Source organism: Sporomusa sp. KB1 (genome assembly GCF_007830295.1).
Taxonomy (GTDB): Bacteria; Bacillota; Negativicutes; order Sporomusales; family Sporomusaceae; genus Sporomusa.
The window spans coordinates 3,758,029-3,815,699 of the sequence record NZ_VLKC01000002.1; the positions used below are offsets into that span (position 1 = coordinate 3,758,029).

The 57,671-nt window shown below is 43.9% G+C and carries 61 protein-coding genes, 1 riboswitch and 1 other annotated feature (2 of these 63 only partly in view); of the genes, 56 read left to right on the plus strand and 5 right to left on the minus strand.

Going from position 1 to position 57,671, the window contains the following annotated elements; genetic code table 11:
• Positions 1 to 3,246, minus strand: the 5' portion of a protein-coding gene (locus SALPA_RS21140; protein ID WP_145098581.1) for a DEAD/DEAH box helicase. Its footprint begins 21 nt before the window's first position; 3,246 of the gene's 3,267 nt are visible here — the first part of the coding sequence; it begins with the start codon at positions 3,244 to 3,246; the stop codon falls past the left edge of the window.
• A 155-nt stretch (positions 3,247 to 3,401) separates the two neighbouring features.
• Between SALPA_RS21140 and SALPA_RS21145 the strand changes: the two genes are divergently transcribed.
• The 3 genes from SALPA_RS21145 to secA2 all read left to right on the plus strand — a co-directional run bounded on the left by SALPA_RS21145 (position 3,402) and on the right by secA2 (position 9,284).
• Complete coding sequence (locus SALPA_RS21145) at positions 3,402 to 4,781, plus strand: aminotransferase class V-fold PLP-dependent enzyme (protein ID WP_145098584.1); 1,380 nt, start codon at positions 3,402 to 3,404, stop codon at positions 4,779 to 4,781.
• Positions 4,782 to 4,888: 107 nt separating this feature from the next.
• Entirely contained in the window at positions 4,889 to 5,443 is a 555-nt protein-coding gene (locus SALPA_RS21150; protein ID WP_255451289.1) for a transposase, read from the plus strand.
• Between the two features lie 1,555 nt (positions 5,444 to 6,998).
• The gene (secA2, locus tag SALPA_RS21155) at positions 6,999 to 9,284 is read left to right on the plus strand and encodes an accessory Sec system translocase SecA2 (protein ID WP_222428079.1); all 2,286 of its coding nucleotides are present in this window, start codon (positions 6,999 to 7,001) and stop codon (positions 9,282 to 9,284) included.
• 81 nt (positions 9,285 to 9,365) lie between these two features.
• Here secA2 and SALPA_RS21160 read toward each other — a convergent pair whose 3' ends face one another.
• Positions 9,366 to 9,770: a hypothetical protein gene (locus SALPA_RS21160; RefSeq protein ID WP_145098590.1), complete on the minus strand. Its 405-nt coding sequence runs from the start codon at positions 9,768 to 9,770 to the stop codon at positions 9,366 to 9,368.
• A 107-nt stretch (positions 9,771 to 9,877) separates the two neighbouring features.
• Positions 9,878 to 10,081, plus strand: a binding site (T-box leader).
• A 118-nt stretch (positions 10,082 to 10,199) separates the two neighbouring features.
• Between SALPA_RS21160 and leuS the strand changes: the two genes are divergently transcribed.
• The 16 genes from leuS to sigK all read left to right on the plus strand — a co-directional run bounded on the left by leuS (position 10,200) and on the right by sigK (position 27,223).
• The gene (gene leuS / locus SALPA_RS21165) at positions 10,200 to 12,680 is read left to right on the plus strand and encodes a leucine--tRNA ligase (protein ID WP_145098593.1); all 2,481 of its coding nucleotides are present in this window, start codon (positions 10,200 to 10,202) and stop codon (positions 12,678 to 12,680) included.
• A gap of 35 nt (positions 12,681 to 12,715) precedes the next feature.
• Positions 12,716 to 13,033: a thioredoxin gene (gene trxA, locus SALPA_RS21170; protein WP_145098596.1), complete on the plus strand. Its 318-nt coding sequence runs from the start codon at positions 12,716 to 12,718 to the stop codon at positions 13,031 to 13,033.
• A 110-nt stretch (positions 13,034 to 13,143) separates the two neighbouring features.
• A complete protein-coding gene (locus SALPA_RS21175; protein WP_145098599.1) occupies positions 13,144 to 14,709 on the plus strand; it encodes a bifunctional UDP-sugar hydrolase/5'-nucleotidase in 1,566 nt (521 codons plus the stop codon).
• A 101-nt stretch (positions 14,710 to 14,810) separates the two neighbouring features.
• The gene (gene nirJ2 / locus SALPA_RS21180; protein ID WP_145098602.1) at positions 14,811 to 15,803 is read left to right on the plus strand and encodes a putative heme d1 biosynthesis radical SAM protein NirJ2; all 993 of its coding nucleotides are present in this window, start codon (positions 14,811 to 14,813) and stop codon (positions 15,801 to 15,803) included.
• A gap of 95 nt (positions 15,804 to 15,898) precedes the next feature.
• Positions 15,899 to 17,029: a hydrogenase small subunit gene (locus SALPA_RS21185; protein WP_145098605.1), complete on the plus strand. Its 1,131-nt coding sequence runs from the start codon at positions 15,899 to 15,901 to the stop codon at positions 17,027 to 17,029.
• 22 nt (positions 17,030 to 17,051) lie between these two features.
• Positions 17,052 to 18,944, plus strand: a complete 1,893-nt coding sequence (locus SALPA_RS21190; protein WP_145098608.1) for a nickel-dependent hydrogenase large subunit — start codon at positions 17,052 to 17,054, stop codon at positions 18,942 to 18,944.
• Positions 18,945 to 18,963: 19 nt separating this feature from the next.
• Positions 18,964 to 19,686 (plus strand): Ni/Fe-hydrogenase, b-type cytochrome subunit, encoded by a 723-nt coding sequence (gene cybH / locus SALPA_RS21195; protein ID WP_145098611.1) that lies wholly within the window; start codon positions 18,964 to 18,966, stop codon positions 19,684 to 19,686.
• An 11-nt stretch (positions 19,687 to 19,697) separates the two neighbouring features.
• On the plus strand, positions 19,698 to 20,180 hold the full coding sequence (locus tag SALPA_RS21200) for a HyaD/HybD family hydrogenase maturation endopeptidase (RefSeq protein ID WP_145098614.1): 483 nt from the start codon (positions 19,698 to 19,700) through the stop codon (positions 20,178 to 20,180).
• 27 nt (positions 20,181 to 20,207) lie between these two features.
• A complete protein-coding gene (locus tag SALPA_RS21205) occupies positions 20,208 to 20,522 on the plus strand; it encodes a hypothetical protein (RefSeq protein ID WP_145098617.1) in 315 nt (104 codons plus the stop codon).
• A 90-nt stretch (positions 20,523 to 20,612) separates the two neighbouring features.
• Positions 20,613 to 20,972, plus strand: a complete 360-nt coding sequence (gene aroH / locus SALPA_RS21210; RefSeq protein ID WP_255451290.1) for a chorismate mutase — start codon at positions 20,613 to 20,615, stop codon at positions 20,970 to 20,972.
• A gap of 145 nt (positions 20,973 to 21,117) precedes the next feature.
• On the plus strand, positions 21,118 to 22,101 hold the full coding sequence (locus SALPA_RS21215) for a glycosyltransferase family 2 protein (RefSeq protein WP_145102166.1): 984 nt from the start codon (positions 21,118 to 21,120) through the stop codon (positions 22,099 to 22,101).
• Positions 22,102 to 22,174: 73 nt separating this feature from the next.
• Positions 22,175 to 22,312: riboswitch (cyclic di-AMP (ydaO/yuaA leader) on the plus strand.
• Positions 22,313 to 22,315: 3 nt separating this feature from the next.
• Positions 22,316 to 22,984 carry a C40 family peptidase gene (locus SALPA_RS21220; RefSeq protein WP_145098620.1) on the plus strand — a complete coding sequence of 223 codons (669 nt, stop codon included), beginning with the start codon at positions 22,316 to 22,318 and terminating at the stop codon, positions 22,982 to 22,984.
• A 118-nt stretch (positions 22,985 to 23,102) separates the two neighbouring features.
• Positions 23,103 to 24,833 carry an ABC transporter ATP-binding protein gene (locus SALPA_RS21225; RefSeq protein ID WP_145098623.1) on the plus strand — a complete coding sequence of 577 codons (1,731 nt, stop codon included), beginning with the start codon at positions 23,103 to 23,105 and terminating at the stop codon, positions 24,831 to 24,833.
• Between the two features lie 30 nt (positions 24,834 to 24,863).
• Positions 24,864 to 25,433, plus strand: coding sequence for an HDIG domain-containing metalloprotein (locus tag SALPA_RS21230; protein WP_145098626.1), 570 nt, complete (start codon positions 24,864 to 24,866; stop codon positions 25,431 to 25,433).
• A 68-nt stretch (positions 25,434 to 25,501) separates the two neighbouring features.
• On the plus strand, positions 25,502 to 26,095 hold the full coding sequence (gene yyaC, locus SALPA_RS21235) for a spore protease YyaC (protein WP_145098629.1): 594 nt from the start codon (positions 25,502 to 25,504) through the stop codon (positions 26,093 to 26,095).
• Positions 26,096 to 26,509: 414 nt separating this feature from the next.
• The gene (gene sigK / locus SALPA_RS21240; protein WP_145098632.1) at positions 26,510 to 27,223 is read left to right on the plus strand and encodes an RNA polymerase sporulation sigma factor SigK; all 714 of its coding nucleotides are present in this window, start codon (positions 26,510 to 26,512) and stop codon (positions 27,221 to 27,223) included.
• Between the two features lie 503 nt (positions 27,224 to 27,726).
• Here sigK and SALPA_RS21245 read toward each other — a convergent pair.
• Positions 27,727 to 28,164: a hypothetical protein gene (locus tag SALPA_RS21245; RefSeq protein WP_145098635.1), complete on the minus strand. Its 438-nt coding sequence runs from the start codon at positions 28,162 to 28,164 to the stop codon at positions 27,727 to 27,729.
• Between the two features lie 48 nt (positions 28,165 to 28,212).
• On the opposite strand from SALPA_RS21245, the gene SALPA_RS21250 reads away from it, so the two are divergent.
• From SALPA_RS21250 to SALPA_RS31640, 7 genes are all read left to right on the plus strand, one after another.
• Positions 28,213 to 29,277, plus strand: coding sequence for a serine/threonine-protein kinase (locus SALPA_RS21250; RefSeq protein ID WP_145098638.1), 1,065 nt, complete (start codon positions 28,213 to 28,215; stop codon positions 29,275 to 29,277).
• A gap of 310 nt (positions 29,278 to 29,587) precedes the next feature.
• Positions 29,588 to 30,679: a tetratricopeptide repeat protein gene (locus tag SALPA_RS21255; RefSeq protein WP_145098641.1), complete on the plus strand. Its 1,092-nt coding sequence runs from the start codon at positions 29,588 to 29,590 to the stop codon at positions 30,677 to 30,679.
• Between the two features lie 78 nt (positions 30,680 to 30,757).
• Positions 30,758 to 30,883 carry a hypothetical protein gene (locus SALPA_RS31630; protein ID WP_255451291.1) on the plus strand — a complete coding sequence of 42 codons (126 nt, stop codon included), beginning with the start codon at positions 30,758 to 30,760 and terminating at the stop codon, positions 30,881 to 30,883.
• 2 nt (positions 30,884 to 30,885) lie between these two features.
• Positions 30,886 to 31,353: a hypothetical protein gene (locus SALPA_RS21260; RefSeq protein WP_145098644.1), complete on the plus strand. Its 468-nt coding sequence runs from the start codon at positions 30,886 to 30,888 to the stop codon at positions 31,351 to 31,353.
• A gap of 278 nt (positions 31,354 to 31,631) precedes the next feature.
• The gene (locus SALPA_RS21265) at positions 31,632 to 32,276 is read left to right on the plus strand and encodes a hypothetical protein (protein ID WP_145098647.1); all 645 of its coding nucleotides are present in this window, start codon (positions 31,632 to 31,634) and stop codon (positions 32,274 to 32,276) included.
• Positions 32,277 to 32,398: 122 nt separating this feature from the next.
• Positions 32,399 to 32,641, plus strand: a complete 243-nt coding sequence (locus tag SALPA_RS31635; protein ID WP_255451463.1) for a hypothetical protein — start codon at positions 32,399 to 32,401, stop codon at positions 32,639 to 32,641.
• Positions 32,581 to 32,733 carry a sigma factor-like helix-turn-helix DNA-binding protein gene (locus tag SALPA_RS31640; protein WP_145098651.1) on the plus strand — a complete coding sequence of 51 codons (153 nt, stop codon included), beginning with the start codon at positions 32,581 to 32,583 and terminating at the stop codon, positions 32,731 to 32,733. The genes SALPA_RS31635 and SALPA_RS31640 overlap by 61 nt, the downstream gene beginning before the upstream one ends.
• A 43-nt stretch (positions 32,734 to 32,776) precedes the next feature.
• On the opposite strand, the gene SALPA_RS29185 is transcribed toward SALPA_RS31640, so the two are convergent.
• Complete coding sequence (locus SALPA_RS29185; protein ID WP_186451162.1) at positions 32,777 to 32,950, minus strand: hypothetical protein; 174 nt, start codon at positions 32,948 to 32,950, stop codon at positions 32,777 to 32,779.
• A 778-nt stretch (positions 32,951 to 33,728) separates the two neighbouring features.
• Here SALPA_RS29185 and SALPA_RS21275 point away from each other — a divergent pair.
• The 22 genes from SALPA_RS21275 (at position 33,729) to aroB (ending at position 50,414) form a co-directional block, all read left to right on the plus strand.
• Positions 33,729 to 33,953, plus strand: a complete 225-nt coding sequence (locus SALPA_RS21275; protein WP_145098654.1) for a hypothetical protein — start codon at positions 33,729 to 33,731, stop codon at positions 33,951 to 33,953.
• A gap of 152 nt (positions 33,954 to 34,105) precedes the next feature.
• Entirely contained in the window at positions 34,106 to 34,354 is a 249-nt protein-coding gene (locus tag SALPA_RS21280) for an AbrB/MazE/SpoVT family DNA-binding domain-containing protein (protein ID WP_145098657.1), read from the plus strand.
• A gap of 128 nt (positions 34,355 to 34,482) precedes the next feature.
• The gene (locus SALPA_RS21285) at positions 34,483 to 34,986 is read left to right on the plus strand and encodes a YqeG family HAD IIIA-type phosphatase (protein WP_145098660.1); all 504 of its coding nucleotides are present in this window, start codon (positions 34,483 to 34,485) and stop codon (positions 34,984 to 34,986) included.
• Positions 34,987 to 35,037: 51 nt separating this feature from the next.
• Positions 35,038 to 35,904, plus strand: coding sequence for a shikimate dehydrogenase (locus SALPA_RS21290; protein WP_145098663.1), 867 nt, complete (start codon positions 35,038 to 35,040; stop codon positions 35,902 to 35,904).
• 268 nt (positions 35,905 to 36,172) lie between these two features.
• Positions 36,173 to 37,849, plus strand: a complete 1,677-nt coding sequence (locus SALPA_RS21295; RefSeq protein WP_145098666.1) for a GspE/PulE family protein — start codon at positions 36,173 to 36,175, stop codon at positions 37,847 to 37,849.
• A gap of 19 nt (positions 37,850 to 37,868) precedes the next feature.
• Positions 37,869 to 38,927 carry a type IV pilus twitching motility protein PilT gene (locus tag SALPA_RS21300; RefSeq protein ID WP_145098669.1) on the plus strand — a complete coding sequence of 353 codons (1,059 nt, stop codon included), beginning with the start codon at positions 37,869 to 37,871 and terminating at the stop codon, positions 38,925 to 38,927.
• 37 nt (positions 38,928 to 38,964) lie between these two features.
• The gene (locus SALPA_RS21305; RefSeq protein ID WP_145098672.1) at positions 38,965 to 40,188 is read left to right on the plus strand and encodes a type II secretion system F family protein; all 1,224 of its coding nucleotides are present in this window, start codon (positions 38,965 to 38,967) and stop codon (positions 40,186 to 40,188) included.
• 42 nt (positions 40,189 to 40,230) lie between these two features.
• A complete protein-coding gene (locus tag SALPA_RS32455) occupies positions 40,231 to 40,608 on the plus strand; it encodes a type II secretion system protein (protein ID WP_186451163.1) in 378 nt (125 codons plus the stop codon).
• Between the two features lie 36 nt (positions 40,609 to 40,644).
• On the plus strand, positions 40,645 to 41,394 hold the full coding sequence (locus tag SALPA_RS21315) for an A24 family peptidase (RefSeq protein WP_145098678.1): 750 nt from the start codon (positions 40,645 to 40,647) through the stop codon (positions 41,392 to 41,394).
• 22 nt (positions 41,395 to 41,416) lie between these two features.
• On the plus strand, positions 41,417 to 41,878 hold the full coding sequence (locus SALPA_RS21320; protein WP_145098681.1) for a Tfp pilus assembly protein FimT/FimU: 462 nt from the start codon (positions 41,417 to 41,419) through the stop codon (positions 41,876 to 41,878).
• A 15-nt stretch (positions 41,879 to 41,893) separates the two neighbouring features.
• Positions 41,894 to 42,316 (plus strand): hypothetical protein, encoded by a 423-nt coding sequence (locus SALPA_RS21325; RefSeq protein WP_145098684.1) that lies wholly within the window; start codon positions 41,894 to 41,896, stop codon positions 42,314 to 42,316.
• A 10-nt stretch (positions 42,317 to 42,326) separates the two neighbouring features.
• Complete coding sequence (locus SALPA_RS21330; protein ID WP_145098687.1) at positions 42,327 to 42,887, plus strand: PilW family protein; 561 nt, start codon at positions 42,327 to 42,329, stop codon at positions 42,885 to 42,887.
• Between the two features lie 7 nt (positions 42,888 to 42,894).
• A complete protein-coding gene (locus SALPA_RS21335) occupies positions 42,895 to 43,287 on the plus strand; it encodes a pilus assembly PilX N-terminal domain-containing protein (RefSeq protein WP_145098689.1) in 393 nt (130 codons plus the stop codon).
• Positions 43,288 to 43,299: 12 nt separating this feature from the next.
• Positions 43,300 to 43,572, plus strand: a complete 273-nt coding sequence (locus SALPA_RS21340) for a late competence development ComFB family protein (RefSeq protein WP_145098691.1) — start codon at positions 43,300 to 43,302, stop codon at positions 43,570 to 43,572.
• Complete coding sequence (pilM, locus tag SALPA_RS21345; RefSeq protein WP_186451165.1) at positions 43,559 to 44,650, plus strand: type IV pilus assembly protein PilM; 1,092 nt, start codon at positions 43,559 to 43,561, stop codon at positions 44,648 to 44,650. Before SALPA_RS21340 ends, pilM begins: the two co-directional genes overlap by 14 nt.
• On the plus strand, positions 44,647 to 45,177 hold the full coding sequence (locus SALPA_RS21350) for a PilN domain-containing protein (RefSeq protein WP_145098695.1): 531 nt from the start codon (positions 44,647 to 44,649) through the stop codon (positions 45,175 to 45,177). Before pilM ends, SALPA_RS21350 begins: the two co-directional genes overlap by 4 nt.
• A gap of 5 nt (positions 45,178 to 45,182) precedes the next feature.
• Complete coding sequence (locus tag SALPA_RS21355) at positions 45,183 to 45,794, plus strand: type 4a pilus biogenesis protein PilO (RefSeq protein WP_145098697.1); 612 nt, start codon at positions 45,183 to 45,185, stop codon at positions 45,792 to 45,794.
• 23 nt (positions 45,795 to 45,817) lie between these two features.
• Positions 45,818 to 46,891, plus strand: coding sequence for a chorismate synthase (locus SALPA_RS21360; protein ID WP_145098699.1), 1,074 nt, complete (start codon positions 45,818 to 45,820; stop codon positions 46,889 to 46,891).
• 42 nt (positions 46,892 to 46,933) lie between these two features.
• A complete protein-coding gene (locus SALPA_RS21365) occupies positions 46,934 to 47,455 on the plus strand; it encodes a hypothetical protein (RefSeq protein WP_145098701.1) in 522 nt (173 codons plus the stop codon).
• Between the two features lie 8 nt (positions 47,456 to 47,463).
• Entirely contained in the window at positions 47,464 to 48,789 is a 1,326-nt protein-coding gene (locus tag SALPA_RS21370) for a type II secretion system protein GspD (RefSeq protein WP_145098703.1), read from the plus strand.
• A 28-nt stretch (positions 48,790 to 48,817) separates the two neighbouring features.
• The gene (locus SALPA_RS21375) at positions 48,818 to 49,345 is read left to right on the plus strand and encodes a shikimate kinase (RefSeq protein ID WP_145098706.1); all 528 of its coding nucleotides are present in this window, start codon (positions 48,818 to 48,820) and stop codon (positions 49,343 to 49,345) included.
• A complete protein-coding gene (gene aroB / locus SALPA_RS21380; RefSeq protein WP_145098709.1) occupies positions 49,332 to 50,414 on the plus strand; it encodes a 3-dehydroquinate synthase in 1,083 nt (360 codons plus the stop codon). The genes SALPA_RS21375 and aroB overlap by 14 nt, the downstream gene beginning before the upstream one ends.
• An 809-nt stretch (positions 50,415 to 51,223) precedes the next feature.
• On the opposite strand, the gene SALPA_RS21385 is transcribed toward aroB, so the two are convergent.
• The gene (locus SALPA_RS21385; protein WP_186451166.1) at positions 51,224 to 51,514 is read right to left on the minus strand and encodes a hypothetical protein; all 291 of its coding nucleotides are present in this window, start codon (positions 51,512 to 51,514) and stop codon (positions 51,224 to 51,226) included.
• Positions 51,515 to 51,583: 69 nt separating this feature from the next.
• On the opposite strand from SALPA_RS21385, the gene SALPA_RS21390 reads away from it, so the two are divergent.
• The 8 genes from SALPA_RS21390 to SALPA_RS21425 form a co-directional block, all read left to right on the plus strand.
• Positions 51,584 to 52,126, plus strand: a complete 543-nt coding sequence (locus SALPA_RS21390) for a LemA family protein (protein ID WP_145098715.1) — start codon at positions 51,584 to 51,586, stop codon at positions 52,124 to 52,126.
• Positions 52,127 to 52,220: 94 nt separating this feature from the next.
• Positions 52,221 to 53,432 (plus strand): DUF3137 domain-containing protein, encoded by a 1,212-nt coding sequence (locus SALPA_RS21395; RefSeq protein ID WP_145098718.1) that lies wholly within the window; start codon positions 52,221 to 52,223, stop codon positions 53,430 to 53,432.
• A gap of 28 nt (positions 53,433 to 53,460) precedes the next feature.
• The gene (locus SALPA_RS30545; RefSeq protein WP_222428080.1) at positions 53,461 to 53,673 is read left to right on the plus strand and encodes a hypothetical protein; all 213 of its coding nucleotides are present in this window, start codon (positions 53,461 to 53,463) and stop codon (positions 53,671 to 53,673) included.
• Positions 53,674 to 53,822: 149 nt separating this feature from the next.
• Complete coding sequence (locus SALPA_RS21405) at positions 53,823 to 54,788, plus strand: hypothetical protein (protein ID WP_145098721.1); 966 nt, start codon at positions 53,823 to 53,825, stop codon at positions 54,786 to 54,788.
• A gap of 273 nt (positions 54,789 to 55,061) precedes the next feature.
• The gene (locus tag SALPA_RS21410) at positions 55,062 to 55,490 is read left to right on the plus strand and encodes a DUF1036 domain-containing protein (RefSeq protein ID WP_145098724.1); all 429 of its coding nucleotides are present in this window, start codon (positions 55,062 to 55,064) and stop codon (positions 55,488 to 55,490) included.
• 53 nt (positions 55,491 to 55,543) lie between these two features.
• The gene (locus SALPA_RS21415) at positions 55,544 to 55,978 is read left to right on the plus strand and encodes a DUF1036 domain-containing protein (protein WP_145098727.1); all 435 of its coding nucleotides are present in this window, start codon (positions 55,544 to 55,546) and stop codon (positions 55,976 to 55,978) included.
• A 380-nt stretch (positions 55,979 to 56,358) separates the two neighbouring features.
• Positions 56,359 to 57,492 carry an efflux RND transporter periplasmic adaptor subunit gene (locus SALPA_RS21420; protein ID WP_145098729.1) on the plus strand — a complete coding sequence of 378 codons (1,134 nt, stop codon included), beginning with the start codon at positions 56,359 to 56,361 and terminating at the stop codon, positions 57,490 to 57,492.
• A protein-coding gene (locus SALPA_RS21425) for an efflux RND transporter permease subunit (RefSeq protein WP_145098732.1) crosses the window boundary here: on the plus strand, positions 57,493 to 57,671 show its 5' end (the start). The gene runs 2,914 nt beyond the window's last position; 179 of the gene's 3,093 nt are visible here — the first part of the coding sequence; its start codon is at positions 57,493 to 57,495; the stop codon falls past the right edge of the window. It begins immediately after the preceding gene.

Genomic DNA, 57,671 nt, shown 5'->3' on the forward strand with positions numbered 1-57,671 from the left:
GATTTCAGTTTCATTCATCTTAGTCAGGAGGCTTTCACCAGGCTTAATGAGAGAGTCAATCATTTCCTTCTTTTTCTGCTGCAGCAGGTATATTTTTTCTTCAATCGTATTTTTGGTAATTAATTTATAGACTTGGACAGAATTTTTTTGCCCAATTCGGTAAGCACGGTCGGTAGCCTGATCTTCAACAGCCGGATTCCACCACGGGTCATAGTGAATAACTATGTCGGCGCCAGTAAGATTGAGGCCGGTTCCACCTGCTTTCAGCGATATGAGGAAGACCTCTTTTTCACCGGCATTAAAAGAATTAACTAGTGTAATTCGATCCTCAGCCTTAGTTGCGCCATCTAAATAGTAGTAGTTAATTTTCATAGCCGCAAGTTTTTGCTTAATTATGGCTAACATGCCGGTAAATTGGGAGAATAGCAGAATTCGGTGACCACCATCGGTAGCGTCTTTCAATAATTCCTGCAGCATCTCAAGTTTGCCGCTGTCTCCCTGATAATTTTCAATAAACAAGGCGGGGTGGCAACAGATTTGTCGCAGGCGGGTTAATAAGGATAATATTTTAATATGACTTTTTTCAAAGCCCCTGGTGCTGACTTCAGTTTCAAACTCCTGCCTGGCTTTTAAGAGCCAGGCGGCATATAAATTGGTTTGGTCGGAGGTCATTTCGTTAACCATTTTGCTCTCAATTTTTTCCGGCAGTTCTTTTAGAACTGCTTTTTTCATGCGCCGCAAAATGAAAGGTTTAATATGACGGCCTAACTCTTGCAGTGCTTTCTGGTCGCCATTTTTGACTATGGGAATTTCGAACCGGTTGGTAAAAACCTTGTGTGTGCGCAGATAGCCTGGCATTAAAAAATCGAAAATTGACCATAACTCTGTCAGTGTATTTTCAATAGGGGTACCGGTAAGCGCAAAATAGCTTTTGGCTTTGATTTGTTTCACTGATTTGGCATTTAAGGTGTTGGGGTTTTTGATATGTTGCGCTTCGTCAAGAAAACAGTACGAGAAGTTTCTTTTTTTGTAGAATTCGATATCCCGTTTGATAAGGGCATAGGAGGTTATAACTAAATCGGTGTTATCAATATCTTTGAACTGTTCTAACCGTTCTGTAGGCTGACCGGAGATAACGACTGTTTTTAGACTCGGGGCAAATTTTACTACTTCTTCTTGCCAGTTATATACCAGTGAGGTTGGTGCAATAACAAGTGATGGTGCAAGAGAATGTTCTTTTTCGGCAAGAATGAAAGTGAGTACTTGCAGGGTCTTTCCCAGACCCATGTCGTCAGCCAGAATTCCTCCCAAACCGTAATGTGCCAGTGACTTAAGCCACTTCAAACCTGTTTTCTGATAATCTCGCAGCTTTCCCTGAATTCCCGGGGGAACAGCATATTCAATGTCTTGTGGTTCACGGATATCTTGCACCATGCGCTTAAAAGCGCTGTTTCTTTCAAAGGAAAAGTCAGCTGTTTCTCTTGCTAAGCTATCCAAGTATAAGGCCCGGTATTTGGGTAGTTCAACAACTTGTTTTTCAATATCCCCGGGACGGAGACCTAATTCCTCAATAAGTCCGGCAACCGTCTGGAATTCAGGGGAATCAAGCGGTATAAACCCGCCTGTAGGGAGGCGGTGATACCGTTTTTTTAATTTATAGGCAGCTAATAATTCAATTAACTCTTTTGCTGATATATCCTCAAGATTAAGGGAAAACTCCAGCATGTCAGTAGCTGTATTCAGTCTTATACCGGCGGCGATTTTCCCGGGAGGCTGGATTTTCATATTGTTAAATTCATCTGAATAAAAAATTTCAGCACTATCTTGCAGCTCCGGCAAAGCCTGCTGCAAAAAGGTGTAGGCGGCTTCTTCTTCGGCTAAAATGAACTTGTCGGCTGTCCAGACAAAACCATGCCGCTGAAAAATGTTTACTAGTATTTTTTCTTCAGTGGCCGACCGCAGCAGCCATTTATCGTTAACAGCAGTTGGTGCTGGACTGGTGCTGGCATTATACTGGATAATCACATCGCCGTAGCAAAATTCAATTTTGGCACTTATGCCTTCGGCAAATTTATCGAGATATACCCGTTTTTGCAAGTGCTTTTTATGGAATTTCTTATGTACAGCTGAATCAATGGTAACAGAGGCAATTGTTTCCAGTGCCGGTAAGGTGGCTGATACAAACTCTGACACCGCTGCAGCAGGAATATATAATTCAGGTTTGCGATTTTCACTAAAGCAATTCAGTAAGTGTTTAATATATTGTGCGAAAATAGCATCCACGTGATAGATGGCTTTATTATGAAAGATGTATTGAAAATCAGTATCAAGCCCATAAAATACGTCATTTGTTAAATTCATGGTTAGGTTTAAGCCGCCATTAATGGCCGTAATAGCCAGATCGACAGGCGGTCTGCCATTACAAATAGTGAGTTTTGTTATTTTTTGGTCGTTAACTATCGCTGTAAATGGCTTAGTGCCCATAGCCGTTAAAAAATGCAACAGATTTGTATTCGTAAGTTTAAATTGCCGCGAATCGCTAAAGGCGGAAAGTGATGTAGAGCCTGAAAAGGTGGGCAGGTTCCAAAAGACTCGCTCCTTTTCTTCTTTATAAGCCTGCTGCAGCATTTTTAGCAACAGAGCTGACAAATCATCAAACAATACTTCCTGCGGATTCAAAGTCAAATTTTTACCAAAAACAATTTCCTGGTTTGTATCTAAGGCGACAAGTAGTTGCGGAATATCCTTCAGGACATACATGCGGTCAGAACCAATGGTAAACTCTAAGTAACTTATTTTTCTCGTATTATACACATGGAAACCATAGGTAGGAGCTAGCTTTACTAACTGACTTGCGCCTGGTCTTTCAGAAGTCCCTGCGGTAGCCTGGTTTTGGAAAAAATCAAGCATTTCCTGAGTAGACCGTGTAAGCGGCACTGATTTTAAAGTACCAAAGTAATCTGACCAGGCGTGTTGAATGGCTTTTAATACGGCAACAACATGTTTACAGGCACCTTTGCGATGATGAAATGCAGGGCAATCACAGACGTAATTTTTGATTTTCTCTTGACCGTTAAAGGTCACGGATACGATATAGAAATAGTGGCCGCGAACCCGGGCTTCAAAGGTGTTATCCTGGCGTGTCAAATGTAAGTTATCAACGCAATTGTTGTGATAATAATGGCAGCCTCGTATATAGGAAGCGTCAGAATCTGCTTCATACTTAATTGTTTCATCTGCTAACATTTATAGTTTCCTTTCGCGCTTCTATCAGTAGTCCAATTAGTATTAATTACCCTGTTGCAAGTAAAAATCCTGCATTATTATTCCCAATATATCGTTGTTCAGCATATAGTATAGGGACGGTAGATAGCTAGAATAATATAAAGCGGGGTTGAAACATGAGCTACCATAAGAGGAATAGCTATTTCCGGAGTTTAGTGGCCGGAACAGAAACCAAGATACCGCTGGCAAATGGCAAATATGTTACCGCCATAAATTTTGATAATGCGGCTACTACGCCACCACTTTGCTCCATACTGAAAGAAATAGCCCAATTTGCTCCTTGGTATGCCTCTGTTCATCGTGGCAAAGGCTATAAGTCCATTCTTACTTCTGAATATTATGAAAATAGTCGGGATGTGGTAAGGAAATTTGTTAAAGCAGATAAACGTGACGCTGTAATATTTACCAAGAATACCACAGAATCAATCAATATGTTAGCCTATGCGCTTGTCAATCAGAGTGAGCAGCAAGTTGTTTTGTCAACATACATGGAACATTTAGCCAATGATATGCCCTGGCGGGATAAATTCATAATTGATTATATAACACTAACTAAATCTGGCAGGTTGTCACTGCAAGACTTAGAGTCAAAGCTTAAGGCCTATGAAAACAGGGTTAAACTTGTAACGGTAGCAGGTGCTTCTAATGTTACCGGTTATGTTAATCCCATTAATAAGATTGCTCGGCTGGCTCATCAATATGGAGCTAAGATTCTGGTAGATGGTGCCCAGTGGGTGCCACATATGCCTGTTGACATGAAACCGGTTAATTCTCCCGAACACATTGATTATTTGGTTTTTTCTGCTCATAAAATGTATGCACCCTTTGGGACTGGGGTCCTCATTGGACCCCAAGAAACGTTTGAGAAGGCTGTTCCTGTATATCAGGGTGGTGGAGCCGTTGGCCTAGTTTCGCATCAAACAATAGAATGGGATAATCCACCTGCCAAGTATGAAGCCGGAACACCTAATATGATAGGTGTGTTAGCACTTACTACGGCAATGGATGCATTATGCGAGTTAGATCTCAACAATATTTATCAGCATGAGCGCGAATTGATTGACTATGCCATTAGTGGTTTGGCAACGATACCGGGAATTACATTGTACAGTATGGGGAATAACAGCGAAGAACGAGTGAGCCTGATATCATTTGCTTTAGAGGGACTGCACCATAGTCAAATCGCTGAGATACTATCTCAGGAAGCGGGGATTGCTGTTCGCAATGGTTTGTTTTGCGCCCATCCGTATGTAGCAAATTTACTTAATGTAAGTACAGAAGAAATTAACTACTATCAGACCCATGATGATAAAACGATACCAGGATTGGTGCGAATTAGTTTTGGTTTATATAATACTATGCGGGAGATCGATATTTTTTTGAACCTATTGTCATGTATTGCCACCCAGCGGCAGTATTATGCCCGTAAATATGGTTATGTAATAGCGCCTGGACGCTGCAATACCAGCCAGACAAAAGAATATCCCTACTGCTAGGCACTGATAAACTAATACCACCCAGATTCCGCGTTACGGGTTCTGGGTGGTATTAGTTTTATTGGCTGACTCTGCATTCGTTTAATTAGTAGAACTGGCTGATACCATTGGAACAAGTAATGCGTCGGTTATGTGGGAGTTATGTATATTGGTATAATACTAAATATCGGAGAGTAGGTAATCTATTTCAAGACCGATTTAAGAGTGAAGCAGTAGAAGACGATCAATATTTTCAGACAGTGCTAAGATATATTCATCAGAATCCGGTCAAAGCGGGACTAGTAAAATGCGTTGAAGAATATAAATGGAGTAGCATGCAGGAGTATATAAACCAAGCAAAATTCGTAAATGTAAATTTGCCACTAGAAATGATAAGCTGCGATAGAGAAAAGAGAATAGAAAAATTTATAGAATATACTAATGGAATAAATGAAGATAAATGCTTAGATACAGATAATGAGGCCAAAAAGCGAATCATGGACGATGAAGCAAGAGAAATAATAAAAATGGAATGTACTATAAAAAATGCAATGGAGTTGCAGCAATTTGATTGCAAAACAAGAAATAGATACTTAAAGACATTAGAAGATAAACATAGCTTGTCGATTCGACAAATTGAACGGCTTACAGGCATTAATAGGGGAGTAATTTTAAAAGCATAATGGTGTCGACAACCCCGTCCCATTGACACCCCCGCACCCCCGGAATTTAGGTCTTGATCGCCTACTAAAACTGTCAGGACTTCTCTGGGCATGACAGTAAAATCGCCCCGTGCTTTTGCACCAAGACCACTCTACGTCTGTCGTTTCCACCACTCGCACCAATGGCTGTGATATTTATAGATGTTACATTTACAGGAACGGTAAAATATTGTAATTCCCCTGTATAGACAAATGTCACAGTTCCCGTGGAATATTCCCCCTTTTATGAAAAAATTAGTCTTTTCACTATCATCTTATGTTAGGTGTTTTTCCGAGGACAAAATTTAATGGCCGCTTTTAAAATATAGGTACGGGCTTTGGCTCTATAGGTTAAGATACATCCGCCATTTTGATAGGAGTAAATTGCCCCTTTATTGTTCAATTCCATATAAAACAATTGGAGTAATTATACATACCAACTATTATCAGACCCAATTAGTTTTGGCTTATATAATACTATGCGGGAGATTGATGTTTTTTTGAACCTATTGTCACATATCGCCACCAAGCGGCAATATTATGCCCGTAAATATGGTTATGTAATAGCGCGCTGCGGATACCATCCAGACAGAAGAATATCCCTACTGCTAGGCACTGATAAACCAATACCACCCAGATCCCGTGTTACGGGTTCTGGGTGGTATTGGTTTTATTGGCGAACCTGAAATATATTGCATCCTTGAAATTCATTTTAGTAGTATCTTTTGTACTGTAAGCCTAACAAATCTAGCAATATATATAGTATGTCATTGGGTAGTATTTTTAAAAAATAAATATAATAGTAAGGTGTAACAGAAATGCTATGGTATAATAATGATAATTATTTGGGAATGCGCCAACGTGAAATGATGACACATTAGGAGTAATAACCGCACTATGTTTTATTTATTGGGCCCATATTTTGAGGTATTTAGGATTATCAGAGTTGGCTCTTTTCTTTTCCTGCTGCTGCTCTGCTTGTCATAAGTGCACTATTGTGGTCAGGTCAGCTTTTTCAGGGATGAACGCCAAGAGCTTTTTTGAGAATGAAAATTTGGAGCAACTGGATATAAAATCTTATGGTGGAGATATAACGCGATGTTAATTGTTCTTCTTTTCATGACATTTTATATAACGATTCCTTTAGTATTTACGGGATTTTTATTCGGCGCCTTCCTGTTCAGGTCAGGCTCCATGAAGTTTGCCGATTTACAGATAATCCTGGGGTTGTTTTTTGGCAGCACGATACTTTGGGTTTATACTGAGCAGGTTGTTAGCGGAATCCTGCGACTTATAATTGAAAACTTATTTTCGCTGTCGGGTCATTATATAGTATCCGAGGCCATACGATCTTTTTCCCTGTTAATGATGGCCATTGTTTTTTTGATTCTAGTTAATCCTTGGGAATCAAAATGTTTCCCCAACTTTCCGAAGCATTTAACCGTACGTAATGCTTACAACGAAGAGGGGGGAACATTATATTTATGTTGGAGAAATTATCCAAAATTGTTTGTGCGATTCGGGATATCCAGAGCCGGTGGAGTATAACCTTGAATTTTATCAAAAAGTTTTACAAGAAATCAACACTGTCAAGTTTAATTCTCTGAGTAATGGCAGACTGCAGGAAATATCCGCGGAACTTAAGAGCCGGTCCTTCACAGAAGCTTTATCCGATTCCCTGCTAGTAGATTCCGTCGCTCTTGTTCGGGAAGCAGCCAAACGGGTATTGGGCATATACCCGTTTGATACTCAGGTTATTGCAGGCATTGCCCTGCACAAGGGTAAGATAGTGGAAATGCAAACTGGTGAGGGTAAAACACTGGCCGCCGTAATGCCGGCATACATAAATGCGTTGGCAGGCAAAGGCGTTCATGTGCTCACTTTCAACGATTATCTTGCCCGTAGGGATGCCCAATGGATGGGCCCGATATTTGAATTTTTGGGCCTCACTACAGGGTATGTCAATGAGGGTATGAGTACAACCGCAAGACAGCAGGCCTATTCCTCCGACATAACGTATGTAACCGCAAAGGAGGCGGGCTTTGACTACTTGCGGGATTTTTTATGCACGGAAAAAGAGAAGCTTGTCCACCGGCCATTCCATTACGCCATTGTGGATGAAGCCGACTCAATCCTTATTGATGAAGCGCGAGTGCCGCTTGTAATTGCAGGGAATGTGGGGAACGACGAGGAGAATCCGCTTCAATTGGCCGGAATAGTCCGTGGCCTTAAGCAGGGAACCGACTATGATACTGATCAGTACAGAAGTAACGTATACTATTCCGACTCGGGTCTACTGCAGATTGAAAAAATGCTGGGATGCGGGAATCTGTATGCTTCCAAGAATTTAAGTCTACTGGCTAGACTGAATTGCGCGCTGTATGCCGAGGTGCTGATTGAAAGAGATAAAGACTATATCGTCAAAGACAACAAGGTGGAGCTTATTGATGAGTTTACCGGCCGTATTGCTGCCAAACGCCGCTGGCCGGAAAACCTTCACGCGGCAGTTGAAGCCAAAGAGGGCTTAATAGCCACATCCAGGGGAACTATTGTGGGCTCTATTGCGCTGCAGTACTTTTTAAGACTGTACCCGCGAATTTCCGGAATGACCGGAACAACCAGCACGGCTGCGACTGAGTTAAGAGAGCTCTATGGGCTAGACGTGCTTGTAATCCCTACGAATAAACCTTGTATCCGTATAGATCACCCGGACATGATCTTTACGGATAAGAATGCGAAGCAGACAGCCCTGATTGCGGAAATCAAAAAAGTTCATGACACGGGGCAGCCAATACTTATTGGTACGGGAAGCGTAGAAGAGTCGGAGATGCTCGTGGAGAAACTGAAAAAAATAGGTATCCTGTGCCGGATTCTAAATGCCAGAAATGACGAAATGGAAGCGAAAATAATTGCCGGGGCGGGAGAGCTTGGAGCGGTAACGGTGTCCACCAATATGGCCGGCAGGGGTATTGACATAAAGCTAGGTGGCGAATTCGAGCAGGAACGCAGCCGGGTAGTAGAGTTGGGCGGACTTTATGTTGTCGGGACTAACCGGCATGAAAGCCGCAGGATCGATAACCAACTCAGAGGCAGGGCCGGTCGTCAGGGTGATCCGGGCGGAAGTAGATTTTTTATTTGTCTGGAAGATGATCTAATAAAAAGATATGATATCGCGAAGTTGATTCCCGTCAGAAAATTTCCGGCAAAACAGGAGTCCGTAAACAACCCTGCCGTGTCGCGCGCGGTGGAACGAGGCCAGAAGATTGTCGAGGGATACAATTCCGATATTAGAAGGCAACTATGGAAATACTCTTTTCTAATCGAGCAGCAGCGCCGCATTATTCATAACAAACGTCAGGAAATACTGCTGGATAAGAAACCGTTAAATCTTTTAGCGGCAGAAGCCGCTGATCGTTATGGTACGCTGCGAGATCAAGTCGGGGAGGACGTTTTAAAAAAAGTCGAAAAGCAAATTACCCTTTATCAGATAAACAAATGTTGGGCTGATTATTTGGACTATATCAGCTATGAACGTGAAGGCATACATCTAGTTGCAGTTGGCAAAAAAGACCCTCTCACCGAGTTTCACAGAATTGCTATAGAAGCATTTGACGAGATGATGGACAATATCGACTCTGAAATAGTTAGGACCTTCGAGATCGTTGATATCGGAAAAAACGGAATTGACATGGCGAAAGCCGGCCTCAAGGGTCCTTCGGCTACCTGGACCTACCTTATTAATGACAGTCCGTATCAATTTAGCCGACTACCCAGCTTGATCAAAGCCGCCATAACTAAGCTTAGCAGGCCTTCGGACACTTAGGCCCTGATAAACAAATACCACCCAGATTCCGCGTTATGGGTTCTGGGTGGTATTAGTTTTATTGGCTGACTCTGCATTCGTTTAATTAGTAGAACTGGCTGATTTAATCCACTCCTCTAACTTGGCCAATACTTCTGTTCGGGCATCGTCTACTTCTGCTCCATGCCATTCTTGCCCTGTCTGACTATCGAACCATGAATCCTTTTGTGAAAAAGTTCCGCTGGGGTACATTTTTTCTTGGGCAGCATCCAAGATACCATCGAGCATGCTTTGCTTGACGGATTTTCTGATCATACGGCAACCGGCCTTCTCTGTAGTAGCAACCTCTATGCCATCCGGGCCGGCGCTAAGGCCGACATGAGAAAGCAATTTACCTTGCTGGCCAGCGGCGGAAATAGCCTGCTTGGCATAAGCGGCGGCCTGCTCCCGCTTAATACTGTCATCATCTACAGTTACTCTTACATTGCCGATAATAAGCTTATACATGACGCACCTCCTTATGAACTATTGTATGACTATTTATTTGAGATAGAACAGTTTTTGAGACGCAGGTTAAGTTGACTTTTACAATTTGTTGCTATATAATGGAACATACAAATCTGAAGAGGCAGAATAGTATGCTTATAACCCAGTTCAGAAAGTTGGCGGATGTTGCGAGCCAATCTGCGTGATAGCTGAACTCGCTGCGGAGGAGTGGCTGTGAAGGATTAGCAGTCGCCGTAAGCCTGCGTTATAGGCAAAGAGTGGATGATATTTGTCATCAAACAGGGTGGTACCGCGAGAATCTCGTCCCTGGCGTTAGCCACGGGACTTTTTTATACCCTACAGGTATAAACGCAATATTGGCTTTCGCGTTCGTCAATGGTTTGGCGTAAGCCGTGTTTCCTTTACTATTTGTCCGAGGGGGATTACTCGATGAATGAAAAATACACGCCGAATGAGATTGAGACCAAATGGCAAAAACTCTGGGGCGAAAACGATGCTTTCAGCACAACTATTAACCGCCAGCGACCAGAATACTATGTCCTGGAAATGTTTCCTTATCCGTCGGGAAATTTGCACATGGGCCATGTACGCAATTATTCTATCGGCGATGTTATTGCCAGATTTAAAGTAATGCAAGGTTATAATGTGTTGCACCCCATGGGCTGGGATGCTTTTGGCATGCCTGCCGAAAATGCTGCCATCAAGAATGGCATTCATCCTTCGGCCTGGACCTGGGATAATATTGCTAATATGCGCCGGCAACAGCAAGAACTGGGCTTATCGTATGAATGGGACCGTGAGGTTGCTACCTGTCATCCTAAGTATTATCACTGGACGCAATGGCTGTTTTTACTGTTTTTTGAACGCGGTTTAGCGTACAAAAAGAAAGCTGCTGTAAACTGGTGTAATGACTGTAATACCGTACTGGCTAACGAGCAGGTAGTTGATGGCCGCTGTTGGCGTTGTGACTCGGTTGTTGTAAAAAAAGACCTTGAACAATGGTTTCTAAAAATAACAGATTATGCGGATCGTCTGTTAGCTGACCTGAATGAGTTAAAAGGCTGGCCTGACCGGGTCAAAACCATGCAAGAAAATTGGATTGGCCGTAGTGAAGGTGCACAGTTCAGCTTTGCCGTACCTGAGATTGATGATAAGATTTCCGTATATACTACCCGTCACGACACCGTATTTGGTGTTAGTTATATTGTGTTAGCACCAGAACATTCACTGGTGGACAAGCTTATTGCAGGCAAACCGGAAGAAGCTGCGGTAAGAGAGTTTATAGCACGTGTTCGTAATCAAAGTGATATTGCCCGCACCTCCAATGAAACAGAAAAAGAAGGTATCTTTACCGGTGCTTATGCCATTCATCCGTTTACTGGCGAACAAGTGCCCATTTGGGTTGCTAATTACGTATTGGTAGAATATGGTACAGGTGCGGTTATGGGTGTGCCGGCTCATGATCAACGTGACTGGGACTTTGCCGGTAAGTATGGATTACCCAAAAAAGTGGTAGTTCGGCCTGTTGATAAAGAGCTTACGATTGATGATATGACCGAAGCTTATGATGGCCAGGGGACGATGGTTAATTCCGGGGAGTTTAGCGGTCTGGACAATGAAACCGGTAAGGTGAAGATTGCCCAGTGGTTTGAAAACCAAGGCATTGGCAAACGCCGTATTAATTACCGCTTGCGCGACTGGCTCATTTCCCGTCAACGTTATTGGGGGGCACCGATTCCTATTATATATTGTCCGGATTGTGGCACAGTACCTGTGCCGAAAGAGCAACTTCCGGTTTTGCTGCCTGAAAATATCGACTTTGCCAGCGGTTCTGTATCGCCGCTGGCGAAAGCAGAGGATTTTATCAATTGCACATGTCCTAAGTGTGGTGGCAAAGCGCGGCGAGAAACCGACACTATGGATACCTTTATTTGTTCGTCCTGGTACTATTTCCGTTATACCAGCCCGCATAGTGCAGATGAGCCGTTCGATCCCGACAAAGCTAACTATTGGATGCCTGTTGACCAATATATCGGCGGTATTGAACATGCTATTTTACATCTTTTGTATTCGAGATTCTTTACCAAGGTGTTAAAAGATGCTGGCTTGGTTAATGTCAATGAGCCATTCAAAAACCTGTTGACTCAGGGGATGGTCATCAAAGACGGATCCAAAATGTCCAAATCTAAAGGTAATGTAGTTTCACCTGAAGAAATTATTGGTAAATATGGTGCTGACACGGCCCGGTTATTTATCTTATTTGCTGCACCGCCAGAGCGTGATCTGGAATGGAGCGATCAAGGTGTAGAAGGTGCCTACCGTTTCTTAGGCCGGCTGTGGCGGATTATTGATCATTATGTGCCACTGATTAAAACAGAAGCAGCAAGCGATGATACCAACGAGCTAACCAAACCCGAAAAGGAACTGCGCCGTATTCTGCATATAACGATCAAACGCGTTACGGAAGACATTGGTCAACGTTTCAATTTCAATACAGCCATCAGTGCCATTATGGAATTAGTTAATGCTATGTATGCGCTTAAAGAGCAGAACGTAATACCAAGTGTAGCTTTGGCACGGGAAGTGGTAGCTGGCCTGCTGAAGATGCTGGCACCATTTGCACCGCATATTACGGAAGAACTATGGCAAGAGACCATTGCTGAAGGTAGTGTTCATAAGCAGTTATGGCCTGTTTTCGATGCTTCTGCCTTGGAAGTGGAAGAAGTCGAGATTGTTCTTCAGATTAATGGTAAAGTTCGGGATAAAGTTACTGTCCCTGTGGGCCGAACTTCCCAGGAACTTGAAAAAATAGCTCTTAAGCAGCCAAAGGTTCAGGAACTTATTGCTGGAAAAACAGTAATCAAAGTAATATCAGTGCCGCAGAAGCTGGTTAATATTGTTGTCAAATAGAGATAATAGATTAATGAGGAGGCGAACAAACAAGTATGCTTACTATTACAAATGTAACAGAGTTCAATGAGGCAGTACTTAAATCCGACAAACCTGCGCTGGTTGATTTTTGGGCGCCCTGGTGTGGTCCCTGCAAGATGGTAGCACCGGAAGTGGAGGCGATAGCCAAAAACTTCGAAGGCCGGGCAGTGGTAGCAAAGGTTAATGTTGATGAACAGCAGGACCTGGCTAGTCATTACAATGTTATGAGTATTCCTACATTGATAGTTTTCAAGGCAGGTAGTGAAGTTGGCCGGATTACCGGTTATCGTCCACAAAAGGACATTGCAGATATATTAGAAAAGGCACTATAAAATATAACTCCCGGTAAACATCCGGGAGTTTATATTTTGCTTAGTAACTTGTATTTATCTGGAAGCTTTGTCATAATTAGAACTATAGGAAGAAGGGGGCGGGAATTTAGATGTTTGCTAGAAAGTTAACTGTATTTATTGCTATTATATGTATTAGTCTACTATGTTTTTTACCATCAGCTTTGGCAGCAGGAGAACCAAACGAAACCGTAGTTGTCAATATTCTCACAGTAAATGACTTCCATGGTGCATTGTCTGAGAGTGGCAAGAATCCAGGTATGGCAAAACTTGCTGCTTTTTTGAAGGCGGAGGTGGCTAAGAATCCCACAGGAACAATTATTGTCAGTGCGGGTGATATGTTTCAGGGAACGCCTGAATCCAATATGCTCTACGGCAAACCGGTAGTTCAAGCAATGAATGAGATTGGATTTTCGGCGATGGCTATTGGCAACCATGAATTTGATTGGGGTACCCAGGTGTTAAGGGAACGGATTGCACAATCAAGTTTTCCCTATCTGGCAGCCAATATTATTGATAAAGCAACTGGCCAGGTTGTGAGTTTTGTCAAACCATATGTAATAGTTGAGAAAAACGGGCTAAAAATTGCCATAATCGGTCTGGCGACCCCCGAAACAGCGTATAAGACCAGCCCTAAGTACAGTAAAAACTATATTTTTGCTGATCCGGCCCAAACAGTAACCCAGCGTATTCCTGAGTTGAAACAACAAGGAGCCGATATAATTATTGTATTGTCGCATTTGGGCAGTGAAGTTGAACCGTTAACCCGGCAAGTTACAGGCGAGGCCGCCGATTTGGCGCGTGCAGTTACTACAATTGATGCCATTATCTCAGGCCATACTCATCAGAAGGTGTCCGGTGCGGTGAACTCAGTACCAATCATTCAGGCTGGTTATAATGGACGGGCTGTAGGCAATCTTTGCTTAACCTTTTCTAAAAAGGACAAGCAGGTAGTAGCTGCAGAGAGCAATGTCATTGAGTTAGCAGCTGCCAATTTGGTTGCTGATCCAGCGGTAAAGGAAATTGTGGATAAGGTACAGGAAGAAGTAGCGCCGATGAAAAACAAGGTGTTGGGGCATACTGTTTCTGAATTGAAGCATGAAAAATACTCTCATTCTGTTTTAGGTCAGTGGGTAACAGATAGCATGCGTCAGAGAGTTAAAGCCGATATTGCTTTTGAAAATGGCGGGGGTCTGAGGGCCAGTATCCCGGCTGGAGCTATCACGCTAGGCAGTCTGTATCAAGTAGTACCATTTGATAATACGTTGATTACTGTAGAACTAACCGGAAAACAGATCATGGAGGTTCTTGAACACGGTATCGATAATCAGCAAATCGGTATGGTGCAGTTTTCGGGTCTTAGGGTGGAGTATGATAAGACATTGCCTGATGGTAAGCGAATTACCAAAGTAACCTTAACTGATGGCAGTCACCTCAGTCTTACTAAGCTATATAAGGTTGTAACAAATGATTTCCTGGCGCAAGGCGGTGATGGCTTTACCACGTTTAGCCAGGGAAAACATCTGATTGACACCCAGCTTCCACTTCGCGATTGCTTACTGGAGGCTGTAACGAAGACGAAAGTCATTAATGCTACTGTTGATAAGCGTTTTATCGAGGTTATGCCAGTAAATACTGTAAATAGACTTGCTGCCTAATAGCCAGGAAAGTAGGCAAGGGCAGCAGGGAAGATGTTGAAACATGTCGAATTTATTGTTTGGCATAATACGTAAGATTACTGATTACAAGGAGTAATGGAATGATAATCTCATGGAATACTACCCAGCAGTGCAATATTAACTGTGTACATTGTTATCGCGATGCCGGTGCCAAACGTACTGATGAATTAAGTACCGCCGAAGGCAAAAAACTGCTTAGTGAGATCGCTAAAGCCGGTTTCAAGATTATGATATTAAGCGGCGGTGAGCCGATGCTTCGCTCTGATATCTATGAACTCATTACTCATGCTGTTTCCGTCGGCCTTCGCCCTGTTCTTGGGACCAATGGCATTTTGTTTACTGGCGATGTACCTGCCAAACTCAAAGCGGCCGGCTTGATGTGTGCTGGTATTAGTGTGGATAGTTGTGATGCTGAGCGCCATGATACCTTTAGGGGGGTGAAAGGCGCCTGGCAGCAAACTATGGCTGGCATCAAAGCATGCCGGGAAGCTGGTTTACCGTTTCAAATTCATACTACAGTCACTAATTGGAATGAACAGGAAGTGACGGACATTACTGATTTGGCAGTTGAACTGGGCGCTGTTGCCCACCATGTTTTTTTTCTGGTGCCTGCTGGACGGGGAAAAGACATTGAAGAAACGACACTTAAGACCAATCAGTATGAAGCCGTATTGAACCGCATTCTTGATAAGCAGGCTACTACTGCTATTGAGATAAAACCTACCTGTGCTCCCCAGTTCATGCGGATTGCCAAAGAAAGAGGCGTACCGATGCGGTATACCCGCGGCTGTCTGGCAGGAACAGCCTATTGCGTAATATTGCCTAATGGGGATGTTCAGCCTTGCCCGTATCTGCCACTGAAAGTCGGGAATGTACGTAAGACGGCCTTTGATACTATTTGGCAAACCAGCCAGGTATTTAACGAGCTTCGTAACGGGCCGCTTAAAGGTGGCTGTGGTTCCTGTGGGTTTGATAACTTATGCGGTGGCTGCCGTGCCAGAGCCTACTTCTACTCTGATGGGGATTATCTTGCGGAAGAACCCTGGTGTAGCCGGGGAATTAGAGAAAAGTAAAAATTATTCTGATAAATTAAGAGGAAACTGAGGAAAAAAGTAGAATAGCAAAATAAGGATTAGTAAGTAGTACTATTTTTAAAAGGGGGGCGACTATGGAAAAGCGGGATACTCTTTGGAAATTATTTCAGAAGAAGAATATCAGCAGGCGTGACTTTCTTAAAACATGTGTGGCCTTGACAAGCATGATGGGGTTATCCACTGATCTACTACCGCAAGTCATAGAGGCTGCTGAGAAAAAACCATTACCGCCGGTGATCTGGCTTCATGGGCATGAATGTACAGGTTGTGATGAAACTTTTATCCGGTCCCAGTCACCATTGGCCTCAGACCTGGTACTTAATATGATTGCTCTTGAATATATGGACGTACTGGCAGCTACTGCCGGTGAGCAGTTAGAGCAGCATTTAGAAGAAACTATGCAAAAATATTCCGGTCAGTATCTAGTGATATTTGAAGGGGCTGTTCCGGAAGCAGAAAATGGTATTTATTGCATGGTGGGCGGTAAGCCCATTATTGAGACACTGAAACATGTAGCCAAAGGTGCTGCCGCTATTATTGAAAATGGTTCCTGTGCTGCCTGGGGTGGTATTCAGGCCGCTAGGCCCAATCCCACTAAATCGGTGTCTGTTAGTGAAGTAATTAGCGGCAAACCCATTATTAAAGTGCCTGGCTGTCCGCCCATTCCTGAAGTACTGACAGGCACAATTATGCACTATGTGTTATTTGGTCAGTTGCCGCCTGTTGATAATCAAGGACGGCCCAAACAATTTTTTGGCAACCGGATTCATGATACCTGTTACCGGCGTCCTTTCTTTGATTCTGGTATGTTTGTGGAGAAGTTTGATGACATGGCAAGTAAAGCCGGTTGGTGTTTGTATAAGGTAGGCTGCCGGGGGCCAGAAGCCTATAATTCCTGTGGTAATATGCGATGGTGGAATGGCATGAGCTATCCTATCCAATCAGGTGCCCCTTGTGTAGCCTGCGCTGCCAATAACTTCTGGGATAATGATCCTTTCTATGAACGGCTGCCCAATATTCCAATGCCTAACTCTATCGTCAATGCCGACAAAGTCGGGGCTGTATTGGCTGGCGTGACTACCGCCGGCGTAGTGACTCATGGCATAGCATCCTATGTCCAACACAAAATGCACGAAGCTAAAGCAGAGAAAGCGTTAGAAACCACTGATGAACATAAGCCGGAGCGCGGCCAGGATAATGAATAGCGGATGAGGAGGAACGGCTTAGATGAAACATATCGTTGTTGACCCAATAAACCGGATTGAAGGTCATCTGCGGGTAGAAATCAAAGTAGATGAAGCTACCGGTAAAGTCGAGGATGCGCTATCCAGCGGTACTGCGTGGCGGGGTATTGAATTGGTCTTGAAGGGCCGCGATCCAAGGGATGCTTGGCTGTTTGCCCAACGGATTTGCGGCGTATGCACAACCGTACATGCTTTAGGTTGTTTACGGGCAGTTGAAGATGCATTGGGCATAGAAATCCCCAAAAACGCCAACTATATTCGTAATATAATTGCTGCTTCTCAAATGGTGCATGATCATATTGTGCATTTTTATCACTTGCATGCGTTAGACTGGGTAAGCCCGGTTGCTGCGCTCAAAGCCGATCCAGCGGCTGCGGCAGCTCTCCAAAATACCGTGCTGGAAAAATACAGTCTTAAGTTTGAAGGCCCTGTTAGTTTTGCTACCAATGCCTATCCTAAGGATTTTCCAAAAGCGACTACCGCCTATTTTAGAGAAATTCAAAATAAGATAAAGGCCATTGTCGAGAGTGGACAACTTGGCATTTTTGCGGGTCATTACTGGGATCATCCTGATTACAACGTATTGCCGCCAGAAGCACATCTTATGGCAGTGTCTCATTATTTAAACATGCTTGACCGTCAGCGGGATTTAGTTTACTCGCATCTCGTTTTTGGCGGCAAAAACCCCCATCCCCACTATATTGTCGGGGGGATGCCTTGCTCTATTTCACTGAATGATATGAATGCACCAGTCAATACTGAGCGCTTAGCACTTGTGGACACCTCAGTTAATCTGGGTATAGATCTGGTAAATAATTTTTATATTCCTGATTTATTGGTAATTGGCGATTTATTTGTTAAGGCCGGTTATGTGGATGGCGGCGGCTTGGCCGGACAGCGGGTATTATCTTTTGGGGATTATCCGGAAGAAGGCTATAGTGGTGTTGCTAACGGCGAGTATTTTAAAAATTTATTAGTCAATTCAAGCGGTGTTGTCGAAAACTTTAATCAAGGTGTGGCAAAAGCTTCGTTCTATCCGCTTGAGGGCAAAGACTTAGGCGATCCGAATGTATTGGCTGAAGGGGTTGAACATTCCTGGTACAATTATCCCGAAGCTGGTAAGGACCTTCATCCTTGGAGTGGTGTTACCAGCCCACAATTTACCGGTCCTAAGGAAGGAACTAAGACCAACTGGAAATATCTTGATGAAACTGGCAAGTATTCCTGGATAAAGACTCCGAAATGGAATGGTAAGATGGCGGAGGTTGGTCCGCTGGCTAAGTATATTGTTGTATATACTAAGGTTAAACAAGGTATTATTCAGCAGCCAACTTGGGCGGAAAAGCTTATGGTCGAGCAAGTTGATGCTGTGTCCAAGCTTCTTAATGTACCACCGGAAACCTGGATGCTTACCACAGTGGGACGGACAGCCGTCCGCGGGCTGGATGCCCAACTGAGCGCCTATATAAATAAATACTTCTTAGATAAACTGATAAATAATATCAAAGCTGGTGATACCACAGTGGCCAATACGGCTAAATGGGACCCGGCAACTTGGCCCAAGGAAGCGAAAGGTGTTGGGTTGCACGAAGCACCGCGCGGCGGTCTTAGTCATTGGGTAACAATTAAGAATGGAAAAATTGACAACTATCAGGCTATTGTTCCTTCTACCTGGAATGCCTGTCCCCGGGACGGCAAGGCCGGGTATGGTGCGTATGAAGCCAGCATGATTGAAACCAAAGTAAAGATTGCTGAAAAACCGCTTGAAATACTACGGGTGCTGCATTCATTTGATCCATGCTTAGCCTGCGCGACCCATCTGTTTGATAAAGAGGGTAAGGAAATTACTGTCGTTCGCACAGACCCGTATTTATAGGAAAAGGAGGATACCGGTCATGCGCCAAGGAGCTATGAAACCCTATTACCTGTTTAGCCCATGGACACGGATTTTCCACTGGGTCATGGTAATATGTGTATTTATCCTGTTTGTTACCGGACTGTACATCGGTAACCCCTTTTTCCTGGGGACACAGGGGATGGAACCCACTTTTGCCGTTACTAATGGTATGGCAATGGAGATGATACGATATATCCATTTTCTTGCTGCTTATGTCCTTGTCATCTCCTTTATCCCGCGTATTTATGGCTTTATTATTAATCCGGGCGACAGGCTGCTTCCTAAGCCCTGGACGAAACTGTATTGGACCGGGATTATGGATACTCAGCTGCACTATATGTTCCTGCGCAGCAAACACCGGCCCTATTTAAGAAATTCATTAGCTAGGTCAGGTTATTTAGCAGTGTATTTCATGTTTTTAATTGAAATTATAACTGGATTTGCTATGTATTACATGGTTGAGCCTAACCGTTTTTTGGCAAAGATCTTTGGCCCTTTCAGTAACTGGCTGGTCAATGAATATGTGGTACATCTGATTCATCACTTTGTTGCCTGGTTTATCATCCTGTTTGTCATTGTCCATGTCTATATGGCCATCAGAGCTGATTTTACGGAAAAGGGCGGCGAGGTATCATCTATGTTTTCGGGTATTAAATATCTGGAGGAAGAGCCTGACGATGCAGGAGATCTGATAGATGCCAAGAAATGCAAGGCAAAGTAGGAGTTTTACCTATGGAAAAAATCGTTGTTCTCGGTGTTGGCAATATCTTAATGCAAGATGAGGGGTTTGGTGTCCGGGTGGTTGAAGAAATCACCCGGCGCTATACATTCCCGGAACAGGTGCAAATTCTTGATGGTGGCACTCTCGGGATGGAACTGCTGCGCTTTATTGCCGGTGTCGATTGCCTGCTGATTATCGATGCGGTAAACGGTGGCGGCGTGCCTGGCGAGTTTTATCAATTTGCCAATGAAGAAGTTAAGGTCTATTTTAAACAAAAGGTATCTATGCACGAGTTAGGGGTTCAGGATGTGCTGACAGCACTAGAACTTTTAGGAGAGCCAGTAAAAGAAATAGTCGTTTTGGGCGTTCAGCCTGCCGTGATTGATATTGGTCTTGAACTGAGTCAGGTTGTGCAACCGGCTATTGATCAGGCTGTACTACGGACGCTTGCTGTTTTGGATTCTTGGGGTATAAACTGCCTTCCGCATACATAGTAATTTACAAATGCGGGAGGTGGGGCTTTGAATTACCGTGTTCTGTATGTTATTCTTACCCTGAATGAAGAACCAGAGGTATTTCCCGCCGAGGATTACCGGTATAACCAGGAAAATAGCTGTCATGAGCTATTAATAACAGTTTTTGACCAGAAGCTTTGGGTAGATACCCGGGCAGTGAAGTTAAAAAAGGTATCAGGAGCCATTTTTTGCTGGCGGGAGTATGAGCAGAGACAATACATAGAACTTAATCAGTCAGATGCTGTTTGCCCCGAATGTGGTTGGTGGCGGTGCCATGTATGTGGTTCTTGCCGGTGCAATAAACCGCTAAAACAGGATTAATAACAAAACAATGTACAAAGCTTGCAGGAAAAATGCTAATTTACGCGTATATTATATAAGGGTTTTTACTTAATTCTTTCTTGGGGAGTGGTGATTATACTACGCGGTATTCGTGGTGCAACAACTGTTACAACTAATAATCGTGAAGAAATATTTGAATGTGTAGCCGAACTGCTTGCGGCAATTTCACGGGAAAACTTGCTGAATACCGAAGACATTGGGGCCGTAATCTTTAGCTCAACTCCTGACTTAAACGCTGCCTTTCCGGCAGCCGGGGCAAGAAAGTTTGGTTGGACTCAAGTACCGCTATTCGGGACGCAAGAAATCGAGTGCCCTGATGCGCCGGCACTTTGTATTCGTGTACTGATTTTGTGGAATACTGATTTGAGACAGCAAGACATTAAGAATGTATACCTACATGGCGCTGTCAGTTTACGTCAAGATAGTTAGTGATACCGATAGGCTTGTCGTTTTAGCATAAAACCTGCTTTGTAATTTGCAAAGCAGGTTTTATGCTTACTTTTTATAGTGTGTATTTGCAATCATACGCCAGCAGTGCAATAATATAGTGGTGACAAGGAGGCTTGCATAGTTGATGGGTGTAATCAATACATTGATATCTATTGTTGTGCCAGTATATAACGAACAGGAAAATATTGATAATTTCTATAGTGAAGTTGTTAAACATATGGAACAACTGGCCTATTGTTTTGAAATTATTTTTGTCGATGATGGCTCAAGTGATGCCACGCCGCTTATTTTGGAGCGGTTAGCTACTGGTGATAAGCGGGTACGGGCGCTTATTATGGCTCGTAACTTTGGTCATCAGGTGGCCTTAACCTGTGGCTTGGATCATGCCCAGGGAGATGCGATAATCACTATGGATGGTGATATGCAGCATCCGCCGGAAATGGTACCGTTGTTAATTAGTAAATGGGAGGAAGGCTTTCAGGTTGTCCAAACAGTCAGGATAAATACCGAGGGCGTATCTTGGTTTAAAAATTTTACCTCAGGTATGTTTTATAAGTTGATGAATGCCTTATCGAATGTCCAGGTTGCCGAGGGTGGTTCTGATTTTAGATTATTAGACAAGCAGGTGGTAGACAGTTTTCGACGTTTTCGGGAACGAGCCAGATTTATTCGTGGTATGATTAGTGCAATTGGCTACCGTCAAACTAACATCGAATTTATTGCTCCCAAACGGTTTGCCGGTCAATCTAAGTTCTCTTTAAAAAAAATGCTGCATTTTGCCCTTGATGGGATTACTGCTTATTCTAAAACACCACTTCGTTTTGCATTTTACATCGGGATTCTGTTGGGATCTGTAAGCATTGGCCTAACCCTGCATGTTCTCTACATAAAAATCTTTACCACCGAAGCAGTTCCTGGTTGGGCGACAATTACTGCCAGTATTTTGCTCTTAGGCGGCTTACAATTGGCGGGAATTGGTATTATTGGAGAGTATGTTGGCCGGATATTTGAAGAAGTAAAGCAGCGTCCTCTTTACTGGTTGCGGGCTGAGCTTGGCCAGCAAGTGACAAAAGATAAACAGGCGACATTTGGCGAAAAAGAAAGCTGACCTAATAAATGTAAAAAAAAACACGATTTTTGGGAAGGAATTTCTAAATCTAGGCCGAATAGTAGTTTTAGAGCATTATAGAAAGCCGAATCCAGCTCTGGTACGGGGGAACCAAGTAAGGGGGTGAAACTTGACAAGCGTCAGCTTTTCAAGTAGGGTGCCTGCAACCCTAACCCGTCAGCTAACCTCGGAGGCAAGTGAGAGGAGAAACCATTTGCAAAAGTTTTTCAGGCTTATTGTCGCTTTATGCCTCTTTTTGGGGACAGCTGCTTTTGCCCACGCTTCAGGTACATATGAGGCTGGCGACCAGGGAGATGATGTTGCCGCTATTCAAGCTCAGCTTAATAATCTGGGGTTTAATGCCGGTGCAGCGGACGGTGATTTTGGAAACGCAACGCTTAATGCTGTTAAAGCTTTCCAAAAAGAGCGCGGTCTTGAATCAGATGGTGTGATTGGAGCGCAAACCTATCGTGCTCTGATGGGACGGGATATTCCAGCCAGTCGTGATTCCTCTACTGCTTCGGTAAGGCGTATCATTCAGACTTCCATGCGTTACAGAGGTGTACCGTATGTATTTGGTGGGACAAGCCCTGATGGTTTTGATTGTTCGGGCTTTACTCGCTATGTTTTTGCTCAGAGCGGCATCTATTTGCCACGAATGGCTGATGAACAATTTGAAATTGGGCGGCATGTATCTTACGGTCGTCTTCAGCCTGGAGACTTGGTGTTTTTTAGCACTTACACTTCAGGAGCATCACATGTCGGCATCTATATTGGCGATAGTAGATTTATCAGTGCTACGTCTAGTAGCGGTGTAAGAATTGACAGTCTAGATAGTGGTTACTGGGGTTCGCGCTACATTGGTGCTCGCCGGGTGATGTAAAGTAAGAAAGGAAGGCAGGAAAGCCTTCCTTTTTTATTGCCTGGGTACTTGTATTTAACGATAGGAACTGAGACAATATAAGTGTAAAGTCAAGCATTATTATAGTGGAGATATTATTATGTTTAGTTTTTATTGGCGAAAGTTTATAATACCGTATTGGTTATTAGCTTTAACAGCGGTACTGTGTTTTATTGTTGCAAGTTTAGCGGGCTTAGCGGCGCCGCTGATAGTTAAGCTGCTGATTGACGATGCACTGACCAGCGCCAATATTGCGTTTTTGCATCTGATTACTGCGGGTATCATAATCCTATACTTCATCCGTGGTTTATTTTCTTATTTTTATGGATGCAGTATGGCCAAAGCTGGCAATAAGATGCTGGCTAAACTGCGGCAGGATATGTTCAGTAAGTTGCAGTCACTAGATTATGCCTATTTCATGAAGACTCCGTCAGGTGAGCTTATTTCGCTATTTACCAATGATCTATTATTTATTCAGCAGGCAGTTACGGTAGGTATTCCTGACGCTATTGTTGAGTCGCTGAATCTACTGGCTATCATGGCAATCATGATTTATTTTGATTGGGAACTGGCGATGGTGACTTTTGCAACTTTGCCATTTATCATCGTTGCCATCGGTTTTTTTAATAATAAAGTTGGCCGATTAGGCGTGCTTGTTGAACATACGTTGGCGAAAGTCACAGCCATTATTCAACAATCGCTCATATCGATCATAGTTGTGCAAAGTTATGTCCGGGAAGGTTATGAATACAAAAAATTCAGTGACAAGATTCAGCAAGCAGCAAACGAATTGCTAAAAGCTCAGCGATTAAGTGCAATTTTGGTGTCATTGGTAGAATTTCTTGCCGCTATCGGTTTAACTATTATCGTCTGGTATGGCGGGCGGGAGGTTATTCAGGGTGATCTGAGTATTGGCGGGATGTTTGCTTTTCTGGTGTATATTATCAATATACCTATGCCAGTACGCAAAATCAGTCAGGCTTTGACTTGTCTGAAACTTGGTGCGGTAGCCTGGGGGCGTATTAACAGCTTGCTTAACGAACAAACTCCGTCGGTGGTTGATGGTTATTTACAAATTCCTAAGGCGGAGGGATTAGTCGAGTTTAAGGATGTGTCATTTGCTTATCAGACTGGCAAGCTGGTGCTGGAAGATATTAATATTCTTGCGAGGCCAGGAGAGGTAATTGCTATTGTTGGTCCCAGCGGGGCAGGTAAATCTTCATTTGCTAATTTACTCTTACGCTTTTACGATCCTGACAAAGGGGCTGTTTATTTAGACGGAATAAATATTAAAAAACTTAAAATTAGTGATTTGCGGCGGCAGATTGGCTTTATTCAGCAGGAACCGGTTCTATTTAACACCACTATTCTGGAAAACCTTCGCTATGGCAGGCCTAATGCAACCATAAGCCAGATTGAGCAAGCAGTTAGATTATCCAATGCTTACGACTTTATTATGGCCTTGCCACAAGGCTATGATACGATAGTAGGAGAATTGGGCGGAAATCTGTCTGGTGGTCAGCGACAGCGGATTGCTATTGCCAGAGCAATAATTATGAAACCTGCCATATTGCTTTTTGACGAACCGACTGCTGCCCTTGATGCTCATACCGAAAAACAGGTTATGTCAGCCATTCGGCAAGCCAGCACGGGACGGACAGTCTTTATTATTACCCACCGTATGTCGACAATTATGGCTTCAGACAGGGTAGTGTATTTGGCGGGGGGCAAGGTGGCGGAAATGGGTACTCATCAGGAACTTATTGACAAAGGGGGCTTATATGCTCAGGCAGTCCGGCTTGATGAACTTGAACTGCGTATAAACCCGTAAATTATATGACATACAACCAGGAGGCTTACAATGGACTATAGTAGATCAGGTGCTTGGAAACTATTATGTAAACATGTTCAAAGCGAAGTACTTTTAAAACACTGCCTGGCAGTTGAGATTGCCATGCGCGCTTATGCCGAAAAATTTGGACAAGATGTTGAATATTGGGGGGCAGTAGGCCTGCTTCATGATGTTGATTTTGAAAAATATCCTGAAGATCATCCGAACCATGGCCGAGAAATTCTTATTGCCGCTGGCTATGACAGTCAGTTTGCTACTGATGTGGAGGCTCATGCTCGTGATTGGCAGCCAGAGCGTACACTGTTGCAAAAAACATTATTAGCAGTGGATGAACTGACTGGGTTTATTATTGCCTGCGCTCTGGTGCGTCCTGATAAGAGTCTGGACAATTTAGAGGTAAAATCAGTTATAAAGAAATTCAAAGATAAAGCTTTTGCTCGTGCTGTTAATCGTGAAACCCTGACAACAAGTGCTGAAGCTATGAATGTTGACTTTAAAGAACATGTTGCTTTTGTTACCAAGGCACTGGCTCAGGCTGTGAAAATGCCTGAATACCAGGAATTGCCGTTGATTGGATAACGAATACCAAACATATACTGGATAAAAGGTGCATATAGATTAACGAGATAGCTAAGAGGAGAGAGAGCATGGCAAAAAATGCCCTTAATAGGCTTACTGTTAATCTACATGACATCGATATCCGGAACAAATTATACGAACATTTGATACTACTTTTAAAACGTCAGGAAGGGATCGGGTTGCGACCACTTGTGGCGCTCTGTATTGGTTCTGATCGTTATACGGGCGATGCTTTAGGGCCGTTAGTTGGTACCCACCTTGAGGGAAAAACCGAATGTAATGTGTATGGCACACTAGAACAGCCTGTTCATGCAGGTAACTTTGTAGAGACGATAAATCGGATAACTCACCAGCATCATCATCCACTTATTATTGCCATTGATGCTTGTCTTGGCAAAAGTTATCAAGTCGGTAATATTGAAATCTGGCAGGGGGGGTTGGCCGCAGGGATTGCAGTAGGCAACAGATTGCCTACTATCGGTGATATCTCAGTTATCGGTGTAGTCAATGCCCAAAGTCAGATTGGCTATCTGGATCTGCAAAGCACGTCTTTAGCTAAAGTGATGAAACTCAGTAAAGTTATCGGCGAAGCCATTAGTGAGGCCATTCATACGGTAGTTGCGGAGAACATGCCCGCTTGTACACAATCAGTTGCTAAGTGAACTCGTTTCAGCATAGCTGAAACATTGGGGATTCAGGTGGAGAGTCTACTCCACCTGAATTAACGCCGCCTGTAGAGGTGGGAGTCTTGACTCGCTTACTAAGATAACGTGAAGATAAAAGAACGAGATTGCCTAAAAAGCAATCTCGTTCTTAGTTGTGCTATTCTTCCGGAAACAATCTGTCCCACAGCATGTATAGTGCTACCAATGTGCTGGCAAAGAATATGCCAATATCGGCAATATAACGTTCCATCAAGCCATACCTCCTTGAATAGCAACTACTTCTTATTTGGATTATAGGCTACTTACGGCCTTTGTGCAAGGTAGAGTAATAAATATTTTTTGTTGCCAGGCACATTCACCTTGTCTGCCCCATAAGCTTTATCGACAGACTTTTCGGGGGTGAATGACTGAATGGCTATTTCGTTTTTAACGGTATTAGCAACATCGATAATCAAAGGCATCACCCTGCTTGTTTCCTACATAGCCAATAATACGTTTCCTTTACCGTTGTCAGAGAAAGACGAACGTGTCTATTTGCAACGGCTAAAAGGCGGGGATGAAGGTGCCCGTAGTGTATTAATTGAACGTAACCTGAGACTGGTAGCCCATATTGTTAAAAAATTTGATAATACAGGTGAAGACGTTGATGATCTAATCTCCATTGGCACCATTGGTCTTATTAAGGCGATTAATACCTTCGATCCGGCCAAAAAAATTAGGCTGGCCACCTATGCTGCCCGCTGCATTGAGAACGAAATACTCATGCACCTGAGAAGCACCCGGCGCATTCGCACAGAAGTTAGTTTGTATGATCCGATTGGGGTCGACAAAGAAGGCAATGAGATAACTTTAATTGACGTATTGGGCACAGCTCCTGATATTGTGGGTGAAGCGGTAGAAAGTTTATGTGAGCAGGAAAGATTGACTCGTGAAATCCACCGTCTGACAGCCCGGGAAAAATGGGTGCTTGAAATGCGTTTTGGTTTGCCTGACGGCAGACGAAAAACCCAGCGCGATATTGCCAAAATTTTAGGGATTTCTCGCAGCTATGTTAGTAGAATAGAAAAACACGCTATTACCAAGCTAGGGAAGACACTGTCTGCAAGTGATACTACACCTAAATAGAGCTGTAGGCTAATGCGGTATAAAAAACAGAAAAAGAGGCGGCTAGTCTGCTGCCTCATCTTTTAAAAACTCTTCCAACGCTTCTCTGTGTTTATGCTCATTGGTCATAGCTTCAGAAATTACTTTTCTATAACCTTAGCCGAACTATGACAAGACTATGTTCGGAAGAAATTTTAAGAAAATTAATAAAAAAGGAGAACTTGCTATATCAAAAAGACAAGTTCTCTTTTTTTGTATATGGATCGCACAATGGGACTGAAATAACTTGTAGTGTGAATTAAGGGTATCGTTTTCACACGGTCTGCCGTTCTCTTGACACCTATTTTAGTTACACCAGTGCATATTCTATATTTAGCAATAGAAAAAATTAGCGAATTTTACAGGAATATAGATTAATTTGGAGAATGGATAATCTGGCATGATTTTACGGTCATTTACCTGCTGTTTAGATATATAATATATTGTTTCTGAAGGATTTTCCTAAACTAAAAAAATATCATAAACTATTTTCTGTGATCTGATAAGGTGCCAAGATCGAGGGAACTCAAAATTTCATTCGCTTGCGTAATAGACTTCCCAGTTTCAAGGGAGTGGATAATAATGGCATCGCGTTTGTTTTTGGGATATAGTGCGCCTACCTCGGCAAATTTGAGCAGTCTAGCAGTTTCCTCGTTATTCAGCCCGAAGCCAAATGCTAAAGACAATGTTTGATTTCTGCCCGGTTTCGTTTTGATTCCACTGAAAAGTTGGTTTATGTAGTTGCTGTCAAGATTGGCACTTTTGATTACATCCTGCCTTTTTAATCCTTTTAATGACAATAATTTTTCTAAATATTCCCGTAATGTAGGATCGGTAATAGATGATTCGTTTTCTTGCAGAAAGATTTTGAGGTCCTTCGCGTTTTTCAGGATTTTTATTAATGCACCGGTGGATATTTCCATTCTGCGACCCCCAATATTTTTCTCTATTGTAATATTGAGGTGTTTGGAATGCAATACTTTGCTGAAGATTTTGACCCGCAGGAATATGATAGCCTGACTGATTTAAGCGGGAATGAAAATGTAACCCTTATGTGCCATAACGAAACGAAAAAACTGATTGTTCGAAAAATAATCAGCGGAATAAATAAGGAATTGTATAAGCAGTTGGTTCACGTAAGACATAAAAACTTGGTTCAGGTCATGGGTCTGGAAGAAACCACATCTAATTGCTATACCTATGAAGAATACATCAACGGCGAAACGTTAGCGGAGATTCTTGCCAAGGGGCCGATACAGGAGGAAAAAGCGGTACATTGGATCAGACAGTTATGCGAAGCGGTAAGGCTGCTCCATGAGCAGAGTCCAAGTATCATTCACAGGGACATTAAACCGGACAATATCATGCTTTCGTCTGATGGCGTTATAAAACTCATTGATTTTGATGCCTCGAAAGAGTTTACGCCTAACAAACAAAGAGATACGCAGCTTGTTGGAACGCCCAATTATGCCGCTCCTGAACAATATGGTTTTGCGTCGTCAGACCCCCGAACTGATGTATACGCCATGGGTATCCTTTTTCATGAACTTATCACCGGCTATAAACCTAATGAAATCAACTTCTCTTACAAAGGGCGATATGGAAAAATAATACAAAAATGTATTGAACTCGACCCGAAAAAGCGGTATCAGAGTGTACAGGAGTTAGAACGTCAGCTTGGAGTGCACGAGGTAACAGGGTTAATAGAGCACATACCAGGATTTCGTACAGGAACATGGTGGAAAAAGGAAATAGCGTTAGGTGCCTATATAATCATCGCTGTATTTATGACTGCCTCTGTTTGCTCAGAGTGGAATTTACATGGAAATATAGTGAAGTCACTTGCTGTGCTTGGGTGCTGGGTCATCTTATTTGTTCCTCCCTACATACTGATTACAAACTTCCTGCGGCTTCGGGAAAAACTGCCGTTACTAAGGTCAAAGTTTATCATAGTAAAAGTCTTTGGTGCTGTTCTTTATCTTCTATTATGGTTATTGCTGTTTTCTAGTACAACATCTATTGAACGGCGTCTCTAACGGCGCAAAGCAAAGACAGTGCTACCAGCACTGTCTTTGAGAATCGCTTTATGCTTAAATATATAGGTAAGATATATATTTAGCAATCAAGGTTGTTTACAAAACAAAACCCTGTAAAACCTTGGTTTTGCCGGATTAGTTGCTATAAAAAACTTCAAACTCACGTTATTTACTCAATTTTCGCAGGCCCGATTAGGCAGGTAATCCTTATTTTTTCTGTTGGCAATCTTACATGCCTTAACGTCTTAGTTCAAATTTTTCCCTGGGAAAATTGAGTTGTTTAAAATAATAAAATAGAGAGGGGTACATTATGAGTCATTTTTTTGCTATAATTGCGTTTTTGGCGTTTTTGGCTGGAGTAATATACTTTGGAAGGTGGTTATTTGCTTTATTTAAAAAAAATCCTAAAAAACCGTGGGCAATAAAAATGGGTATATGTTGTGTAACATTTTTTGTAGCGATGTCAGCATCGATGATGCTGGGGCAAGCTGAATGGGATAAACTGTCCCCCGAAGAAAAGGCAGCTAGACTAGAACAAAAGAGAGTAGATGAGTTGGCTAAACAAGAAAAGCAAAAAAACCAAGAAGCCACTAAAGAAGAAAAGAGAAAAACGGAATCTGAGGCCTATTTTGATAGAGGCAAAATGTTCTTTGATAGAAAAGAATGGAATGCTACCATTCGGGAATTAACAGAGGCTATAAAGCTCGACCCCAATTACACCGAAGCCTATCTTTACCGTTCCAGAGCTAACAATGGCAAAGGCGATTATGATCAGGCACTTGCCGATGCGAACCATGCACTTCAGCTTAATCCAAAACTTGGAATTGCTTATCGTACCCGTGGTGTTGCATATGCTGGCAAAGGCGACTATGACCGATCTATCGCGGATTCTACCGAGGCTATAAGGCTGAATCCCAATGATGATGGTGCGTATGTTAACCGCGCTAGTGACTATCGTCGCAAGGGCGACTATGATCGCGCCATTGCGGATGTTAACGAGGTGATAAGGCTGAAACCCAGTGATGGTGAGTCATACGCAATGCGTAGCGCTTTGTATGCTGACAAGGGCGACCATGACCGCGCCATCGCGGATTCCACTGAGGCTATTACAAGGCTGAATCCAAATGATGCTACTAAGGTTGCTCTTATGTATTCCATACGTGCCCTTGCATATCATCGTAAGCGCGATTACAACCAGGCAATAGCGGATTATGATCAAGCAATCAAACTGACGCCCAATGATGCTACTATGTATTGTGGCCGTGGTGGTGCGTATGCTGCCAATCGCGATTACAACCGAGCAATCACGGATTTTGAAGCGGCGCTACGGATCGATCCGAACCATGCGCTCGCCAAGCAGAGTCTTGAGAGAGCGAGGCAACTCAAGATGTTATTGGGGTAAATGGTGAAATACAATTGTTAGCTGCTATTTCATGTATCAGTTAACTGCCGTAATTTGTATATACCTGCATCAATGTCGATGATAAATACCAGTTCGGTTAAGCCTTTTTTCATGAAGAATTTGTTAATCTTCAATAAAACCATCGCAAAGGAAGATAGTAAATTAGGTCAAGTGGCAGAACGGCCTTTAACTGCTGGAGATTAGTTATGAGAAAAATAGTATCTACCTTTGTGGGAGTAATCATGATGATGTTAGCTTCCGCAGCATTTGCCTATCCAGCGCATTTGAATGGAGATTCAAATTACATCTTGTGCGATGGAAATAAGGGAACGGGGTATTATGTTGATCGTAGTTCTTTGAACGTGAAACAATATACGCCGCCGATTTATATTATTGCTGTTAACATCGTAAGAGTGCCTGATGCTGATATGGGAAAGACTAAAATATCAGATGTGAAAACCCATTATTTCCTATATAAATATAATGTTCGAGAAATGTATGTTCCTGCTGAAGGAGATTCAGATTATGATTGGCGCCTCCTGAAACCACGAGGAAGTTATGCAGAGACAGGAATTTCCATGCCAGCTGGCGAAATAGCCTTTTACTTGGCGTATAATTTACGTTTCTATGGTGAAAAAGCCGGTTATGGTGATTCATTTTATGACAAAATCTAAATCTAGGGAAACGAGGTGACGGTGGTGTGCCACCGTCACTCTGTCTATATCCTGGGAGGCGATTTTATTGCAGTAAAAGATAACAAGGTTTCTTAATTGACTCCCGGGGGAATATTCTGTCGCCTGTATCGTTTGAGGATACATTGCAGTTTTGGGGAGGGATTCCGGGTAAAAACTGATTTGGCTACTAGTGTTTTCATTGTCGGCTTTAGGAAAATATTCCCAATTATAAATAGGAAAAATATCCATAAAGAATATACACAAGGAAGGGATGCCTTATGAGTAAAAAAATGATAATTCTATTTATTATTTTGCTTTTTAGCAGTTCTGCCTCATGCTTTGCGATCACCTTATCACAGCCGGTAGAAATTGGCAGTGTATATACTAAAGACCTTGTGCGTTATGGTTCGCAATCTGCTTTGCCCACATCGCTAAAAGATAAATATTATGATTTTGGCAAAGACAAGGTTGTTCGTTTGTATGTAAATTTTTATGGTCAAGACAGATTTGGTGACACTAAGAATATAAATAATACCGTTTCTCTTAGGGAGGGTCGTCATAGGAGTGCTTTTTATGAAATTTTTGAAATAGCAGGCAATAAAGGCGAGGTATTCTATGTTATAGGATGCGGAGGAACAGATGGATATTCAGACTTTGCTATTATAGGTAAAACGTCTGACGGAAAATACATAACTTATGTAAGCAGAAATCATTTTGAAAATCTTCATCCTACTATCAAAGATTCTGTTACGGGACCAACTGTTGGCGCAAAAATTGCTGTAGAAGATGATACTATAGTGTTAAATTGCGGACGTAAAGGTATGGTGCCGCCTCTTGTGCCTACATTCTGGCAATACCGATTAAAATGGGATGATAAGGCTCAATGGTTTGGAATTGAATACATACCCCTTCGGAATGAATGATACATAACAGTAAAATAATGAAAAAGGAAGGGAAGTTTGATGGAGCGAACTTGCCGTATTCGAGAGTTAATCCTAGGTAAGTATGGTAACAATCGTAATGGTTGGAATACTTAGCATCGTATTTGCAGAAAGAACATATATGCTATGAGCTTTCTGAGCCTAAGCTTCTTGGAGCTGTTATGAGTGTTGACGTATGGGGCACAGCTCCTGATATTGTGGGTGAAGCGGTAGAAGGTCTATGTGAGCAGGAAAGATTGACCCGTGAAATCCACCGTCTGACAGCCCGGGAAAATGGGTGCTTGAAATGCGTTTTGGTTTGCCTGACGGCAGACGAAAAACCCAGCGTGATATTGCCAAAATTTTAGGAATTTCTCGCAGCTATGTTAGTAGAATAGAAAAACACGCTATTACCAAGCTAGGGAAGACATTGTCTGCAAGTGATACTACACCTAAATAGAGCTGTAGGTTAATGCGGTATAAAAAAACAGAAAAAGGGGCGGCTAGTCTGCCGCCTCATCTTTTAAAAACTCTTCCAACGCTTCTCTGTGTTTATGCTCATTGGTCATAGCTTCAGAAACAATGGATTTATTGATTTCCTTGCGCGATAACCCGTTGTCGCCAGCACTCATGGCATATTCACTTGCAAATGATTCCATTTGAGATTTTTTACGCATAAATTTACACCTCCTAGTTTAGTGTTCCCTTGTGAGTATTTCTATACATCAGAAAATAGTGGGTTGAAGGGCGACTGGCTATTTTCACGCCTGGATAAGGCAGGAATTAATTTCCTGCTAACCAGCCATCATTTATTAGGTGGTTCGAATATTTTAACGAATACAAACACATGCTGTCATAGAGACTCAATAAAGGAGGATGACTATGACGCGCATAAACAGACGTGAATATTTTAAGATTCTCGGAAACCATCCTGAAGAAGTTAAGCGAACAAAACATGGGTTTTGGGTTTGGAAGTAGATAGCTAATACCGCCGACGATAATGTTGGCGGCTATTTTTTTCCAGGCACCTCCTTATTGCGATTAAATACCAAATTTAGTAGAATATAAATATCCCGAATATTGAGAAGCGCATCATTTTTTTTATACAGCTCCGCATTTTAAAGGTGTTTTTTCCCAATTGGAGAATATATCTGTAAAAGCATGGATGGTGATTATCTTGAAAATTACTAAGGTTGTCCCTATTTTACCAAGCCAAAAAGCGAATATACAAGACCAATATACTGAAACTGCATATTTTCCAAGGAGAAAGCCAAAAATATCGTTTAAGAGTTTGTTAGAAAAAGAGCTGCACTCCCAAGTAGGTTCCAAAATAATTATACTGTTTTAGCGTCCCTCGGGCGCTTTTCTTATACCTGTATTTTAAGTTATAAAATAACCTGGAAAAAAGAATGAACCCCAAGTAATAGCAAAAAGATGGCTGGGAGGAAGGTCACCATGGAACGGAAACTCAAAACAGCCCTGTTGAATACCATTAATGAGTATAATAGTATTGTCAAGCAAATTGATGATCCTAATACAACACCGTCCAGAGGATTACAATTAGTTGCCGCCAAAGAAGCTTTGAATCAGGTCTTAGAGTATTTTGCCACGGCAGAATACGTTGAACATGTTAATGGGCAGTGGCGAATTAAAGTAATTGTTGTAATGGAACGTAGTTGAATAGGGAAGTTTGCCGTCTGCCTTCAGGTGGGCGGTTTTTGCTTCTTATTTTGTGCATGATCCTGAAAAAAGATGATTGACAAGTATTATATAAATTGGTATATTTAACTTGTAATATTTTGTCGAATATGGCAGAACGGGAGAAATGCAAAATGAAAGCAACTGGAATTGTTAGAAGAGTGGATGAGCTTGGTCGAGTAGTACTACCTATTGAATTGCGTCGTATCTTTGGCATCGAACAAAAAGATGGCCTTGAGATATATACCGAAAATGACCGAATCGTTTTGCGGAAACATGAGCCTGCTTGTGTATTCTGCGAAGGTGTTAATGAGGTAATACAATTCAAGGGCAAAAATGTTTGTAAAGAATGCCTTACAGCTATGGGCCACAAAGCAGTTTAATAATTTGATCAATATATTGATAGGATAGTTAGCCGTCTTGCCTTCGGGCTACGGCTTTTTTCTTTTGTTTTTTTTATCATCATGCTATAATTTTTATTAATTGACACAAAGTGAAGTGGGAGGGAAAATTGCTCAAATTATTAGTGCCTTGTATGGTGGTAAATACGTTGTATGATATCAAGCTTACTGAATTGAAGCAACGTGGTATTCGCGGTATAGCATTTGATATGGATAATACCATAATTCCCTGGAACAGCCCGGATATCTGTCCGGAAGTATTGGCATGGCTGAATCAATTGGCTGCCCAGGATTTCAAACTGTGTTTCGTGTCCAATAATGGCAAAAGGCGAGTGAGAAAAATAGCGGAACAATGCGACGTTCCCTTTGTGGCCCGGGCGCTAAAACCATTGCGCAGCGGCTTTCGTCAAGCGGCTCAGACTATGGGATTACGCCCGGAAACAGTTGCCGTTGTCGGGGATCAACTTTTTACAGACATATTAGGTGGTAATCGGCTCGGCATGGTTACTATTTGGGTTAAACCATTGACTACTAAGGAATTTATTGGCACAAAAGTTACCCGCCAACTGGAAAAGCTGGCTGTACACATATTAAAAGTGACTGGGCGACTATAGAAAAGTAAAGTTGCGTATAAGTATAGCCTTGAAACCGAAGGAGTAATGAGTATGCATATAACTGCCAAAACCAAAAAAGTAGGATTGCTAGGCTGGCCACTTGGTCATTCATTATCACCGGCCATGCACAACGCCGCCTTTGCTGTTAGTGGTTTGGATTACGTATATTTGCCGTTGTCTACGCCACCAGATTTATTGCCACAAGCGGTGGCGGGGATTAAGGCGCTGGGGTTTGTCGGTGTGAATGTGACTATTCCCCACAAAGTTACTATAATGGATTATTTGGATGAAGTTGATACCAGTGCTAAGTTGGTCGGAGCGGTTAATACCATAGTAGTTAAAGAAGAACGCTTAATTGGTTATAACACCGATGCTGACGGCTATATCCGTTCCCTTGAGCAAGCAGGCATTGCTGTAGCTGGTAAATCTGCCGTTATTTTCGGAGCAGGGGGTGCTGCACGGGCGGTAATTGCTGGACTGGCCAGTGCCAATATTGCCTCAGTAACTATTGGGGCTCGTGACCAAAGCAAGGCTGATGGCATTGCGCAGTTATTTGCTGGAACTGTACCTGTAAATGGTGTCGCTTGGGATAGTAATGCATTTGCTGCAGCATTGTCTCAGACCAATCTTGTGGTCAATGCAACCCCCTTGGGCATGTATCCGGCTATTGCCAGTCAACCATCAGTTCATTGGGATCTTCTGCAACAGTCAGTGGCAATCTCTGATTTAGTGTATAATCCGCCGATAACTGGTTTTATAGCTGAGGGTACTCGCCGGGGACATACGGTAGTTGGCGGGGCAGGTATGTTGATTGAGCAGGGAGCACTGGCATTTGAGTTGTGGACAGGCTGCAAGGCAGACACGCAGGTAATGCGACAGGCGCTGCTAGCAGGGTTAGAAGCTATTAATAAAAATTAATAGAAATTTATTTGAATTTTATTAAAAAAATCTGCGTAGTATAGCAGGAATTTTTGTTTGGACTGCGAATATAGTCAATATAAAACAATAATTGTAAAAATTGGTAAATATGTGGCGATGAAGCTTGGGTTTATAGTAGGGCACTTAGTCCAGGCAGAATAAGTAAAAGCAACCGACCATCCGCAAAACAGGTTCTGTTTTGCTATGCCGGTTGCTTTTTTTCCAGATGGAAAGGTAACTTTCCCTGGATAGAAGTGGAGACAACAGCATGGTAAATAGCCGTAAACACCTGGGGGACTTGCTAATTGAAGCTAACTATCTCAGACCGGAGCAATTGGAGCAGGCAGTAAGGGTTCAAAAAAAGACCGGTGAACGACTGGAAAAGGTACTTATCAATTTAGGCTATATTACGGAAGCCAATATGATTGAAGTACTGGAATTCCAGCTTGGTGTGCCATATGTTAATATGGTGGCTATGGATGTCGCGCACGAAATTGCTGCAACGATACCTGTTTCCCTGGCTGAACGCTACAAGGTTATTCCTATCAAAAAAGAGGGGCGTAAATTAACACTAGCCATGGCTGATCCCACAAACTTTTTTGCTATTGATGATGTGCGGATGGCCTCCGGTTGCGAAGTTGAGCCAGTAATTGCCGCCGAGCGTGAAATTATGAGGGCTATTAATCAGTCTTATGGTGTGCAGGACTTAGTTGAGAAGGCTGTTAATAAGCTGAAGGCAGATGAATCCGACAGGATTGCTGAAGTTCAACTGACAGATGATGCACCAATAGTAAGTATTGTTAACTCCATCATCAGTCAAGCCATTAAAGAACGTGCCAGCGATATTCACATTGAGCCACAGGAGAAGTTGCTTAGAGTCCGGTTCAGAGTTGATGGTGTGCTAAGAGAAGTTGTTACTTTTCCACGCCATACCCATGCGGCCATCATTTCCCGGATTAAAATTATGAGTGAACTGGATATTGCCGAAAAGCGGCTGCCGCAGGATGGGCGGATAAAGGTTCAGGAATTTGGCCGGGATATTGATCTTAGGGTGTCTACCTTGCCAACTATAACCGGTGAAAAAATTGTTTTGCGGATACTTGATAAAAACTCGATCATTTGTGATATTAAGGGATTAGGCTTTGCTCCTCAAAATTTAACACGGTATCGTAAGTTGTATTCCCAATCCTATGGCATGATCCTCGTAACCGGGCCCACCGGATCGGGCAAAACCACAACCTTATATTCAACACTGACCGAAATTAGTACGCCAAGCAAAAATGTTATTACTGTTGAAGAACCGGTTGAATATCGGTTGGACGGTGTCAATCAGGTGCAGATAAATCATAAGGCTGGCCTGAATTTTGCCAATGGCTTGCGCTCTATTTTGCGTCAAGATCCCAATGTAGTGATGGTTGGTGAGATACGGGATGCCGAGACAGCCGATATTGCCATTCGTGCGGCGCTTACTGGCCACTTGGTATTTAGCACACTGCATACCAATGATGCGCCTGGGGCAATTACCAGGCTAATTGATATGGGTATTGAGCCCTTTCTGGTAGCCTCTTCGGTGCTTGGAATTGTTGCTCAACGGCTGGTACGGGTGATATGCCCGGAGTGCAAGCAACAATATGTGCCTGAGGTTGGTTCACCGGAGTGGCAGTTTCTGGGAAGTGATTCCGGGCGGGAAATTGTCTTATATCGGGGCGCTGGCTGCTCATGTTGCAGTCATACCGGCTATTTTGGACGTATGGCCATCCATGAGGTAATGTCTGTCGGCTCAGCAGTGCGCGAGGCTATTAACCGGCAAGTATCCAATGACATGTTAGCAACGCTTGCCGCGAAAGAAGGTATGATATCAATGCGGGAGGATGGTATTTCTAAGGCATATAACGGTCTTACAACAGTGTCAGAGGTTATGCGAGTTGCCTACGCGGGAACATGATATCGGGAGGAGATACCATATGCTAACTATAGATAATCTGCTGCAAGAGGCCGTAGCAGTACAAGCCTCTGATATTCATCTTACTAGCGGGGTTGCTCCAATTTTTCGTATCAGAGGTGTTTTAACTGCTACTCAACATCCAGTACTTGACGATAAAGATACCGAAGCAATGGTTATGGCAATTACTAATGCTGCGCAGAAAGAAAAATTTCAGCAGCTTGGCGAGCTTGATTTTTCGTATGCCATAGCGGGTTTGAGTCGTTTTCGTATTAATACTTTTCGGCAGCGTAGTTCAAGTGCCATAGTTATCCGGGTGGTGGCTGAGCAGATACCTACATTAGAACAGCTTGGGCATACGGAAGTGTTAAAAGTGTTGGCTCGTAAGCCGCGAGGACTGGTGCTTGTCACTGGACCTACCGGCAGCGGTAAATCAACTACATTGGCAGCCATGCTTGATTTAATTAACACCGAGCGGGCTTGTCACATCATTACTTTGGAAGATCCGATTGAATATCTGCATACGCATAAAAAAAGTATTGTTAATCAACGCGAGATTAACACTGATACCAAGTCGTTCGCCAACGCGCTCAGGGCAGCGCTCAGGGAAGATCCAGATGTAATTCTGGTGGGTGAGATGCGCGATGCAGAGACAATTGGTATTGCCATAACTGCTGCTGAAACTGGACATTTAGTGTTTGCTACCTTACATACTAGCGATGCTGCGCAGACCGTTGACCGAATTATTGATGTATTTCCACCCTACCAGCAGCAGCAGATCCGGACTCAGTTGTCACTTACGCTGCAGGGAATCGTGGCACAGCAGCTATTGCTGCGCCGCGACGATTCAGGCCGGGTTGCCGCCATGGAAGTGCTAATGGCAACACCCGCGGTGCGTAATATAATCCGTGAAGGCAAGACCCAGCAGCTTGTATCAGTTATCCAAACAGGGGCTAAGACTGGCATGCAGGCTATGGATATGTCGCTGCGTGATCTATACTGGAAGGGTATTGTGACTTATGAGGAAGCACTGGCACGGGCGATGGATCAGGAAATATTTGCCCGGTTGGTAAACGGTTAATTGTTTATTCACTTGGCAAACAGCGAGGTGTGGCTAGGTGGCAAAGATATATAGCTATAGGGCAAAAAAACGCAACGGTCAGTTGTTGTCAGGCAATATCATGGCCGAAAGCGAAGCCGCAGTAGCCGCCTATATTCAGGATAAAGGCTATTTCGTTACTCAGATTAAAGTGCAAAAATCAGTAATCTGTACCCAAACGTTTTGGACAAGCCTGCAAAGGGTAAGTATAAAAGAGCTGGCTGTTTTCTGCCGTCAGTTTTCCACAATGGTGGATGCTGGATTATCGTTGGTAGTCTGTCTGAGTATTTTAATTGACCAAACCTACAACCCCAAACTCAAAGCCGCTTTGCAGGTTATTTATAAGAAGATACAGGAAGGCGAAACGCTGTCACAGGCGATGAATGGGTACTTGAATATTTTTCCGGAGATTATGATCAGTATGGTGGAAACCGGGGAAGTAGGTGGTGTGCTTGACAAGGTGCTAAACAGGTTGGCAATCCACTTGGAAAAAGAGCACAAGCTGAATGAACGGATAAAATCTGCCATGGTTTATCCGGCAGTGGTTATTGGTATGGCGTTAGCGGCGGTTGCCTTTATTTTGACTTTTGTTTTGCCGACATTTATGAAGCTGTTTGATAATATGCAGGTTGACTTGCCTTTTTCGACACGTATTCTACTAGATCTAAGTGGTTTTATTACTCATTACGGGGTGTGGTTGGCTGTTATTTTAACAGTGGTTGGCTATGGATTACTCTTATTAAAACGGCAGCCTAAGTATCGACTTGTTATAGAGCAGCTGTTGTTTGTTTTGCCAGTGTTTGGTTTATTGTGGCGTAAGGTAGCTATTGCCCGCTTTAGTCGGACGCTTTCTACGCTAGTGCGGGGCGGGGTGCCTATTATTACCGCCATAGAGGTAGTAAAAAAGACTTCAGGTAATCTCAGTATGATACGAGCGCTAACTGCGGCGCAGATTAGTATTCGTGAAGGAATGGGTTTGTCAGCACCATTAGGATCCAGCAAGGTTTTTACTCCGATGGTGGTGCAAATGGTAGCCATTGGCGAAGAAACCGGCGAATTGGATACTATGTTGGAGAAAATCGCCGATTTTTATGATAGTGATGTTGAGGACATGGTTAATCGGTTGAGTAGTATGTTGGAGCCCGTCTTGATCGGCGTTTTGGGAGTGATAATTGGGTTTATCGTGATTGCAGTAATGCTGCCGATGTTTGATGTTCTTACTAATTTCAACAAAGTTGTATAATAGTATAAGGAGTGAAAGATCATTATAACCATCAAAAACAAAATGAAAAGTCAAAAAGGGTTTACATTGATTGAATTAATGGTTGTTATTGCCATAATTGGCATTCTCACCGCAATTGCTGTGCCAAAATTCGGTTCTGCCGCTGATTCAGCTAATAAGGCCAAAATACAGGCAGATTTAAGAACATTAGATAGTGCTATTTCTATGTACTATGCTAAAGAGGGAAAGTATCCGGATACGCTGCTGAAATTAGCCCCTGATTTTATCGTAGCAGTACCTAGTGTGCCTAGTCCCTATAAGGGTAGTTCGGGTCTAACATACAAACTTGATAACGAGGGAACTTCACCTACCTATCGAGCGTATATTGAAATTGCAACCGGTACAAAAATATTCGCAGACACTACTACTCCTGCTTGGTAATTTAAATACTAAATAGCTGAAAATTAGGAGTTTATAATGTTTGATTTTATGATACTAGTAATTGGCATTATAATCGGCAGTTTCCTTACGGTATGTATTTACCGTCTGCCGCAAAACCAATCAATCGTAACCTTGCCGTCACACTGTTTACATTGCAATACTAAGCTTAAAGCAGGGGATTTAATTCCTATCCTCAGTTATCTTCTCTTGCGCGGCAAATGCCGCTACTGTGGTAAGCCTTATTCATCACGCTATGCTGTGGTGGAACTCATTACCGGACTTTTATTTCTATGGTGCTATCAGATTGTTGGCTGGAGTCCGGACTTGCTTAAAGTACTTATATTTACAGCATTTCTTATTGTCATTACATTCATTGACTACGATCACCAGCTTATCCTTGATAAGGTGTTACTATGGTTTGCCGGCGTTGGGGTTGCCATAAATTTAGGTAATGGTTATCCCCACATTTCTGATATGGTTATTGCCGCGCTGGCCGGTGGTGGGTTGCTGCTTTTTGTCGCTGTGCTTACCAGAGGTGGCATGGGCGGCGGTGACATCAAATTTGTTGCTGCGCTAGGCCTGTGGTTAGGAGTAAAGCTAGTACTAGTTACGCTGCTGTTAGCATTTATTATTGGTGGTATCGGCAGCGCGTTATTGCTAATTTTCAAGGTGAAAGGCCGCAAAGATTTTATACCCTTTGGGCCATTTCTTGCTATCGGAGCTCTTAGTAGTATATTGTATGGCAGTAAGCTTGTTTGGTGGTATTTGCAGACAATTGCCAAGTAGGAATTGGAGGAAGCTTTAGGATATGGCTGCCAGTAATAAACAAAACTGTGGTTTTATGCTAATAGAGCTAATCATTGTTATGGCGATTATTGGACTATTGGCAGCTATGGCTATTCCTAAAATAAATCAGGCAGTAGCAGAAAATGAACTGGACGGAGCGGCGCGGCTGTTAGCTGCCGATATACGTGGTATGCAACAAATGACAATCAACAGTGGTGATACCGCATATATACTCCGCTTTATTAATGATACTGAACCACGCTACAATTTTACTGCCGGACCGCAAACCATACGTAAGGTTTATTTACCCAATTCTGTAAAGATGATGGGATATCCGGGCGATATAGTATTTAGGCTGGATGGAATGCCATTTATAGGCGAGCAGACAATTGAACTCCAGAGTAAAGTTACGGGTAAATCTCTGTACATCAAGTTGGCTCCTGTAACCGGACGGGTACGAATTACCGGCAGCAATGGGGACTAATTGGGGAGAATTTTTATGAATTTAATCAAGGGTCAGAGCGGGTTTTTGCTGGTAGAGGCGGTAGTAGTCATCGTAGTTATTTCAGTAGCGTTGGTAGCCATGCTGGGGATGTTTATCCAGTCGTTGCAGGCCACTGCCAATGCAGCAGATTATACGGTTGCTGCCAGCTTAGTTCAAGAACAAATGGAACAAATGAAAATAAAAGATGAACTATTCTGGAATAGCCTAAGTTTTCCTTATCAGTCTGCGGCCGAATTTATTTCTATGAATAAGGCTACTTATACAAGAACTACTCAGGCTGAGCTTAGTCCACTGGACCCAGAGTATCCGGTGAAGCAGCGAATTATTAAAGTAACCGTGAATGTTGAATGGCTGGGTGCCCCAAAAATTAGCATGGTTACTTATGTGCTGCGGGAGCTGCCGCAGTTTGCTAACTAGTGGGGTAGTTATGCGGAGATATGTTTCTGAGCAAAAGGGTATGCTGCTTGTTGAAGTAATTACAGGAATGACAATTATTGTACTATTGGTGTCAGGCATTGCACTTATGCTGCCAACAGCCGTTAAAGCTTGGCAGTTAGGCCGCTCGCAAGCTGAAATTCAGCAGACTGCCCGACTGGCAATTGAGCGAATTACCCAGCATGTGCGTTATGCCAGTAAGGTATCGTTGGCCGATGCTGGCGATACACTTGTGATAAAGGATGGAAATGGCTGGGATATAAAGTTTACTATTAGTCCTAAAACCAAGGCTCTGTGTATAAGTGTGAATGGATCTGCTGCGGACCCGCTTACTGGTAATGGTATTGGCGGTGCAGAAGGGACAATCGTAGTTGTAGCAAATCCAGACAATAAAAAACGGTTTGCTGTTCAAGAGGTAGCTATGCGGGATAACGATGGTAAACTGCAATATATTAAACTGGTTACGGTTATGTTTACTGTTAGGGACAAACAGACTGGTACTGCTTATACTATGAAGGCGGCTACCCTGGCCTTTAACACGTCGTGGAGGTGAACTAAGAGTGTATTTTGGTTGGAGCAGCTGTAAAAATCGGCATGGGTCAGCAAGTATAGTAGCCCTTGTTGCAATGCTGTTTTTAGGCGTTTTGGGTAGTGCTTTTATTGGTGTCAGCAGTACCGAAGTGAATATGGCGGCAAATTATCGCGATGGTATAGCTGCTCAGTACTTGGCGGAAGCAGGAGCACGCCGGTCTATTGTCGAATTATCTAAAAATCCCAACTGGAAGCCTGTCAATCCCTATAAGGAAGGCAGCGGAAACTATAGCTTAACGATTATTGCAGGTACCCCAACCATTATAGAAGCAAAAGGTGTTGTCAATAATGCGGTCCGCAAAGTTGTAGTAAAAGCTACTGTTGTTCCCCAAATCAATATTGTTTCCTGGAATTATCATTAGGGAGGTATAGCTATGCATGTTAAAAACTATATGGAGGATTTAGTTTTTCAGCGGCTTGCTGAGGTGCTGGACAACCATAGAAATGTTTGTACTTGTGAAAGATGCCGTTATGACATTGCCGCAATTGCTCTTAATTTTTTACCGCCACGGTATGTTGTGACTAGCCAGGGTGAAACCTTTGCAAAGACAAAATCGCTGGAACAACAGTTTAATGTGGATGTCGTTACAGCCATTAGCCACGCGATTCAGCTTGTGTCTAGTCAGCCACATCATGGTTCTAAATAGGTTTAATACTATTACAAGCAAGCTGGGTAACTGGTTAATCAAACAGCCAGCAAGCGCTGTTGGTATTGATATTGGTTCAAGCTGTGTTAAAGCAGCGGAAATTTCATTTAGTAATGGACAAAAAGAACTTAGAGCAGCAGGCGTACTTGATTTGCCTAAGAACGTTACGGAAGAGGGCTTTATTACTAATCCCCAAGCGCTTACAGAGGTTATCCGGCAATTGCTTATCAATAGCGGCATTGTCTCTCGTGAAGTTGTTGTTGCCGTCAGTGGTCGCTTAGTGTTCGTTAGGGAGGTAATGCTTCCGGTAATGAATCAGGCTGAAATTAAAGAAGCCATAAAATGGGATATGGAGAAATATGTTCCTTATGAGCCTGGTAGTTATTATTATGATTTTGCTGTAGTTGGACCAGGCAACAATGAACTAGAGATAAAAGTGCTGCTGGTAGCCGCGCCGCACGAACTGGTAAATACCCTTGTCAATTGTATAAAGCAGGCTGATTGCAGGCCAATTGCTGTTGATATTGAACCTTTGGCTATATACCGCTCACTGAGTGATGCAGAGAGTGCCATGATTATTGATATTGGCAGTCATGTATCACAGTTAATGCTGTTTCAGGGAGCTTCGCCAGCCGTCAGCCGGTTTATTCCCATTGGTGGACTCAGTTTTACTGAGGTAATTATGCGAACGCTTGAAATTGACTATGCTGAGGCTGAACGGTTGAAGCAGTGTCATACTGGTCAAAATCCTGACTTTGAAGGTGAACAGCTGCTTATCTACCAACAAATTGACTTGTTGGTAGATGAACTGGCTCGCGAAGTGCGGCGAACGGTTGAATATTATCAGGTTCAAAACAGAGAAGCAATCTTTGATAAGCTTTATCTTACCGGAGGTGGAGCCAAACTTACTAATTTGCCACAGCATATTGCGGCAAAACTGGGCGGGGTACCGGTTTTGCTGCATAACCCGCTAACTGCCGTAACGCTATCGCCAGGTATTGATACCGACTATTTGCAAGATATGGCTTTGCAGTTTGCTCTGTCAATTGGCTTAGCTATGCGCGGAGGTAAGCCATGATAACGATTAATTTGCTGCCACCATCAGAGCGCATGCCAACATGGCTATTCAAAAAAACTGTTTTGTTATGTGGTATAATGCTGCTGGTATCATATGGCAGTATTTTTGCCTATAATTGGTATACGATTTGGTCTCTGGAAAAGGATCTTGCAGCAGCACGTCAACACTATAGCCTGATGCGTCCTACCGAGGACAATATGCAACTGGCTGTTAGTAAACAGCAGGCCATTGATAAAAAGAACAATACTTTAGTTGCAATTACTAGCGAACAGAAGTCTTGCTATGCTGTGATTAGCCATTTTGCCATAATTACACCGCCGCAGGTATGGCTCACAGAACTTGCCGCCAGCGATAAAAATAGCATCTTACTAAAAGGTAATGCCATGACTTATCCTGATTTGGCTAACTATCTTGACAGTCTGGAAAAAGATAAGCTAATAACAGAACCGGTACTCATTAAAGCAGAACAGGACAGTACATATAACTATACCAAATTTGAGATGACTGTAAAGCGTAAGGGGATATAGTGTAAATGGAATGGCTGGGTACTTGGTCTATAAAATATAAAGCAATAGCCCGGTATAAGGGCTGGGTGCTGGGGGTTGGTGCACTACTTGTTACCTTGCTTTTTTATATTGGGGTAGTTATCCCTCAGCGTACGGCTATTGCCGTGGTTAAAGATCAATACCAAACCGAGCGGGAACGGCTAAAAGTTATCGAAGCCTATGCCAAAAGGCATCCTGATTCTATCGGTTACCTAAAAGAGCTTGATCAAAAGCTTACGCTACTTGATGCTAAATTACCGAATCAGCCGGAACTTGGTGAATTCATCAAGGAAATCGAACAAGCATCCAAGCTAAGCAGTATGCGGCTTGCTGAGATTAAGCCGGCTGCCGCTACTGAAAAAGCCGGCTATCTGGAAATTCCCATAGAAATCCTGCTAACAGGTTCATTTACCAATCTATTGGAATTTATTAAGGCAATTGAGGGCAGCCAAAGGTTCACCGATATTAGTAATACTAATATCCAGGCCAAACAAGGAATGCTGGAAGTCAAACTTACTATGGTTATCTACAGCTTCGGTGCTGCTGGGGAGACCAAGCAGTTGTCGTCACAAAATTCAGATCCATCGACTAAAAAGTAATTTTCCCGAAAGAGGTGCAACACATGTTTAGATTTCTCACAGCTGGTGAATCACACGGACCGGCGCTTACCGCTATTATTGAAGGTATTCCGGCCGGCTTACAATTAGATTTTGACCAAATAAATGAGGACATGGCGCGCAGACAGCAGGGGTTTGGCCGGGGTGGCCGCATGAAGATTGAAAAAGATAAAGCCGAAATAACATCAGGTGTACGGTTTGGCAGTACGTTAGGCAGCCCGCTTACAATGGTGATATCTAACCGTGACTGGGAGAATTGGCAGGAGCGAATGGCTGTATTTGGCCAGCCGCAAGGAGCTGAGATAACTGCACCCCGCCCCGGACATGCTGATTTGCCGGGTGTTTTAAAATACCAGCGGCAAGATATCCGGGATATTCTGGAACGGGCCAGTGCCCGTGAAACTGCCGCCCGAGTGGCTGTAGGAGCAATTGCCAAACAGCTTATTGCTGTGGCTGGTATTACCATAACCTCTAGCGTCTTAACTATCGGCGGCGCGCAAACCGAGACGGAAATGCTAGAAGCGATTGCCAAGGCTAAGACGGCCGGCGATTCCCTTGGCGGCATATTTCAGGTTATGGCTTCCCCTGTTATGCCTGGATTAGGTAGTCATGTGCAGTGGGATCGGCGTCTGGATACCCGTTTGGCTGCTGCAGTTATGTCTATTCAAGCCATTAAGGGGGTAGAATTTGGGGCCGGATTTGCCTATGCCAATTTGCCTGGCAGTCAGGTGCATGATGAAATATATTATGAAAGCAAGCAGGGATATTATCGCCGTACTAATAATGCCGGTGGTATTGAAGGCGGTATTAGTAATGGTGAGCCGATTATTCTTAAAGCGGTAATGAAGGCCATTCCGACATTGATGAAACCGCTTGCTACTGTAGATATAGCAGATAAAACAGCAATCAAGGCCAATACGGAGCGTAGCGATGTGTGTGCTGTTGCTGCTGCTGCCGTTGTTGCCGAAGCCATGGTGGCTATTGTGCTGGCTCAGTCCCTGCTCGAAAAATTTGGCGGTGACAGCATTGAGGACTTGCGGCTGGCGATCAATAGCTATAGAATACGAATTAACGAGTGAATAGCCATGGAGTGAGTTTTTTCTCAGAAGGGAGTACAAATTGTGGCGAGGTTTAACCTCCGGCAACATAGTGCTCAACTACTAATTATCTGTTGCTTACTAGTAGCGGCACTAGGCTATTTCTTCTGGTCGCCGGGGCTGATTGCATTCTCAGGTAGTTATTCTGATAGTTATTCTGACACCTCTCAACAAGACAGTGTTTCACAAGCGATGCTTCAGCCGGTAACGGGCTATTCGGCACTGCCGGTGATGCGTGATCCGTTTGCCGTTCCCCAGGAATTTGCGCAGGTGGCACCTGTTCCGGCTTTACCGCCACCGGCTAAGAATTACCCCAGTATTTCGAACAATGTTTTGCCACCGTCTGCAATACCGGAAAGCTCATTAGAACTTGTTGGTGTAGTGAGCGGTGGAGGGCAAAAAGTGGCGATAATTAAAAGTGCTGGCAAGAGTGGTTCCTATCAAATCAAGGATTATCTTGGACCATATCAACTGCTGGCAGTGGGGGAAAGAGCGGTTACTCTTTGGGGACCAAAAGGTGAAAAAGTTTTGATTTTAGAAAGGTGAAATCTTCAATGCGGTGTCTGATAAAATCGATCCTGGTAGCGTTGTGGATTTGTTTTTCTACCATAACAGGCGTTGCAGTGGCTAATCCTCAAGTGAATATGAATGTGATTAATGGTGAAGTACGGGATGTACTTACCGCGCTGGCGACTATTGGCAAGGCAAATATGGTAATAGATGACTCGGTCAAGGGTACGATTACCATTCAACTTACGAATATTCCGTACGCTTCGGCCGTGGATTTGGTGTGCAAGACCAAAGGGCTTACCTACCAATTTGTTGACGATGTTATGGTCGTAGGGGTTGCTGATCAAATCGGCAGAGGATTTGGTTCGGTACATATATTTAAGCTGAAATTCATTAATCCGGATTCGGTGAAAGACACAATTTTTTCCATCTTATTTGGTGAGAGAAAAGGCGAGAAAGCAACAAAGACGGCGGGAAGCAGTGCCAATTTACAAAAGAGCACTACAGCTAGTGCTACATCAACTTCTGGCGAAACAGCTAGCGAAAAATCAACAGAGTTAGACCGATTGACGATTGATTATGCAACAAATTCATTAGTTCTCTTTGGCACTGAGGCTGAGGCGGCACAGATCCAAAAATTATTGTCTGAACTAGACATACCCTATCAGCAGGTATCACTGGAAGCTGAGGTATTGGCAATTAGTAAAGATAAAACAAAAGATTTGGGAATTGAATGGTCGTGGGAGGCAACACCGCAATATGCAGAGAGAACTACAGACGATAATGGAGCTGTTACTGTTACCCGCAGTGGCAGTAAGGGTGTAATTCAGTTTGGACGTAATCCCGAAGGAAACCCGTATGAGTTTTATTATCAGGCAACTATTAATGCTTTGGTAAGCAACGGTGACGCTAAGGTGCTGGCCAAACCTAAAGTTACCACGATCAATGGTAAACAGGCACAGATACTTATTGGTGACCGTATCCCGGTGCAGGTTCAAACATTGACGAATGGGATAACAACAACCAGTACCGAGTATATTGATGCTGGTATTAAATTGATTTATACGCCCCGGATTAATACTGACGGATTAATAACGGTAGATGTCCGCACAGAAGTTAGCAGTGCAACACTAGTGCCTGATATTAAGGCCTATAAGATTACTACCCGTCAGGCTGAGACCACGGTACGGCTAAAAGATGGCGAAACCATGGTAATTGGTGGTTTGATTGGGGCTACAGACAATGAAGTTAGAAAGGCAGTACCGTTCTTTGGTGACCTACCAATAATTGGGTCTCTATTCAAGAATTTTAACAAATCCCATAACGATACAGAAGTAGTCATTTTTCTTACTCCACGTATCGTAAAATAGCTATGCTTTACTATTTTTGGAGGAACAAGTGAAAAACATAGTGTTAATCGGTTTCATGGGCACAGGTAAGACCAGTACCGGACGGTTATTAGCAGGACGGCTTAACCGCCCATTTATTGATGTTGATAAAAAGATTGAGCAAGAAACAGGATTAGCCATTAGTGATATTTTTCAGCTTTATGGGGAAGACCATTTTCGTCAGATAGAACGGGAGGTTATTTCCCGCGTGGCCCGTTACACCAATACGGTTATTGCTACCGGTGGCGGGGTGGTGCTCAAACAGGAGAATATAGTTAGACTTAAAAATACCGGTGTAATTATTTCGCTTATGGCATCATTGGAAATTATTTTAGAGAGAACAGCGCGACCTGGTATTCGGCCATTGTTAGACTGTGAAGACCGGGCTGAGCGGGTAGCCAAACTTTTTCAGGATAGGGCCAGTCTTTACATGAAGGCCGATTATACAATAGACACCAGTTGTATGTCGCCACAGCAGGTGACAGAAAGAATTATTGTATTTCTCAGGGAAGGGGGGCATTTGCGTGGCCGAAGTTAACGTCAATCTGGATGCGCACAGCTATACCATTCATATCACTACCGGTGGTATCAGCCTGGTAGGTGAGCTGATGAGTAAGCTATCATTAGGGAATAAGATTCTTATTGTGACAGATGACAATGTTTGTCCACTTTATGCGGATACACTGTCTAGCAGTTTGGTGGCCGCGGGTTTTAAGCCTACTGTTTTAGCTGTAACGCCAGGAGAAAGCTCAAAGTCACTTACTACGGCAAATATCGTATTTACAGAGGCTATTGCTAGCGGGCTTGATCGTAAGTCTGCTATTATTGCGCTAGGTGGCGGTGTTGTTGGTGACTTGGCTGGCTTTGTGGCGGCAAGTTATTTGCGCGGTGTACCGTTTATTCAAATACCGACGACATTGCTGGCGCAGGTTGATTCAAGCGTTGGTGGTAAAACAGCCGTTAACCATGAGTTGGGGAAAAATTTAATTGGCGCTTTCTACCAGCCCCGTATGGTAGTCATTGACCCACAGGTTTTAGATACGCTTAACGACAGGGAATTGAAGGCAGGTTTGGCTGAAGTTGTCAAATACGGCGTTATTGCTGATGGTGATTTCTTTACTTACTTACAAGACAATGCTTCAGCACTACTAGCGCGTGATCCGGTGGTGCTCACCCACATTATTGGTAAGTGCTGCCAGCTTAAAGCTGATATTGTTGCCCAAGATGAGAGGGAGAGCTCGCTGCGTATGATCTTGAATTTTGGTCACACGGTCGGACATGCCATTGAGGCCGAGGGTGGTTATTCTGAGTATAATCACGGTGAAGGTGTAGCTATAGGAATGCATGCGGCCGCTCTTATCAGTCAACATGTCGGGCTGTGTGAACAAAGTCAGGTAACTGCTCTGAAAAAGTTGCTTAACCGGCTGGATTTACCACTTACAGCACCAGGTTATCATCCAGAACAACTGCTCAGCTATTTGGTCAGAGATAAGAAAGTGGTTAATGGCAAGATTAATTGGGTGTTGATGTCCAGAATTGGTCATGTAGAAATAACTCATGAAGTTACTGAGGATGCTATTAAGGCGGTATTAGAGCAGATTACATGACTTTCAACAAAAGCAGCAACCGCATTATGATCCTTGAGGATGTGCTGCACGAATTGGGCTTGAATGAGCGCAAGATTGCGCATACGATATGGATCAAATGGACCCGCCGCTTTCTTATCAGCGGGTGCCAGAGCGTACGTAAGCACAAACTGAATATCGGCATGTCGTCAGACAAACTAAAAACGCACGGGTTTCCCCGCTGACAAGCGGGGAAACCCGTGCGTTTTTCTTTTGGTCTGCCGGAAATTATAAGTAAAGCCTTTTGATATAAGAACACCTAAGACTTCTGCGATCTCCTGAAGTTGGCCCAAGCCAAGTATTTTATTATCCTGACGAAAAAGGATACTTTTCAGGTCTATTGTGTATATCCCTTTTTGGTGTATGGTGGTGTAAAAGGGGGGAAGGGAGGTTTTCTTTTGACCGAGAAGGCTTCATATGGATCTAAGGACGTTTCTTTCCCATGTGCGGGAGGCGTTTGGCCTGCAAAGCGAGGAACGCAAAAACGCGGGATCTGCTGAAACAACTTGCCGATGAACTACAGTACGCCGGTCATGTACAGCAGATTTTCATCCTGCGTAAGAAAAATGAACTAGGCAAAAGACTGAAAATGGTTTTTCGAAAAACTTACCATTAAGTCGCAAGCGCAGCTGCAGGAACGTTTAAAAAGACAGTAAAGCAACAAGTTGAAAATTTTATTGAACAAAATTACCCGGTGGGTACTGTTGGTGCGAAAGAATGCTTTGTATAATTTTCACATACAAAAAGAGGCTGTTTATTATTGTGGAGTGAGGGGGTGAAGGAATGCCGGCTTATGTGGCGGCCTGCTGCTTGTCCTGCTGATGAGCCTGTATCTGGCGGCGACCTTGCTGAACTTTACGGCGCGGTCCACCGGCAAAAATGATAAGGACTGGACGGTTTATCAAACCCACGAAATCGGCGGCGCTTATCTGGAGGCCGGAACCTGGCAACTGTCCATTAAGCCCAATTGGGGTAATGATTATTCCGGAATAGAGTACTTCATGAACCTGCGCAGTGTTACGCTGCAACTGGAAAAAGAGAAGTAGACCGGCTGTGGCAATGCTCGCCGCCGTTCTCGACATGCTGTATCTGCAGGGAACCTTGCCGGGGCAAGCTTTGACCGGACATAAAGAAACCGAGGTGTGAAACACATGGAAATTATCCTTGCTGCGGGCGCCGCCGTTCTTTTGGCAGTTTACTGGGCCGTCAGCACATCCAACCATTTTCGGCGGATACTGATCAAAATCGAAGAAGCTGATTCCGGCATTGAGGTTGCTTTGACCAAACGCTATGACACGCTGACCAAACTGCTGGCAGTATGCAAAAACTATGCAAAGTATGAGGTAGAGACCCTGACCGCTGTGGTCAGGCTGCGGCAAAGCATGCCTGCTGCCGAGAAAGCCGCAGCCAGTCAGCAGATGGACGAGATTCTCCGCCGGGTCAATATAATCGCCGAAGCCTATCCCGAACTGAAAACCAGTGAAAACTATATAAACCTTCAGAACGCCATCGCCGACGTGGAAGACCATCTGCAGGCGGCCCGCCGGGTCTATAACATGAACGTATCTTCTTACAATCAGGCCATCGCCGTGTTCCCTGCCAGTATTGTCGCGGGGCTGCAGCACCGGACCCCATGGGACTTTTTCGCGGCCGAGAATAGCAAAAAGGACGATGTGGCGATGAATTTTGACTGACGCCGTCTTGTTAGCGGGCGGGACAACGCGGGTTATGTTTTATATATTGCGGTCGCCTTGCTGCTGTTAGGTAGCGTGAAATAGAGGTGAATAAATGAAACGAATCAAAAAACTTTTAGGCTTTGACAGCCAGTATTCTTGGATGAAGTGGCTGAAAATGGCCTTTGCCGTCGTCGCGCTGATCATTGCTTCGGCGTTTTGGTACAATTTTGGGTTTCTCATCATGGAAGACGGCATCATCGGCATTATCCTTGGACTGCTTGCCTTTGTATTCCTGTTCGGGCCGATTCTGCTCAGCATGCTGGGAGTCGCCACGCTGATTGGCACGCTTATCGGCGGTATGCTCAGCGGCGTCAAGCAACACAAGAGTTTCAAGGAAACCGCCGCCATCGGCTCCGCTGAACTCATGGAACTGGAGAAGCTGCGCATGAAATCGCAGATGCTGGACTTCCTTTTCATCATCGCGGTGATTGCCCTGATAATTCTGCTTTTTCCCCTCGGGATACCCTTGATGGAAGCCTTTGGCGAGCCGGGACTTTATGGCTACATCATCGTGGCAGTCATCCTGCTGATCGGTTTTTGGGTGGCGAAGGCCCCCGTCAAGGCGCGTTACAAGGACTCTTTTAAAGAAAATGTTGTGAAGAAAAGTCTTAGTTCGGTTTTGAGCAACATGGAGTTTTTACCGGAGCAAAAGCTCGACGAAGCTCTGGTCAAAGCGGCGGCGCTGTTTCCCCGCTATGACATTTACGGCGGCAACGATTATCTTGCGGCGGACTACCACGGGCATCACTTCGTGCAATCGGACATTCATTTGCAGGAGGAGCGGGAAGAAAGCTACACTGACGACGATGACAATGTGCAGACGCGGACAGTGTATGTCACCATTTTTCGCGGGCGGCTGATGATCTTTGACTATGATGCCATTTCCGATGAACCGGTCGCCGTCTTAGATCGGTGCGGCGGTAAGCCGAAAAGCACCGAAATGATTCAAACAGAGCTGGATGCTTTCAACCAGAGGTTTTTTGTCGTTGCACCCAGTCCGACGGCGGCTTTGCGCATCCTGACCCCGCCCGTTCTCGAGGGCATCGTGTTGGCGCGGAGCAAGCTGGACTATCCGCTGTATCTCTCGTTCCGCGAGGATAAGCTCTATGTGGCACTGGCAAACGGTGATTCCTTTGAAGCCGCCGGCGGCGATGTCACGCTCTCCGAGCAACGTCGGCGCGTGACGGGCGACATTCAGACGATGCTTGATCTTATTGACACATTATATCTGAAAAACGAAGGGGGAACCAGGACATCAATATGAAAAGGCTAATTACGCAACCCAAGGCATTTTGAATGTTGTTTTGGATAGCGCTTTGCCGTTTGCAAGTTACTTGATCTTCAATCTTGTTTTAATAGAATTTATAGTATTTTTGACTGAATTTTTAGGTGTGCTCGTTTTAATTAAAGAACACGGCAAACTTCGCCGCGTTTCTTATGTGCTGGTTGCAAATACAGTCAGTCTCGTATTAGGCGGCTATTGGATAATCAACCTGCCGGTTTAATAGGCAACCAGTGCCATTGTGCGGATAGCTTTTTCTTATGCCTGACGCAAAAGGATACTTTTCGGGGCTATTGTGGATATTCCTTCTCGGTATATAGTGGTATAAACAGGAGGAGAAGGGAGGTTTCTTTTTGACTGGGAGGACCTCATATGAACCTATGTACGGCCGTTTTTTATACGGGAATGCGATTCTCCGGGAGGCAGCAGCGTACCGCCGGCTTCGTCCGGCCGAACCTTGATAACAGCGAGCGGGTTACGCCGGAGGATATGAATTTTGACGGTTATACAGATTTAAAAATCACGGCGGTGCAGGGCAATGCCAACGTGTATTATCACTGCTGGCTGTGGGATCAAAAACGGCAAGAGTTCGTTTTCCATAAAGGCTTGAGCAACCTTGCGTCACCTGTATTTGATTCCAGTGCTAAGACCGTGCATTCCTTTACCCCTGTGAGCGCCACCGACAGTGTGGAGGCAACCTATACTTTCCTTCGCAACGGTAAGCTTAGCCCCTTGCAAATCATTGAGCAGGCATATGACAAAGACGGGAATTTAATAATAGCCAGACAGTATAGCCTGGATAAAAAAGGCAAGAAACACTTGGTGCGTGAACAGGTAGTTCTTCAGGAACAGGGGGAATTGAAAGCCGAAGATCAAGAATTGGATTTCATGCCCTTTCCCAACGCAACGGTTTACAAATCGATGCAGGGTTTTTCCCTCCTTTTGCCTGAAGGCGCCGTCGCCAGGGATACCACTGACGGCGTGAAAGTTACGGCCGGAAAGTGGTTTGTTTTTGTGAACCGGTTGGGGAACGCCGTCGATAATCTGGCTGACCGGGCGGTTCAGACCGAACTGGAAGAAAAGGCATTGTGCGAAGAGCCTCTGAGTCGGGGGAAAATAGAATGGGCCTATTCGACCGACCAAACGACACTAAACGGGTATGATTTTTATCGCAGGCCGTTCACCGGCGTGCTTGACGGCGTACCGGTCGATAGGGGCACCTTCTACTATGCTAATATCAACGGCAAGCATTACAGAGTGGTCAGCGCTCAGTTGACAGGTATCAGCGACGGCATTATCCTGCTGGTTAAAATGCTGAACACACTTGTTGTCGAGTGAACTTGTTTCAACAAAGCTGAAACATCGGGGGTTTAGGCGGAGAGTCTACATCACTTAAACTGACGTCGCTTATAGACAGGCTGCGACGGGCAAAAAAAGCCGGGCGGGGAAGTTAAACTGCTGCCGGAAAAGGCCATTTTGACCGATGCCCCCGATATTCCTGTCGGCGCCTGTCTACCGGGAAAAGTCGGTGTAACGGCCTGAACGGGAGGCGGGAGCCGGTCGACAGACAGGTGCAAGCTGCGAAAAAATTATAGGGAAGAGGTGCGTTGAATGGGAAACAAAGCATGCAAAATCCTGTTCGGTTTATTCATCCTGCTGGTGGTGGCTGTTGCTCCGCAACCAGCGGCAGCCATCGGCATCAGTCTCGAAAATCCTTACGATCAAACCCTATGGACAGCCATCGTATATTTTGAGGACTCGTCCGGTAAGTGGGTAACCAGAGGCTGGTACAAAGTCGCCCCAAATAGTACCCGGAAACTGGATTTTTCCTCGTCAACCAAGAAAAATTCCGTGTATATCCATGCTCACACCAGCGAAGCGTTCTGGGGAGGCAGCGAAAATTCGATCAAGCGGACAGTGATAAAAGAAACTTTTAAATACTACGATGGCGAACCCTGCCCGCCGGGCAGCAATCGCCGGCAGGTGTACCTTGACCGGTGGTATGTGGAAAATAACGGCATAGTTTACTGGCGGCCCTGAGGATGCCGGACCAGGTTTCAGCGGTTTTAAATTTAGTGAAGAGGTGACATATAATGAAAAAAAACGTATGCAAAGCAATCCTGGGTTTATTCCTTTTACTGGCGGTCAGCATTCCGCAGCCGGCAGCAGCCTTCGACATCTTTATCGAAAATCCTTACAGTCAGACTATGTGGACCTCCCTCGTATACTATGAGGATGCGGCCGGCAAATGGGTAACCAGAGGCTGGTACAAGATTGAGGCCAACAGCACCAGACACCTGGAATTTCCCAGCTCCACCCAGAGGACCTTCCTCTATCTTCATGCCTATACCAGCGAGGCCTCCTGGGGCGGCATCGGCGAAGACGCAATAAAACGGACGGTCATTAAAGAAGGCTTCAAATATTATGACGGCGAATCCTGCCCGCCGGGCGGCAACCGCCGCCAGGTATCCTTCGACCGCCTGTATATGGAAAATGAAAGTACCGGCACCTTCTCCTGGGCTCCGTGAGGAAGATAAGACTACAAGCTGGATACGCGAGTCTGCCAAAGCCAAAGCCCGGTTTATCTTAGCGTTTGAGTTAAGACTCCCGTCTCTATAGGTGGCGTTAGTTCAGGTAGAATAGACTCTCCACCTGACCCCCGATGTTTCAGCAAAGCTGAAACGAGTTCACTGATGGGTATCTGCCGGGAGGCCGCTGTAAACACAGGCGAGCCTCCCGGTTTGTTTACAAGCCGCTGTGATGGTACAAATTTAAATGTTAGGGCTGCTTTTAAAGCAGCCCATTTTGGGTTTGTCTGAATGTCCCGTAATTTATTTTATAAAGGCAGGAGAGAGTGGGGGTTTGTCGAATAGAAAGTGGGTATCAAAAAAATTGGAGGAATGAGCAGGTGGCAAGCAGGAAGAGAAGAGCAATTATCTTTGTATCTGTTATTGCAGTAGTCTTGGCTGGAATTGTCGGCTACCGAATTTATAGTAATACACAAGCAAGTAAAGAGCGGGCTGCGCGAGCATCCCAGGGGCAGGTAGTGGCGGTTGAAGTAGCAGCTATAACCAGACGGGATATTACGCCGGTTTTAACCTTTTCTGCTAGTCTTGAGCCGATATGGAGTGCAGATATTTCCAGTAAAGTGGACGGACGCATCGAACAGCTTACGGTTGATGAAGGCGATACAGTTTCAGATGGTATGACAATAGCTATCCTGGACATGGGGGAGCTTTCGGCCCAGGTAGTTCAGGCTGAGGGGAATTTATTCCAGGCCAAAGCCAATCTTGAACAAGCCGAACTTGATCTTAGGCGAATGGAACCGCTTGCCAGCCAGGGCGCTGTCTCAGCGCAAACCCTTGATTCGGCCAGGACTAAGCGGGATTTGGCTGCTGGTCAGGTTCGCGCGGCTGAGGGGGCACTAGCCTTATATGATAGCAAACTTACAGGTGCTACGATAAATTCACCGCGGAGCGGGGTAGTTGTTAAGCGCTATTTGCAATCAGGTTATTATGCCAAAGCAGGTACGGCTATTGTTAGCGTTGCTGATATTACCACGCTTTTGGCAAAAGCTACTGTTGGCGAGGCCGAGATTGCAAAGCTGACGCTGGGTGCACCTGTAAAAGTAAGGGTCGACGCTTTAGGCGGGCAGGAGTTTAGTGGAACAATTACCCGTCTGTCACCAGTAGCAGCAATGCCTTCGCGGACATTTATTGCGGAAATATCGATTCCTAATCCGCAAAGCATTTTGAAGGCAGGTATGTTTGCTAAGGTTGAGGTTCCTATTCAGATCCAGGCACAGGCGTTGGTGGTGCCGGAAACAGCGCTGGTAATGAAGGAAGATATCAAGACAGTTTATGTACTTACGGCTGACAACAAAGTGCAGCAGCGGGCGCTTAAGCTGGGATTTGTTGGCGGCGGTTGGGCTGAGGTGCTTGACGGTGTTAACGACGGTGAGCAAATCGTTATTGCCGGTCAAAATAAACTGAGAGACGGTTCAATGGTCAAACTGGGGGCGCCTGGGGAGGCTGGCAAATAAATGATTGATATTTTTATAAAGCGCCCGGTATTTACTACCATGCTGGTTATGCTGCTGGTGGTATTCGGTCTTAACTCATATCCAAGTCTGGGTGTTGATCTTTATCCTGATGTGGAATTTCCCATTGTCTTAGTAAATGTTACTTATACAGGCGCTTCGCCGGAAGAGATGGAAAGTCT

Bases quoted from the DNA above. Each gene is read 5' to 3' on its own strand.
- SALPA_RS21355 (WP_145098697.1), top strand. From the start codon at position 45,183: ATGGAATGGCTGGGTACTTGGTCTATAAAATATAAAGCAATAGCCCGG.
- SALPA_RS21390 (WP_145098715.1), top strand. From the start codon at position 51,584: ATGGAAATTATCCTTGCTGCGGGCGCCGCCGTTCTTTTGGCAGTTTAC.
- SALPA_RS21215 (WP_145102166.1), top strand. From the start codon at position 21,118: ATGGGTGTAATCAATACATTGATATCTATTGTTGTGCCAGTATATAAC.
- SALPA_RS21230 (WP_145098626.1), top strand. From the start codon at position 24,864: ATGGACTATAGTAGATCAGGTGCTTGGAAACTATTATGTAAACATGTT.
- cybH (WP_145098611.1), top strand. From the start codon at position 18,964: ATGCGCCAAGGAGCTATGAAACCCTATTACCTGTTTAGCCCATGGACA.
- SALPA_RS21190 (WP_145098608.1), top strand. From the start codon at position 17,052: ATGAAACATATCGTTGTTGACCCAATAAACCGGATTGAAGGTCATCTG.
- SALPA_RS21385 (WP_186451166.1), bottom strand. From the start codon at position 51,514: ATGTCGAGAACGGCGGCGAGCATTGCCACAGCCGGTCTACTTCTCTTT.
- SALPA_RS21265 (WP_145098647.1), top strand. From the start codon at position 31,632: ATGAGTAAAAAAATGATAATTCTATTTATTATTTTGCTTTTTAGCAGT.
- trxA (WP_145098596.1), top strand. From the start codon at position 12,716: ATGCTTACTATTACAAATGTAACAGAGTTCAATGAGGCAGTACTTAAA.
- SALPA_RS29185 (WP_186451162.1), bottom strand. From the start codon at position 32,950: ATGCGTAAAAAATCTCAAATGGAATCATTTGCAAGTGAATATGCCATG.
- SALPA_RS21415 (WP_145098727.1), top strand. From the start codon at position 55,544: ATGAAAAAAAACGTATGCAAAGCAATCCTGGGTTTATTCCTTTTACTG.
- SALPA_RS21395 (WP_145098718.1), top strand. From the start codon at position 52,221: ATGAAACGAATCAAAAAACTTTTAGGCTTTGACAGCCAGTATTCTTGG.
- SALPA_RS21225 (WP_145098623.1), top strand. From the start codon at position 23,103: ATGTTTAGTTTTTATTGGCGAAAGTTTATAATACCGTATTGGTTATTA.
- SALPA_RS21360 (WP_145098699.1), top strand. From the start codon at position 45,818: ATGTTTAGATTTCTCACAGCTGGTGAATCACACGGACCGGCGCTTACC.
- SALPA_RS21185 (WP_145098605.1), top strand. From the start codon at position 15,899: ATGGAAAAGCGGGATACTCTTTGGAAATTATTTCAGAAGAAGAATATC.
- sigK (WP_145098632.1), top strand. From the start codon at position 26,510: ATGGCTATTTCGTTTTTAACGGTATTAGCAACATCGATAATCAAAGGC.
- SALPA_RS21260 (WP_145098644.1), top strand. From the start codon at position 30,886: ATGAGAAAAATAGTATCTACCTTTGTGGGAGTAATCATGATGATGTTA.
- SALPA_RS21245 (WP_145098635.1), bottom strand. From the start codon at position 28,164: ATGGAAATATCCACCGGTGCATTAATAAAAATCCTGAAAAACGCGAAG.
- SALPA_RS31640 (WP_145098651.1), top strand. From the start codon at position 32,581: ATGCGTTTTGGTTTGCCTGACGGCAGACGAAAAACCCAGCGTGATATT.
- SALPA_RS21300 (WP_145098669.1), top strand. From the start codon at position 37,869: ATGCTAACTATAGATAATCTGCTGCAAGAGGCCGTAGCAGTACAAGCC.
- pilM (WP_186451165.1), top strand. From the start codon at position 43,559: ATGGTTCTAAATAGGTTTAATACTATTACAAGCAAGCTGGGTAACTGG.
- SALPA_RS21315 (WP_145098678.1), top strand. From the start codon at position 40,645: ATGTTTGATTTTATGATACTAGTAATTGGCATTATAATCGGCAGTTTC.
- SALPA_RS21370 (WP_145098703.1), top strand. From the start codon at position 47,464: ATGCGGTGTCTGATAAAATCGATCCTGGTAGCGTTGTGGATTTGTTTT.
- SALPA_RS21405 (WP_145098721.1), top strand. From the start codon at position 53,823: ATGAACCTATGTACGGCCGTTTTTTATACGGGAATGCGATTCTCCGGG.
- yyaC (WP_145098629.1), top strand. From the start codon at position 25,502: ATGGCAAAAAATGCCCTTAATAGGCTTACTGTTAATCTACATGACATC.
- SALPA_RS21175 (WP_145098599.1), top strand. From the start codon at position 13,144: ATGTTTGCTAGAAAGTTAACTGTATTTATTGCTATTATATGTATTAGT.
- SALPA_RS21255 (WP_145098641.1), top strand. From the start codon at position 29,588: ATGAGTCATTTTTTTGCTATAATTGCGTTTTTGGCGTTTTTGGCTGGA.
- SALPA_RS21280 (WP_145098657.1), top strand. From the start codon at position 34,106: ATGAAAGCAACTGGAATTGTTAGAAGAGTGGATGAGCTTGGTCGAGTA.
- SALPA_RS21325 (WP_145098684.1), top strand. From the start codon at position 41,894: ATGAATTTAATCAAGGGTCAGAGCGGGTTTTTGCTGGTAGAGGCGGTA.
- SALPA_RS21145 (WP_145098584.1), top strand. From the start codon at position 3,402: ATGAGCTACCATAAGAGGAATAGCTATTTCCGGAGTTTAGTGGCCGGA.
- SALPA_RS21350 (WP_145098695.1), top strand. From the start codon at position 44,647: ATGATAACGATTAATTTGCTGCCACCATCAGAGCGCATGCCAACATGG.
- SALPA_RS21250 (WP_145098638.1), top strand. From the start codon at position 28,213: ATGCAATACTTTGCTGAAGATTTTGACCCGCAGGAATATGATAGCCTG.
- nirJ2 (WP_145098602.1), top strand. From the start codon at position 14,811: ATGATAATCTCATGGAATACTACCCAGCAGTGCAATATTAACTGTGTA.
- SALPA_RS21330 (WP_145098687.1), top strand. From the start codon at position 42,327: ATGCGGAGATATGTTTCTGAGCAAAAGGGTATGCTGCTTGTTGAAGTA.
- SALPA_RS21200 (WP_145098614.1), top strand. From the start codon at position 19,698: ATGGAAAAAATCGTTGTTCTCGGTGTTGGCAATATCTTAATGCAAGAT.
- SALPA_RS21295 (WP_145098666.1), top strand. From the start codon at position 36,173: ATGGTAAATAGCCGTAAACACCTGGGGGACTTGCTAATTGAAGCTAAC.
- SALPA_RS21410 (WP_145098724.1), top strand. From the start codon at position 55,062: ATGGGAAACAAAGCATGCAAAATCCTGTTCGGTTTATTCATCCTGCTG.
- SALPA_RS21340 (WP_145098691.1), top strand. From the start codon at position 43,300: ATGCATGTTAAAAACTATATGGAGGATTTAGTTTTTCAGCGGCTTGCT.
- SALPA_RS32455 (WP_186451163.1), top strand. From the start codon at position 40,231: ATGAAAAGTCAAAAAGGGTTTACATTGATTGAATTAATGGTTGTTATT.
- SALPA_RS21160 (WP_145098590.1), bottom strand. From the start codon at position 9,770: ATGTATAAGCTTATTATCGGCAATGTAAGAGTAACTGTAGATGATGAC.
- SALPA_RS21320 (WP_145098681.1), top strand. From the start codon at position 41,417: ATGGCTGCCAGTAATAAACAAAACTGTGGTTTTATGCTAATAGAGCTA.
- SALPA_RS21290 (WP_145098663.1), top strand. From the start codon at position 35,038: ATGCATATAACTGCCAAAACCAAAAAAGTAGGATTGCTAGGCTGGCCA.
- SALPA_RS31630 (WP_255451291.1), top strand. From the start codon at position 30,758: ATGATAAATACCAGTTCGGTTAAGCCTTTTTTCATGAAGAATTTGTTA.
- SALPA_RS21275 (WP_145098654.1), top strand. From the start codon at position 33,729: ATGGAACGGAAACTCAAAACAGCCCTGTTGAATACCATTAATGAGTAT.
- leuS (WP_145098593.1), top strand. From the start codon at position 10,200: ATGAATGAAAAATACACGCCGAATGAGATTGAGACCAAATGGCAAAAA.